Annotated in this window: 52 protein-coding genes and 1 pseudogene (2 of these 53 only partly in view); 19 read left to right on the top strand and 34 right to left on the bottom strand. The window is 58.8% G+C overall.

Annotated elements, in window-relative coordinates; genetic code table 11:
• On the bottom strand, positions 1 to 1,945 hold the 5' portion of the coding sequence (locus IMCC20628_RS16830) for a methyl-accepting chemotaxis protein (protein WP_047031177.1). It extends 584 nt beyond the left edge of the window; 1,945 of the gene's 2,529 nt are visible here — the first part of the coding sequence; it begins with the start codon at positions 1,943 to 1,945; its stop codon lies beyond the left edge, outside the window.
• 318 nt (positions 1,946 to 2,263) lie between these two features.
• Between IMCC20628_RS16830 and IMCC20628_RS16835 the strand changes: the two genes are divergently transcribed.
• The 12 genes from IMCC20628_RS16835 to IMCC20628_RS16895 all read left to right on the top strand — a co-directional run bounded on the left by IMCC20628_RS16835 (position 2,264) and on the right by IMCC20628_RS16895 (position 13,615).
• Positions 2,264 to 3,697 (top strand): glutamine synthetase family protein, encoded by a 1,434-nt coding sequence (locus tag IMCC20628_RS16835; protein WP_047031178.1) that lies wholly within the window; start codon positions 2,264 to 2,266, stop codon positions 3,695 to 3,697.
• A 12-nt stretch (positions 3,698 to 3,709) separates the two neighbouring features.
• A complete protein-coding gene (locus tag IMCC20628_RS16840) occupies positions 3,710 to 4,996 on the top strand; it encodes an FAD-binding oxidoreductase (protein ID WP_047031179.1) in 1,287 nt (428 codons plus the stop codon).
• A gap of 184 nt (positions 4,997 to 5,180) precedes the next feature.
• Complete coding sequence (locus tag IMCC20628_RS16845) at positions 5,181 to 5,900, top strand: antitoxin Xre/MbcA/ParS toxin-binding domain-containing protein (protein WP_047031180.1); 720 nt, start codon at positions 5,181 to 5,183, stop codon at positions 5,898 to 5,900.
• Complete coding sequence (locus IMCC20628_RS16850) at positions 5,897 to 6,484, top strand: RES family NAD+ phosphorylase (protein WP_047031181.1); 588 nt, start codon at positions 5,897 to 5,899, stop codon at positions 6,482 to 6,484. Before IMCC20628_RS16845 ends, IMCC20628_RS16850 begins: the two co-directional genes overlap by 4 nt.
• A gap of 191 nt (positions 6,485 to 6,675) precedes the next feature.
• Positions 6,676 to 8,151, top strand: coding sequence for a glucose-6-phosphate dehydrogenase (gene zwf, locus IMCC20628_RS16855; protein ID WP_047031182.1), 1,476 nt, complete (start codon positions 6,676 to 6,678; stop codon positions 8,149 to 8,151).
• Positions 8,138 to 8,860 carry a 6-phosphogluconolactonase gene (pgl, locus tag IMCC20628_RS16860; RefSeq protein WP_082128190.1) on the top strand — a complete coding sequence of 241 codons (723 nt, stop codon included), beginning with the start codon at positions 8,138 to 8,140 and terminating at the stop codon, positions 8,858 to 8,860. The genes zwf and pgl overlap by 14 nt, the downstream gene beginning before the upstream one ends.
• A gap of 208 nt (positions 8,861 to 9,068) precedes the next feature.
• Positions 9,069 to 10,886, top strand: a complete 1,818-nt coding sequence (edd, locus tag IMCC20628_RS16865) for a phosphogluconate dehydratase (protein WP_047031184.1) — start codon at positions 9,069 to 9,071, stop codon at positions 10,884 to 10,886.
• A gap of 552 nt (positions 10,887 to 11,438) precedes the next feature.
• Positions 11,439 to 11,759, top strand: a complete 321-nt coding sequence (locus IMCC20628_RS16875; protein ID WP_047030050.1) for a hypothetical protein — start codon at positions 11,439 to 11,441, stop codon at positions 11,757 to 11,759.
• A gap of 95 nt (positions 11,760 to 11,854) precedes the next feature.
• Positions 11,855 to 12,154, top strand: a complete 300-nt coding sequence (locus IMCC20628_RS16880) for a hypothetical protein (protein WP_047031186.1) — start codon at positions 11,855 to 11,857, stop codon at positions 12,152 to 12,154.
• Between the two features lie 188 nt (positions 12,155 to 12,342).
• Positions 12,343 to 12,642 carry a hypothetical protein gene (locus tag IMCC20628_RS16885; protein ID WP_156174548.1) on the top strand — a complete coding sequence of 100 codons (300 nt, stop codon included), beginning with the start codon at positions 12,343 to 12,345 and terminating at the stop codon, positions 12,640 to 12,642.
• 189 nt (positions 12,643 to 12,831) lie between these two features.
• On the top strand, positions 12,832 to 13,131 hold the full coding sequence (locus IMCC20628_RS16890) for a hypothetical protein (RefSeq protein WP_047031188.1): 300 nt from the start codon (positions 12,832 to 12,834) through the stop codon (positions 13,129 to 13,131).
• Positions 13,132 to 13,318: 187 nt separating this feature from the next.
• Positions 13,319 to 13,615 (top strand): hypothetical protein, encoded by a 297-nt coding sequence (locus IMCC20628_RS16895; protein WP_047031189.1) that lies wholly within the window; start codon positions 13,319 to 13,321, stop codon positions 13,613 to 13,615.
• A 115-nt stretch (positions 13,616 to 13,730) separates the two neighbouring features.
• Here the strand turns inward: IMCC20628_RS16895 and ugpC are convergent, their stop codons facing one another.
• The 5 genes from ugpC to IMCC20628_RS16920 all read right to left on the bottom strand — a co-directional run bounded on the left by ugpC (position 13,731) and on the right by IMCC20628_RS16920 (position 20,359).
• On the bottom strand, positions 13,731 to 14,819 hold the full coding sequence (gene ugpC / locus IMCC20628_RS16900) for a sn-glycerol-3-phosphate ABC transporter ATP-binding protein UgpC (RefSeq protein ID WP_047031190.1): 1,089 nt from the start codon (positions 14,817 to 14,819) through the stop codon (positions 13,731 to 13,733).
• Positions 14,820 to 14,851: 32 nt separating this feature from the next.
• Positions 14,852 to 16,519, bottom strand: coding sequence for an alpha-glucosidase (locus IMCC20628_RS16905; protein WP_047032685.1), 1,668 nt, complete (start codon positions 16,517 to 16,519; stop codon positions 14,852 to 14,854).
• A gap of 19 nt (positions 16,520 to 16,538) precedes the next feature.
• Complete coding sequence (locus IMCC20628_RS16910) at positions 16,539 to 17,678, bottom strand: carbohydrate ABC transporter permease (protein ID WP_047031191.1); 1,140 nt, start codon at positions 17,676 to 17,678, stop codon at positions 16,539 to 16,541.
• Positions 17,679 to 17,689: 11 nt separating this feature from the next.
• Positions 17,690 to 18,931, bottom strand: coding sequence for a sugar ABC transporter permease (locus IMCC20628_RS16915; RefSeq protein ID WP_047031192.1), 1,242 nt, complete (start codon positions 18,929 to 18,931; stop codon positions 17,690 to 17,692).
• Positions 18,932 to 19,009: 78 nt separating this feature from the next.
• The gene (locus IMCC20628_RS16920; RefSeq protein ID WP_047031193.1) at positions 19,010 to 20,359 is read right to left on the bottom strand and encodes an ABC transporter substrate-binding protein; all 1,350 of its coding nucleotides are present in this window, start codon (positions 20,357 to 20,359) and stop codon (positions 19,010 to 19,012) included.
• Between the two features lie 318 nt (positions 20,360 to 20,677).
• Here IMCC20628_RS16920 and IMCC20628_RS16925 point away from each other — a divergent pair, with 318 nt between their 5' ends.
• From IMCC20628_RS16925 to IMCC20628_RS16940, 4 genes and pseudogenes are all read left to right on the top strand, one after another.
• A complete protein-coding gene (locus IMCC20628_RS16925) occupies positions 20,678 to 21,751 on the top strand; it encodes a substrate-binding domain-containing protein (RefSeq protein ID WP_047031194.1) in 1,074 nt (357 codons plus the stop codon).
• A gap of 159 nt (positions 21,752 to 21,910) precedes the next feature.
• Positions 21,911 to 23,209 (top strand): P-loop NTPase fold protein, encoded by a 1,299-nt coding sequence (locus IMCC20628_RS16930; protein WP_156174550.1) that lies wholly within the window; start codon positions 21,911 to 21,913, stop codon positions 23,207 to 23,209.
• A 4-nt stretch (positions 23,210 to 23,213) separates the two neighbouring features.
• Positions 23,214 to 24,491, top strand: coding sequence for an IS66 family transposase (locus IMCC20628_RS16935; protein WP_047029005.1), 1,278 nt, complete (start codon positions 23,214 to 23,216; stop codon positions 24,489 to 24,491).
• Between the two features lie 30 nt (positions 24,492 to 24,521).
• Positions 24,522 to 25,283: pseudogene (locus IMCC20628_RS16940) on the top strand (transposase); the annotation flags it as partial.
• A 437-nt stretch (positions 25,284 to 25,720) separates the two neighbouring features.
• Here IMCC20628_RS16940 and folD read toward each other — a convergent pair.
• On the bottom strand, positions 25,721 to 26,620 hold the full coding sequence (gene folD, locus IMCC20628_RS16945; protein WP_047032686.1) for a bifunctional methylenetetrahydrofolate dehydrogenase/methenyltetrahydrofolate cyclohydrolase FolD: 900 nt from the start codon (positions 26,618 to 26,620) through the stop codon (positions 25,721 to 25,723).
• A 146-nt stretch (positions 26,621 to 26,766) separates the two neighbouring features.
• The gene (locus IMCC20628_RS24335; protein ID WP_197078323.1) at positions 26,767 to 29,631 is read right to left on the bottom strand and encodes a GNVR domain-containing protein; all 2,865 of its coding nucleotides are present in this window, start codon (positions 29,629 to 29,631) and stop codon (positions 26,767 to 26,769) included.
• A 19-nt stretch (positions 29,632 to 29,650) separates the two neighbouring features.
• Here IMCC20628_RS24335 and IMCC20628_RS25450 point away from each other — a divergent pair, with 19 nt between their 5' ends.
• Positions 29,651 to 29,977 (top strand): hypothetical protein, encoded by a 327-nt coding sequence (locus tag IMCC20628_RS25450; protein WP_197078324.1) that lies wholly within the window; start codon positions 29,651 to 29,653, stop codon positions 29,975 to 29,977.
• A gap of 149 nt (positions 29,978 to 30,126) precedes the next feature.
• Positions 30,127 to 31,392: a transporter gene (locus IMCC20628_RS16955; RefSeq protein ID WP_047031196.1), complete on the top strand. Its 1,266-nt coding sequence runs from the start codon at positions 30,127 to 30,129 to the stop codon at positions 31,390 to 31,392.
• Positions 31,393 to 31,401: 9 nt separating this feature from the next.
• Here IMCC20628_RS16955 and IMCC20628_RS16960 read toward each other — a convergent pair whose 3' ends face one another.
• From IMCC20628_RS16960 to IMCC20628_RS16970, 3 genes are all read right to left on the bottom strand, one after another.
• Positions 31,402 to 32,280, bottom strand: a complete 879-nt coding sequence (locus tag IMCC20628_RS16960; protein WP_047031197.1) for a DUF6492 family protein — start codon at positions 32,278 to 32,280, stop codon at positions 31,402 to 31,404.
• A gap of 42 nt (positions 32,281 to 32,322) precedes the next feature.
• Complete coding sequence (locus IMCC20628_RS16965) at positions 32,323 to 33,162, bottom strand: WecB/TagA/CpsF family glycosyltransferase (protein WP_245307808.1); 840 nt, start codon at positions 33,160 to 33,162, stop codon at positions 32,323 to 32,325.
• 61 nt (positions 33,163 to 33,223) lie between these two features.
• On the bottom strand, positions 33,224 to 34,387 hold the full coding sequence (locus IMCC20628_RS16970; RefSeq protein WP_047031199.1) for a glycosyltransferase family 4 protein: 1,164 nt from the start codon (positions 34,385 to 34,387) through the stop codon (positions 33,224 to 33,226).
• Between the two features lie 145 nt (positions 34,388 to 34,532).
• Between IMCC20628_RS16970 and IMCC20628_RS16975 the strand changes: the two genes are divergently transcribed.
• Complete coding sequence (locus IMCC20628_RS16975) at positions 34,533 to 35,522, top strand: glycosyltransferase (protein WP_047031200.1); 990 nt, start codon at positions 34,533 to 34,535, stop codon at positions 35,520 to 35,522.
• Between the two features lie 90 nt (positions 35,523 to 35,612).
• On the opposite strand, the gene IMCC20628_RS16980 is transcribed toward IMCC20628_RS16975, so the two are convergent.
• The 23 genes from IMCC20628_RS16980 to IMCC20628_RS17090 all read right to left on the bottom strand — a co-directional run.
• A complete protein-coding gene (locus IMCC20628_RS16980) occupies positions 35,613 to 36,152 on the bottom strand; it encodes a hypothetical protein (RefSeq protein ID WP_047031201.1) in 540 nt (179 codons plus the stop codon).
• Positions 36,149 to 36,520, bottom strand: a complete 372-nt coding sequence (locus tag IMCC20628_RS16985) for a hypothetical protein (protein ID WP_047031202.1) — start codon at positions 36,518 to 36,520, stop codon at positions 36,149 to 36,151. The genes IMCC20628_RS16980 and IMCC20628_RS16985 overlap by 4 nt, the downstream gene beginning before the upstream one ends.
• Before the next feature lie 5 nt (positions 36,521 to 36,525).
• Complete coding sequence (locus IMCC20628_RS16990) at positions 36,526 to 37,098, bottom strand: rod-binding protein (RefSeq protein ID WP_047031203.1); 573 nt, start codon at positions 37,096 to 37,098, stop codon at positions 36,526 to 36,528.
• A gap of 58 nt (positions 37,099 to 37,156) precedes the next feature.
• Positions 37,157 to 37,564, bottom strand: a complete 408-nt coding sequence (locus tag IMCC20628_RS16995; protein ID WP_047031204.1) for a hypothetical protein — start codon at positions 37,562 to 37,564, stop codon at positions 37,157 to 37,159.
• 1 nt (position 37,565) lies between these two features.
• The gene (gene fliR / locus IMCC20628_RS17000; protein ID WP_047031205.1) at positions 37,566 to 38,321 is read right to left on the bottom strand and encodes a flagellar biosynthetic protein FliR; all 756 of its coding nucleotides are present in this window, start codon (positions 38,319 to 38,321) and stop codon (positions 37,566 to 37,568) included.
• On the bottom strand, positions 38,318 to 40,405 hold the full coding sequence (flhA, locus tag IMCC20628_RS17005) for a flagellar biosynthesis protein FlhA (RefSeq protein ID WP_047031206.1): 2,088 nt from the start codon (positions 40,403 to 40,405) through the stop codon (positions 38,318 to 38,320). Before flhA ends, fliR begins: the two co-directional genes overlap by 4 nt.
• Before the next feature lie 167 nt (positions 40,406 to 40,572).
• Positions 40,573 to 40,839, bottom strand: a complete 267-nt coding sequence (locus IMCC20628_RS17010; protein ID WP_047031207.1) for a flagellar biosynthetic protein FliQ — start codon at positions 40,837 to 40,839, stop codon at positions 40,573 to 40,575.
• A gap of 166 nt (positions 40,840 to 41,005) precedes the next feature.
• Positions 41,006 to 41,404, bottom strand: a complete 399-nt coding sequence (gene flgD, locus IMCC20628_RS17015; protein WP_047031208.1) for a flagellar hook assembly protein FlgD — start codon at positions 41,402 to 41,404, stop codon at positions 41,006 to 41,008.
• A complete protein-coding gene (flbT, locus tag IMCC20628_RS17020) occupies positions 41,395 to 41,844 on the bottom strand; it encodes a flagellar biosynthesis repressor FlbT (protein ID WP_047031209.1) in 450 nt (149 codons plus the stop codon). The genes flgD and flbT overlap by 10 nt, the downstream gene beginning before the upstream one ends.
• Positions 41,841 to 42,188, bottom strand: a complete 348-nt coding sequence (gene flaF, locus IMCC20628_RS17025) for a flagellar biosynthesis regulator FlaF (RefSeq protein ID WP_047031210.1) — start codon at positions 42,186 to 42,188, stop codon at positions 41,841 to 41,843. The genes flbT and flaF overlap by 4 nt, the downstream gene beginning before the upstream one ends.
• Before the next feature lie 52 nt (positions 42,189 to 42,240).
• Positions 42,241 to 43,293 (bottom strand): flagellar hook-associated family protein, encoded by a 1,053-nt coding sequence (locus tag IMCC20628_RS17030; RefSeq protein WP_047031211.1) that lies wholly within the window; start codon positions 43,291 to 43,293, stop codon positions 42,241 to 42,243.
• 4 nt (positions 43,294 to 43,297) lie between these two features.
• Positions 43,298 to 44,761: a flagellar hook-associated protein FlgK gene (flgK, locus tag IMCC20628_RS17035; RefSeq protein ID WP_047031212.1), complete on the bottom strand. Its 1,464-nt coding sequence runs from the start codon at positions 44,759 to 44,761 to the stop codon at positions 43,298 to 43,300.
• A gap of 33 nt (positions 44,762 to 44,794) precedes the next feature.
• Positions 44,795 to 46,057: a flagellar hook protein FlgE gene (locus tag IMCC20628_RS17040; RefSeq protein WP_047031213.1), complete on the bottom strand. Its 1,263-nt coding sequence runs from the start codon at positions 46,055 to 46,057 to the stop codon at positions 44,795 to 44,797.
• Between the two features lie 117 nt (positions 46,058 to 46,174).
• On the bottom strand, positions 46,175 to 46,846 hold the full coding sequence (locus IMCC20628_RS17045) for a response regulator transcription factor (protein WP_047031214.1): 672 nt from the start codon (positions 46,844 to 46,846) through the stop codon (positions 46,175 to 46,177).
• A 280-nt stretch (positions 46,847 to 47,126) separates the two neighbouring features.
• The gene (locus IMCC20628_RS17050; protein ID WP_156174551.1) at positions 47,127 to 47,705 is read right to left on the bottom strand and encodes a transglycosylase SLT domain-containing protein; all 579 of its coding nucleotides are present in this window, start codon (positions 47,703 to 47,705) and stop codon (positions 47,127 to 47,129) included.
• Complete coding sequence (locus IMCC20628_RS17055; RefSeq protein ID WP_047031216.1) at positions 47,647 to 49,245, bottom strand: flagellar hook-length control protein FliK; 1,599 nt, start codon at positions 49,243 to 49,245, stop codon at positions 47,647 to 47,649. Before IMCC20628_RS17055 ends, IMCC20628_RS17050 begins: the two co-directional genes overlap by 59 nt.
• Before the next feature lie 17 nt (positions 49,246 to 49,262).
• The gene (locus IMCC20628_RS24340) at positions 49,263 to 50,864 is read right to left on the bottom strand and encodes a chemotaxis protein (protein WP_052766482.1); all 1,602 of its coding nucleotides are present in this window, start codon (positions 50,862 to 50,864) and stop codon (positions 49,263 to 49,265) included.
• A 2-nt stretch (positions 50,865 to 50,866) separates the two neighbouring features.
• Positions 50,867 to 52,135, bottom strand: a complete 1,269-nt coding sequence (locus IMCC20628_RS17065) for a MotB family protein (RefSeq protein WP_047031217.1) — start codon at positions 52,133 to 52,135, stop codon at positions 50,867 to 50,869.
• Complete coding sequence (locus IMCC20628_RS24345; RefSeq protein WP_156174552.1) at positions 52,132 to 52,752, bottom strand: hypothetical protein; 621 nt, start codon at positions 52,750 to 52,752, stop codon at positions 52,132 to 52,134. Before IMCC20628_RS24345 ends, IMCC20628_RS17065 begins: the two co-directional genes overlap by 4 nt.
• A 308-nt stretch (positions 52,753 to 53,060) precedes the next feature.
• Positions 53,061 to 54,038: a flagellin gene (locus IMCC20628_RS17075; RefSeq protein WP_047031218.1), complete on the bottom strand. Its 978-nt coding sequence runs from the start codon at positions 54,036 to 54,038 to the stop codon at positions 53,061 to 53,063.
• A gap of 322 nt (positions 54,039 to 54,360) precedes the next feature.
• Positions 54,361 to 55,332 carry a flagellin gene (locus IMCC20628_RS17080; RefSeq protein ID WP_047031219.1) on the bottom strand — a complete coding sequence of 324 codons (972 nt, stop codon included), beginning with the start codon at positions 55,330 to 55,332 and terminating at the stop codon, positions 54,361 to 54,363.
• A gap of 265 nt (positions 55,333 to 55,597) precedes the next feature.
• Positions 55,598 to 56,569 (bottom strand): flagellin, encoded by a 972-nt coding sequence (locus IMCC20628_RS17085; RefSeq protein ID WP_047031220.1) that lies wholly within the window; start codon positions 56,567 to 56,569, stop codon positions 55,598 to 55,600.
• 265 nt (positions 56,570 to 56,834) lie between these two features.
• A protein-coding gene (locus IMCC20628_RS17090) for a flagellin (protein WP_047031221.1) crosses the window boundary here: on the bottom strand, positions 56,835 to 57,671 show its 3' portion. 135 nt of this gene lie beyond the right edge of the window; the window shows 837 of its 972 coding nt (coding positions 136-972); the start codon falls outside the window, past its right edge; the stop codon is at positions 56,835 to 56,837.

The following is a 57,671-nucleotide window of genomic DNA, read 5'->3' on the forward strand; positions in this document are numbered from 1 at the left end:
CATCACGAGCGGCCTCGCTGGCGAGCTTGTCGGTGTCGGTGGCCCGTCCGGAGGAGGAGCGGACGGTGGCGGATATCTGGTTGACGGCAGCGGCGGTCTCTTCAAGCGAGGCCGCCTGCTGCGCGGTGCGGCTGGCGAGATCGTCTGCGGCAGCGCGAAGCTGGTCGGAATTGCAGCTGATCGAGCCGGCGTTGTCGCGGATATACTGCATGGCCTCGCGCATGCGCTCGACCGATTCATTGAAATCGGTGCGCAGGCTGTCGAGCCTTTCGGCGAACGGAGTGTCGATGGTAGCAACCAGATCGCCCTGCGACAGGTTGCGCAGTGCTGCGCCAAGCGAGCGGACGGCAAAACCCAATTCGGCATCGGCCTGGGCCTTTTCCGCATCAGACTGCGCACGGGCTTGCTCAGCCATGTCGCGGGTATTGGCGCTTTCGTCCTCGACACGGATCTTGTCGATGGCATTGAGCTTGAAGACATCGAGCGCCCGGGCCATTTCGCCGATTTCGTCGGCGCGGGTGTTGTCGGCGATGTCGACATCGAGATTGCCGGCGGCGACATCACGCATGTTGTGGACGAGGCGGCGGATCGGGCCCTTGAGCGTGGCGATCAGAAGGAAGGCCGCGATGAGGCCGAATATTCCGCCCGTCACCGCTGCCGACAGGGTGATGCCATTGGCGCGGCTCTTGACCGCTTCGGCGCCGCGCTGCTGGCTGCTGGTGAAACTCAGCACTTCGCTCCAGGCGTTGTTGATGCGGGCCGAAGCCTGTTTGAACAGGGCGGCCCGTTGTTTTTCCTGTGCAATGAGTTTGACTATCAGGGACGGAATGGTGGCCGACAGGTCGCTCCATCTTGGACCAATCGCCCCGAGAATTTCTTCTCCGGCGGTCGAAAACGCAATCAACTGAAGGCTTTGATCAACCCGGCTCAATTTGGCTGCCACGGCTTCTCCGGATGTCTTGCCCGGCCGTCCGGTGAAATCAACCAGCGCCAGTTCCAGCGCCGACAACCGCGCCAGGAAATCGCGCGCCCCCGTCACGAACTGCTGCCCTTCAAGGATCTGGTCGTCCAGTTCGCCAAATTTTTCCGTGGCCGCGCGCGACACCTGAGCGGCCAGGCCCTGCAGCATGATACCGGCGGGGCGGAGCGCGTTGGCATGCTTCTGCAACTCGTTCATGCCAGCCTCGTTGACGGCGCCGACCTTCAAGGCAGCAAGCAATCCTTCGATATTGTAACTGATCAAGCTTCCGACCGCCGCCTTGTCTTCGGGGATTATCGGCGGCAGCACACGGGCGAGAGAGCGGATCTGCTTTTGCTGCTCTTCCGCGGCCGCAAAAGCTGTTTCGGGCGTCGCGGCACGGGAAATCGAACTCGAGATCTCGACCACGGACAGCGCGCCGCTTCCAAGCTTCTGCGCCACGCGCAATTGCGATTTGGTTTCGTTCTCAGCGTCCGCCAGCTCTTGGGAGACGATATCGATCTTGAGATTGAGACGGTTACGGACATCGCCCAGTTCGGAAAGGGTGTGGCTGAAGACGGCGCGGGTTGCGGTTTCCGCGCCGTGCAGACTCCACAGCCGGTCGACATCGCCGCGAAGATCCTCGGCGAGCGCCCGCGAACCACCGAGCGCATCGGTTTCGAGCTGGTTTTCCGCAAGCGCCAGCATCGTTTCCATGCGGCTCAACTGCGAATCCAGGCTCTCCATGACGGCGGCGCGCTTTTCCTCATTCTGATCGTGCAGGAAATTGGTCATGCCGGCATAGGCTTCCTTGAACCCGCTCAGGGTTTCGATGCTGGCGCTGGTGCCGGTCAGGCGGCTGCCGAGCATGGAGCCGGTGTAAAGATTGATCGCGGCCAGGCCCGCTATTCCCGCAATCAGCGGAATGACAAGAACCACGACCTTGGTCTGGATGGAGAAGCTTGCGAGCAGCTTGTCGATATTCATGATGCAGTTCCTGGGGTAAATGGTCGAACATGCGGCTGATCCGCTGAGCAAGGGCTGCATCATGCAAAGCGCCAATGCTTCCGCACGGCGCATCTCTCCCGCTGTCATGACAGATCATGGCACTCGCTGGTTAACGCGCCCTGAATAATCTCCGGTGATTTTTAAGGATGCGTCGTGCCGGCGAGCGGACTTCAGGCGCAGGATTTGTTGCAGCTGCATTGCCTTCTCCGGCAGCGCGAGGACGCACACACACGGTGGCTGGCGCGTCGGGAAAAAACCTTTATGATCACACCACTCTCAGCAAACCGATGGTGATTTATGGCATCCCGAAAGTCCGGCAAACCGGCTTCATCCAAACCGGCGCAGCCGGCTGCCCCCAAATATCTTGACGCCAAGCGCGGTGTCGCCAACTGGACCCAGGCCACCGAATGGCTCAGAGTCCGTGGCATCGAAGACATCGAGTGCATCACCCCGGATTTTGCCGGTGTGGCGCGCGGCAAGATGATGCCGTCATCGAAATTCACCTCCAACACCTCGCTGTCGCTGCCGTCTGCGGTGTTCCGGCACACGATTTCCGGCGAGTACCCGGAAGAAACCGGCGATTTCCGTTATGACCCGCTCGACGGCGATCTCAAGCTGGTACCGGATTTGTCGACCTTGTCGGTGGTTCCCTGGGAGAGCGACCCGACGGCGCAGGTGATCTGCGACATGGTCACCACCAAGGGCGAACCAGTCTCCTATACGCCGCGCAACGTGCTCAGGCGGGTGGTCGAGCTCTATACCGCGCGCGGCTGGAAGCCGGTGGTGGCGCCGGAAATCGAATTCTATCTGGTGGCACAGCACGAAGACCCGGATTACCCACTGAAGCCGCCACGCGGTCGCTCCGGCCGGACAATCACCGGCGGACAGTCCTATTCCATCGCCGGCGTCAACGAGTTCGACGAACTGGTAGACGACATTTATGATTTCTCCGACAAGCAGGGTCTGGAGATCGATACGCTGATCCATGAGGAAGGCCCGGCGCAGCTGGAGATCAACCTGCGCCATGGCGACCCGATCGAATTGGCCGACCAGGTGTTCATGTTCAAGCGCACCATCCGCGAGGCGGCGCTGAAGCACGGCATGTACGCCACCTTCATGGCCAAGCCGATGCAGCAATATGCCGGGTCGGCAATGCACATCCACCAGTCTGTGGTTGACGCCAAATCCGGCAAGAACGTGTTTTCCAAACCGGACGGCGAGCCGAGCGAGGCATTTTTCAACTTCATCGGCGGCATGCAGCATTATGTGCCCAGGGCGCTGGTGATGATGGCACCTTACGTCAATTCCTACCGGCGGCTGACGCCGGACATGGCCTGTCCGGTCAACAATGCCTGGGGCTATGACAACCGCACCACGGCGTTCCGGGTGCCGCATTCCGAACCGGTGGCGCGGCGGGTGGAAAACCGGCTACCGTCCTCGGACGCCAATTCCTATCTGGCACTGGCAGCGTCGCTGGCCTGCGGCTATCTCGGCATGATCAACAAGCTCTCGCCGAGCGAACCGGCCTACAAGACGGTCAATGAAGGCTCGGTCGATCTGCCGCGCGGCCTGCTCGAGGCGCTGTCGCTGCTCGAAAGCGAGCCGGCATTCGCCGAGATGTTCGGGCAGGAATTCATCAACACCTATGTCGGGGTCAAGCGCGGCGAGTTCGAAACCTTCATGCAGGTGATCAGCCCCTGGGAACGTGAATTCCTGCTGCTTAACGTTTGAGAATTGTGATCCATGACTTACCAAAGCCCCATCTCCCCGGGTATCTCGTTCTATGAGGCGACCATTGGGGACCGCCCCACCTATGCCGCGCTGACGGGTCCCACCACCGCCGATGTGGTTATCATCGGCGGCGGGTTTACCGGCCTTCAGGCAGCACATCATCTGGCCGCGAGCGGAAAGGACGTCGTGCTGATCGAGGACGCCCGCTTTGGTGATGGCGCTTCGGGCCGCAATGGCGGTCAGCTCGGAACCGGCCAGCGGGCCTGGGTGGAAGAGAGCGAAGCCGATTTTGGCCGCGACAACGCCAAGGCGCAGTTCGCTGTGGCGGAGCGAGCCAAGGCGCATCTCTTAGATTTCGCCACGGCGCACGGGATCGAGGCGGACTACAGGCCAGGGCAGATCTCGGCGGCGCACAAGCAAAGCTACGTCAAGGATTACCGCGATCACGTCCGCATCATGGCCGACGACTATGGCTATGATCATCTGAGCTTTCTCGACAGGGAGCAGATGGCGCAAAAGCTCGGCTCGACGCGCTACCATGGCGGCACCTATGATGCCGGTACGGGGCACATCAACCCGCTGAAATACCTGGTCGGGCTGGCGGGCGCGGCGGCGAAAGCCGGTGCACGACTGCATGAAAACAGCCGGGCACACGGCATTTCCAGCTCTGGCGGCAAGGTGACGGTCAAGACCGATTACGGCGACATTGTCGCCGGCAAAGCGCTGATTGCCTGCAATGCCTTCATCGAGGGGCTGGAGCCGGTGACAAGCGCGCATGTGATGCCGATCCGCTCGTTCATTGGCGCCACCGTGCCGCTGGGTGACGACAGCCCGGTGATCCCGGGCGGTGAATCGGTCGATGATTCCCGCTTCGTGGTGCGCTATTTCCGCAAGAGCGCCGATGGACGGCTGCTGTTTGGCGGGCGCGAGGCCTATACGTCGGACAATCCGAGCGACATTTCCAGCCATATCAGGCGGCAGATCGCCGAGATCTACCCGGCTCTCGAAAATGTCGAAATCAGCCATTCCTGGGGCGGCTCGGTCGGCATCACGCTGTCGCGTCGGCCCTTCGTGCGCGAAGTCATGCCGAATGTCACCTCGATCGGCGGGTTTTCCGGCCACGGGGTGATGCTGTCGAACTATTGCGGCAAGCTTTATGCCGACATGATCAATGGTGGATCAGATGATCTCGAAGTGATGCGCAACCTCAAGGTTGGCCCCTTCCCCGGCGGCGACAAGCTCCGCAAACCGCTGCTGTTTCTGGCGCTGACCTGGTTTTCGTTGCGGGACAAGTTTTAAGGGGGACTTGAAGCGCGTCACATCATTCCGAGTTTTGATGACGCGCTCATGCCTTGCCCTTGCCACTGACCGAAATTCCAATCGGAAATGCCTACTGCCTTTCCACGCGCCCCATATGGTACATATTGGACAAATGGCACATAAGCTCCTATATTGATGGGATATCAGTTGTGGAGGTCCTGTGATGACCAGTTCAAACACTCAGACCGGGCGCACTGTCAGCACCAAGATTGCCGATCGTGTCGCACTGAAGGTTTCAGACGCGCTTAAATCAGAAGGTCTTGCCGGGCTGACGGTTCCGGCGCTGCCGGCACTCATTGCTGGCGAAGTGGCTGAAGTCCTTGCCGGGTTGTCTGCCGAACGGCGCCAGGAACTCAACAGCCACAGTGCTGAACTCAAGCAACGGGTTCGCGGTGTCTTTGAAGGTTTCGGGCGGCAGAGTTCCGACAAAATCAGGCTGGATATGCCAGCGGAGATCGAACCCTCAAACGGCGAAGGCCTTGGCGCAATCGTCTCATCAGAGCAAGGAGAACGGGACCTCGACACAATCACCGTTTCGCGGAAGCTGGAGGACTGGGCCGGAACCGTGGCCGGCGCCACAGAGCTAAACCGCCAATACGGGGTCGCCCGGTCATCGCTGAACAGATGGCAACATGTGAATGATGTCATCGGGCTGCTCAAAGGCACACGGAAACATGTCTACCCGGTCGAACAATTTGTAGATGGCCGGCCCGCGCGCGGACTTCGGGATGTCATCCGGCTTGCCGGAAGCCACCGCGTTGCCTGGCTCTGGCTCATTCAGCACAACCCGGCTCTGGGCGATCGCAGTCCCATTGATCTGTTGAAGAAGGATCGCGTCAAAGAGGTCGTCGACGCCGCCCGGTCCTATTTTCTGCCACAATGAAACTCGACCAGGCGGTTTTGCAGAAACTCGCGGTTCGGCTTCGTGCTGACGATTATGTGCGTGTCCTTTTAAGAACGCATGCAGCAACGCCGCTTGGCATGGGGTTCGGAAAGACACGTTTCTCGAGTCCCCGAGACAGGTTCAAACTGCTCTACCTTGCTCAGGATGCGAAAACTGCGGTCGCTGAAGCCATCATTCGCGACCGTTTTGAAGGCACTTCCGAGCGCGTCATCCTGCGCGAAGAACTGGACCGCTACTCCGTTACCAGTGTGCGCACGAGGCGGCCGCTCCTTCTGCTCGACCTGCGGCACGAGGGAGCCAGCCTGCTTGGAATTTCGACCGATGCCGTCCGCGCCAAGGCACAGGTCGCAGGCAGACGCCTGAGCCAGAAACTGTATGACCAGACTGACCTTGACGGGATCGTCTACATGTCGCGCATCACCAACAAACAGTGCCTTGCTGTTTACGATCGCGCCGTTGCGGTCAGCCTTGATGCGGATAGTCCGGCAAAGGCCCTTTCTCAACTCGGCTGCCTCGTTTCCGTGATCAGGGACCTCCATCTCACGATCGTGAAAACATCATAGCCGGTTGCTTTCATCTCACGCCTTGGTGTCATGGCAAGCTGGAGGCGTTGAAAAGGACCGGAAATCCAATCTGGTCGGGTGACCCCCGCCACTTTCCGCGCCAAATTCACGTCATCGTGACTCAGGGGTCTAGCTTTATCTAATCGATTAGATTATGAGTTCGGCACCGTTCACGGACAGGATGCCAACCCATGAGCCAGATCATTATCCCGGTCGACCCGTTTGACTATGTCGTTTTTGGCGGCACCGGCGACCTTGCCGAGCGCAAGCTGCTGCCGGCGCTGTTTCACCGTCAACTCGCCGGGCAATTGACCGAGCCGACCCGGATCATCGGCGCGTCGCGCTCGGAGATGGATCACGAGGGCTACCGCAATTTTGCGCGCGAGGCGCTGAAAGAGCATCTTCCGGACGACGAGTATCAAGAAGAAGACGTTGAGCAATTTCTGGCGCGGCTGTTTTATGTTGCGGTTGATGCCAAGTCCGACAAGGGCTGGTCCGAGCTCAAGGCGCTTCTGGACGAAGCCCCTGAACGGGTCCGGGCATTCTATCTGGCGGTCGGACCGGCGCTGTTTGGCGACATTTCCGAGAGGATCCAGTCGCACGGACTGATCACCGAGCAGACCCGCATCGTGGTTGAAAAGCCCATTGGTCGGGATTTGCAATCGGCACGGACGCTGAACAAGACCATCGGCGAGGTGTTCGAGGAAGAACAGATCTTCCGCATCGACCATTATCTGGGCAAGGAAACGGTACAGAACCTGATGGCGCTGAGGTTTGCCAATGCGCTGTATGAACCATTGTGGAACTCGGCCCATATCGACCATGTGCAGATCACCGTGGCCGAGTCCGTCGGGCTCGAAAGCCGCGCAGGCTATTACGACAAGGCCGGTGCGCTGAGAGACATGGTGCAGAACCATCTGGTGCAGCTGTTGTGTCTGGTGGCCATGGAGCCGCCGTCTTCAATGGAGGCGGAAGCGGTGCGCGACGAGAAGCTGAAAGTGTTGCGCTCGCTCAAGCCGATTACCGAGAACAATGCCGATGCCGTAACCGTGCGCGGCCAGTACAAGGCCGGCGCCTCGGCGGGCGGCCCGGTAAAAGGCTATCTGCAGGAGCTTGAAGGCGGGGTTTCCAACACCGAGACCTTTGTCGCCATCAAGGCAGAAATCGACAACTGGCGCTGGTCCGGCGTGCCGTTCTATCTTCGGACCGGCAAGCGGATGAGCGAGCGAATTTCGGAGATCGTGGTAGCGTTCAAGCCGATCCCGCATTCGATCTTCGGCCCCGGCGCTGGCCGGATCACCGCCAACAAGCTGGTGATGCGGCTGCAGCCCGATGAGGGCGTCAAGCAATGGATCATGATCAAGGAACCCGGCCCCGGCGGCATGCGGCTGAAGCATGTGTCGCTCGACATGAGCTTCGCCGACCGGTTCGAGGAGCGCAATCCGGACGCCTATGAACGGCTGCTGCTGGATGTGATCCGCTGCAACCAGACGCTGTTCATGCGCCGCGACGAGGTTGAGGCGGCCTGGAGCTGGGTCGACCCGATGCTGACGGCGTGGGAAGAGACCGGCCAACCTGTGCAGCCCTATACGGCGGGCACCTGGGGACCGAGCCAGGCCATTGCGCTGATCGAACGCGACGGCAGGACCTGGCATGAGACCGACTGATATGGCGCAAGCCAACATCCGGCAAACAGATTTCGGCAGCGGTGCGGAACTGGCCGAGGCGCTGGCGAAAAAAATTGCCGATCGGCTGAGCGCGGCAATCGCTGGGCGCGGACAGGCAACGCTTGCCGTGTCCGGCGGATCGACGCCGAAGGCGCTGTTTGTGGCACTGTCCAAACTGGACATTAAATGGTCAAAAGTAACCGTGACACTGGTTGACGAGCGTATGGTCGGTCCGGATCACGAGCGTTCCAACCATCGGCTGGCGAGCCTGTATCTGCTGCAAAACCGTGCCGCCGAAGCCAGGTTCCTGCCGCTGTTCAACAGGGCCGGCGATGCGGACGCGGTTGCTGCAGCCGCGGCGCAAAAGATCGACGCGCTGGCGCTGCCCTTTGACGTGGTGGTGCTGGGCATGGGAACCGACGGGCACACGGCCTCGTTCTTTCCCGGCGGCTCGACGCTGGCAGACGTCACCGATCCGGCCTGCCCGCAAAGCGTGATGGCGATCGAAGCACCGGGTGCGGGCGAGCCGCGGCTGACACTGACCTTGCCGCGCATCGTGGACGCGGGCCTGATCGTGCTCCATATAGAAGGAGACGAGAAGCAATCCGTGCTGGCCAGGGCGCTGGCAGACGGGCCGGTTGCCCAGATGCCGGTGCGCGCCGTGTTGCGTCAGGCCAAGACACAAGTCGAGATTTACTGGGCGCCCTGACTGACGCGGGCGCCATTCCGGGTTTGCGACCCGCTACCTACCAGGACGTTTTTGCCGTGTTTCGTTTTCTGGAACGCCCTGTCTGTCAAAATGCAGTTTCTGACCGTCTCCCGGTCGAGGGAATTGCATTTCTGTTTGCCAACGCAGCCCGGATGAAAACCGTCTCCCCGGTTACCCGGAACTGCTCTGAACCAAAAGGATGTCAGACATGACTGTCGATCCCCGCATTGCCTTTGTCACCAACCGGATTGTCGAACGCTCCAAACCGAGCCGTGAAGTCTATCTGCAGCGGTTGCGCGAGATGGCCGAGAAGGGCCCGTTCCGCTCTTCCCTGTCATGCGGCAACCTGGCCCACGGCTTTGCTGCCTGCGGCCCCGATGACAAGGCGAGCCTCGCCGGCGACGTGGCGCCCAATCTCGGCATCATCACCTCTTACAATGACATGCTCTCGGCGCATCAACCGTTCGAGACCTATCCGGCGCAGATCCGTGCTGCGGCGCGCGACGCCGGCGGCGTGGCACAGGTGGCGGGCTCGGTGCCTGCGATGTGCGACGGGGTCACCCAGGGCCAGCCGGGCATGGAGCTATCGCTGTTTTCGCGCGACGTGATCGCGCTGTCGGCGGCTGTCGGTCTGTCGCACAACATGTTTGATGCGGCGGTCTATCTGGGCGTCTGCGACAAGATCGTGCCGGGTCTGGTGATCGCGGCGCTGAGTTTCGGCCATCTGCCGGCGGTGTTCATTCCGGCCGGACCGATGACGACGGGCCTGCCCAATGACGAGAAGGTGCGGATCCGCCAGCTCTATGCCGAGGGCAAGGTCGGCCGCACGGAACTGCTTGCGGCTGAATCCCAATCCTACCATGGCCCGGGCACCTGCACGTTTTACGGCACAGCCAATTCGAACCAGATGCTGATGGAAATCATGGGCCTGCACACGCCCGGATCGTCCTTCATCAATCCGGGCACGCCGCTCAGGCAAGCGCTGACATCGGAAGCGACCAGACGGGCGCTGGCAATCACTGCACTCGGCAACGAGTTCACCCCGGTGGGCGAGATGATCGACGAGCGCTCGGTGGTCAATGGCGTCGTTGGCCTGCATGCCACCGGGGGGTCGACCAACCACACGCTGCATCTGGTGGCGATGGCGCGTGCAGCCGGCATTCGCCTGACCTGGGAAGACATTTCCGACCTGTCGGACGCGGTGCCGCTGCTGGCGCGGGTCTATCCGAACGGGCCTGCGGATGTGAACCATTTCAATGCAGCCGGTGGTCTGGGCTTCATGATCGACCAGCTGCTGTCCATCGGGCTGCTGCATGAGGATGTGCGCACGGTCTGGGGCAAGGGGCTGTCAGCTTACGCTGTGGAAGCCAAGCTCGGCGCCAACGGCACGGTGGTGCGCGAGCCGATTTCCAAGATCAGCGGTGACGCCAAGGTGGTGACGACGGCCGACAAGCCGTTCCAGCCAACCGGCGGACTGAAGATGCTTTCGGGCAATCTCGGCAAGGCGGTGATCAAGACTTCCGCGGTCAAGCCGGAGCGGCACATCATCGAGGCGCCAGCGCGGGTGTTCCACGATCAATCGGGATTGCATGCGGCATTCCAGGCCGGAACGCTGACCGGCGACTTTATCGCCGTGGTGCGCTTCCAGGGACCAAAGGCCAACGGCATGCCGGAACTGCACAAGATGACGCCGCCGCTGGGCGTGTTGCAGGATCGCGGCCAGACGGTGGCGCTGGTGACTGACGGCCGCATGTCGGGTGCCTCGGGCAAGGTGCCCGCCGCCATTCATGTGACGCCGGAAGCCAAGGACGGCGGACCGATCTCCAGGATCCGCGATGGCGACATGATCCGGCTCGATGCCGTCACCGGCAAACTCGACGTGCTGGTAGACGCCGCCGAATTCGCCGCTCGCGAACCGGCGCAAGCGGATCTGAGCCACAATGAATGGGGCATTGGCCGCGAATTGTTCGCCCGCTTCCGTGAAAATGCCGGAACCGCCGACGAAGGCGCCAGCGTTTTGTATTAAAACCCGGCTGCATTTCTGTGTGATGAACCAAAGGCCCCGGCGGCTAGCGCTTCCGGGGCCGTTTTGTGTGCGCGATTCAGGGTCGCCACCCCAATTTGGCTCGAAATTCAATCACATCGGGTAAGCGCTGATCACGTAACGCGTGATTACCTGTGAGAATTGCCGCAAATGACATCACAAGCTGCCGACGGGATGACATTTCAGGACTTATTTTGCGGCGCAAAAACCCGGATTTCGTCTTTTTCACCAATCAGATGTCGCCGATTGTGAACAGTGCAGGGCGCACAGCGTTGACGAAAAAGCACCCGGTGACGCGCCGATTCCCCTTTTAACCTATTGATTATGCTAATTTTAAAGAACCTCGTCGCTCAACATGATGTCGGCATTTCACGCCGGGCGCACGCTCTGTTCACATCCATGTGGCTGGCAAGTCATCTGCGCCAGGCCCATCTTCAGGTCATCGGAACGGCGCGGCCCGAACGAAACAAAACTACGGACCGCACGCTCCAAACCAAATCGCAGACGACGCAAACATATTAAAGGAAAAACACCATGAACAAGCTCATCATCGCCCTCGGCCTGACACTCGCAACAGCCACCGGCGCATTCGCCGATTCCTCCGCACTCGACGCATTTGTGCCGCAAGCTCCGAGCACTTCGACCATTGATTACACTGCAACGGCTTCGGTCGGCGACGTCGCAAACGACCAGATCGTCTACAACCGTGCAGGCAATGACGGCTCGCCAACATTCGTAGCTCCGCAGGGCAACGTTGACTACACAGCAACCGCATCGATCGGCGGCGGCGTCTCCAACGAGCAGGTCACCTACAACCGCGCCGATAATGACGGCTCGCCGACGTTTGTTCGCTAAGACTTGCCTGATTGCGGGGCCGGCTTTCCTCCCGGCCGGTCCTGCACCCCACCCGATCACAACATCACATTTCATCCCATCAAAGGATCACCATCATGAACAAGCTCATCATCGCACTCGGCCTCACCCTCGCAACGTCGACCGGCGCATTTGCCGCTTCCACCGCCATGGACGCCTATGACCTGCCTGCCGCACAGGGCACCGCACACTACGCTGTCGGCGTTAGCAACGATCTGGTCAGCTATGACCGCGCCGGCAATGACGGCTCGCCAACATTCGTGGCTCCGCAGGGCAACATCGATTACACCGCGACGGCTTCGATCGGAGACGTGTCCAACGATCAGGTCATCTATGACCGCGCCGGAAACGACGGTTCGCCGCACTTCGCGCGCTAAGACTTGCCTGATTGCGGGGCCGGTCTCCTCCCGGCCGGTCCTGCACCCCTCTCCGCCAATCACGCAGCCGTGAACGCGGCACAATGGATCTCCCGGAACCTTTCTCGGGCCCGGCCATTGTCACCCCGAACGACACAGAAACAGACGCTGTCCTCCCAAGACATGCATTCATTCAAAGGACCTATATTATGAACAAGCTCATTATCGCACTCGGCCTGACACTCGCAACTTCGACCGGCGCATTTGCCGCTTCCACCGCCATGGACGCCTATGACGTGCCTGCCGCACAGGGTTCAGCCAACTACGCTGTCGGCGTGTCCAACGACCTGGTCAGCTATGACCGTGCCGGCATGGACGGCTCGCCAAGCTTTGAGGCCCCACAGGGCGGCATCGACTACACAGCAACCGCTTCTGTCGGTGAAGCATCCAACGAGCAGGTCACCTATGACCGCGCCGGCAACGATGGTTCGCCGCACTTCGCGCGCTAAGGTTTTCCTGATTGCGGGGCCGGTTTCCTCCCGGCCGGCCCTGCACCCCTCTCCGCCTGATCACGCAGCCGTGAACGCGGCACAGTGGATCTCCCGGAACCTTTCTCGGGCCCGGCCATTGTCACCCCGAACCACACAGAAACAGACGCTGTCCTCCCAAGACATGCATTCATTCAAAGGACCTCTATTATGAACAAGCTCATTATCGCACTCGGCCTGACACTCGCAACTTCGACCGGCGCATTTGCCGCTTCCACCGCCATGGACGCCTATGACGTTCCTGCCGCACAGAGTTCAGTCAACTACGCAGTTGGCGTGTCCAATGACCTGGTCAGCTATGACCGTGCCGGCAATGACGGTTCGCCAAGCTTTGAAGCCCCACAGGGCGGCATCGACTACACAGCAACCGCTTCGGTCGGTGAAGCATCCAACGAGCAGGTCACCTATGACCGCGCCGGAAACGATGGTTCGCCGCACTTCGCTCGCTAAGACTTGCCTGATTGCAGGGCCGGTTTCCTCCCGGCCGGTCCTGCCCCCCTCTCCGCCAATCACGCAGCCATGAACGCGGCACAGTAATTCCCCGGAACCTTTCCCAGGCCCGGCCATTGTCACCCCGAACGACACAGAAACAGACGCTGTCCTCCCAAGACACGCATTCATTCAAAGGACCTCTATTATGAACAAGCTCATTATCGCACTCGGCCTGACACTCGCAACTTCGACCGGCGCATTTGCCGCTTCCACCGCCATGGACGCCTATGACGTTCCTGCCGCACAGGGTTCAGCCAACTACGCAATTGGCGTGTCCAACGACCTGGTCAGCTATGACCGTGCCGGCATGGACGGCTCGCCAAGCTTTGAAGCCCCACAGGGCAGCATCGACTACACAGCAACCGCTTCGGTCGGTGAAGCATCCAACGAGCAGATCACCTATGACCGCGCCGGAAACGACGGTTCGCCGCGCTACAACTAAGCCCTCCCAAGGCTCGGGGCATGTCCCCAAACTCCCGCAAAGGCGGGACCGGTGCCTCCTCCAGGCCGGTCCCGCCTTTTGCTTGTCTGGAGCATCGCGTGACGCACAGGGCGCCTCAGGTGCGGTAGGTGTTTCCGTCCGCGTCAAACAGATGCAGCTTGGCCTTGTCTGCGGTGAAGCGCAGCCTGTCACCGCGTTTGACCGGCTGGTGGCCGGGCATCTTGGCGATGATCGGGTCGCTTTCGGTCAGGTCTTCGACATAGAGCAGCGTCACCTCCCCCAGCGCCTCGACAACAGATACCGTTCCCTCAAACAGGAAGTCGTCGCCGGTGGTGGCCAACAGGTCTTCGGGCCTGACGCCAAAGGAGGCTTTCTTGCCCTTGTCGCTGTCGGGAACAGAGATACCGGTGTCGACCGACTTGTCGCCCGAAAACGAGATGACGGCGCTGGCCCCGGCCTTTTCGATGATGCCGGGAATGATGTTCATGGCCGGCGAGCCGATGAACTGGGCGACGAACAGGTTCTTCGGCCGGTCATAGAGCTCCATCGGCGGGCCGACCTGCTCGAGATAACCACCGGCCAGCACCACGATCCTGTCGGCCAGCGTCATCGCCTCGACCTGGTCGTGGGTGACATAGATCATCGTGGTATCAGGCATGGATTCATTGAGCTTGGCGATCTCGAGCCGGGTGGCGACGCGCAGCGCCGCGTCGAGATTGGACAAGGGCTCATCAAACAGGAACACTTTTGGGTCGCGGCAAATAGCCCTGCCGATGGCAACGCGCTGGCGCTGGCCGCCCGAGAGCGCCTTGGGCAACCGGTCGAGAAAGGGACCCAGCTGCAGGATGTCGGCTGCGGCGCGCACCCTTCGGTCAATCTCCTCGGTGGTCTCGCGGGCGATGCGCATGCCGAAGGCCATGTTGTCGTAGACCGTCATGTGCGGATAGAGCGCATAGGACTGGAACACCATGGCAATGCCGCGCTTGGAGGGCGGCACGTCGTTGACCACCATGCCATCGATTTCCAGCGTGCCGGCGGAAATCTCCTCCAGCCCGGCAATCATCCTGAGCAGCGTGGACTTGCCGCAGCCGGACGGGCCGACAAAGACGATGAATTCGCCCTGGGCAATTTCCAGGTCGACGCCGTGAAGCACTTCGACAGCGCCGTAGGACTTCTTGAGGCCCTTCAATTTCAAGCCGGCCATGGTTTCCTCCCAATAGAGCTCTTGATGTGTCTTCACCCCAGCCTGGCGAAGAAGGCATCATAAGGCGAAATTTCAATTGTATCGGGCCGCAGAAACCCGGAAAAGCCATGTCCATCAAGCGATTCGACAATGCCCGGAGGCCGATCGATGACCTGTATTTCCTCACTCAGATTGAACGCACAGAAAATCACGTCGTTACCATCACGGCGGATCATCGACAGCACATGGTCGCCTGACTCATGAAACTCGAGACTGCCCTTGATCAATGGCCGGTGCGCACGGCGGAAAGCCAGCATTCTCCGGTAGTGATTGAGCATAGAGGCCTGGACAAGCTCCTGCGCATCGACCGCGAGGTGCCGGTGTTCCGGCGGGACCGGCAACCATGGCTGGCCCATGGTGAAGCCGGCCGATTGCTCATGCTCGGACCACACCATCGGGGTGCGGCAGCCGTCACGGCCCTTGAAGTCAGGCCAGAACTGGATGCCATAGGGATCCTGAAGATCCTCAAAGGCCAGATCGGCTTCGGTCAGTCCCAGTTCTTCGCCCTGGTAAAGGCAGATCGAGCCTCTGAGCGACATGATCAGGCCGGCCAACAGCCGCAAATAGTGGTCAAGATTAGTGACATCTGCGCCCCAGCGGGTGGCGTGACGGACGACATCGTGATTTGAGAAAGCCCAGCAAGCCCAGCCCTCAGGCGCTGCAGTCATGAAATCGGTCATGACATTGCGGACACGGGCGACCGTGATCTTCTCCTTGGCGAGAAACTCGAAGGCGTAGCACATGTGCATCTTGTCGTGGCCGGAGGTGTAGTCGGCAACGATCTGCAGGCCTATCTGTGCGTCGCCGACTTCGCCAACGGCAGTGGTGCCGGGATATTCGTCGAGCAGGGTCCGGAAGCGCTTGAGAAACGCGATATTTTCCGGGCGGTTCTTGTCGTAGACGTGAAGCTGATGATTGTAGGGATTGACCGCCGGCGCGATGGAGTCGTTGCGCAATTCCTTGGCCAGAGGCGGGTTGTCGCGCAACTGCTCGTCGTGGAAGTAGAAATTGATGGTGTCGAGCCGGAAGCCGTCGACACCGCGATCAAGCCAGAAGCGCACGACGTCGAGCAGTGCGGCCTCAACTTCCTCGTTGTGCAGATTGAGATCCGGCTGCGAGGTGAGGAAATTGTGCATGAAATACTGTTCACGCGTGCCATCCCACTGCCAGGCCGAGCCGCCGAAAATCGACATCCAGTTGTTGGGCGGCGTGCCATCGGGTTTGGGCTCGGCCCAGACATACCAGTCGGCCTTGGGATTGTCCCTGTCGGCCCGGCTCTCGATGAACCATGGATGCTGGTCGGAGGAGTGCGAAAGCACCAGATCGATGATGACCCGGATGCCATGTTCATGGGCCACCTTGACCAGATAGTCGAAGTCGCCGAGCGTGCCGAACATCGGATCGACATTGGTGTAGTCGGAGACATCGTAGCCGAAGTCCTTCATCGGCGAGGTGAAGAAGGGCGAGATCCAGATTGCATCAACACCCAGGGAGGCGATGTAGCCGATCCGCTCGGCGATGCCGATCAGATCGCCGATGCCATCACCGCTGGTGTCCTGAAACGAGCGCGGATAGACCTGATAGATCACCCCGCCGCGCCACCAGTCTGCGTCCGGTATCAATTCAACCCCGGTCTGCAGTCTCTTGCCGGCGAGTGTCATGGTCTTCATGTAAACCTCATTACTTCACGGAACCGGCCAGCAGGCCGCGAACCAGATATTTCTGCATGGCGAAGAAGACCGCCAGCGGCACGGCGATCGACACAAAGGCCGAGGTCGCCAGAATTTCCCAATTGCCGCCACGGGTGCCGAGCAGTTCGACAATCTGCTTGGTCATGACCGTGGTTTCGCCGGTGGAATCAATCAGGAAGACGAGGGCAACGAGAAGGTCGTTCCAGGTCCAGAGAAACTGGAAAATGGCGAAGGACGCAAGTGCCGGAAACGACAATGGCAGGATAATCTTGACGAAAATCTGGAAATCGGTGGCGCCGTCAACGCGGGCGTTTTCGATGATGTCGCGCGGCAGGCCGACCATGTAGTTGCGCAACAGATAGATCGCCAGCGGCAGACCGAAGCCGGTATGAGCCAGCCAGGCGCCGAGATACCCCTTGCCGATGCCGATGTCATTGTGCAGCCTGAGAAGCGGTATCAGCGCCAGTTGCAACGGCACGACCAACAAGCCGACCACGGCGGCTATCAGCAGCGAGCGTCCCGGAAACCGCATCCAGGCCAGCGCGTAGGCGGCAAAGGCGGCGATGACGATCGGGATGATGGTGGCGGGGATGGTCACGGTCAGGGTGTTGAAAAAGGCCTTGGCCATGCCTTCGCGGTTGTTCGGATCAAACAGCACGAAACGGTAGTTGTCGAAGGTGAATTCCGGGGGCGCCTCCGCCGTGGTGAAAACCCGCGGCAGCCGGCTGTCGCCAAAGCTGTCGGGCCCGGACAGGCGGAACGTTCCGTCAACGGCAACCGTCAGCTTTTCGCCGTCGCCGAGATCCGCCACGTCGCCCGGGACATAGGCCTTGGGCTCGCGGGAACTGGTTCCCCAGCGGCTGATTTCGACATTGTCAGCGGCGTAGAGACCGCCTTTGATGACATATTCACCGTCTTCCCGGGTTTCGTCACCGGAAATGCGGATCGCCGGGCGCTGGCGTTCCTGGGTGAACAGCGCATTCCACCAGCCGGTGTTGGCGATCTGGTCAGCAGTGCGGAAGGAGGACACGAACAGGCCAACCGTCGGAAACAGCCACAGCGCCACCAGCAGAACGACCGAGATGTGAACGGCCCAGACGAGAGGCGATTTTTTCGATGATGAGTGCATCTCCGCCTCCCTCAGCGTGTTTCTTTGCGGGCGTTGTAGACGTTCCAGATCAGGATCGGCGTCACCAGCAACATGATGATCATGGCGCTGGCCGAGCCGACGCCCCAGTCATTGGCGCGAAACAGCTTGTCATACATGTAGTTGGCCAGAACCTGGGTCTGCCATTGACCATTGGTCATGGCAAAGACGATGTCGAAGACCTTGAGCACCACGATGGTGATGGTGGTCCAGACCACGACGATGGTCCCCATGATCTGCGGCACCTTGATCTTGAAGAAGATCTGGAACGGATTGGCGCCATCGATGACAGCGGCCTCGATGGTTTCCTCGGGGATGCCGCGAATGGCGGCCGACAGGATCACCATGGCAAAGCCGGTCTGGATCCAGACCAGCACCGCCATCAGAAAGATGGAATTCCAGAAGGGAATGGTCAGCCAGGTCTGCGGTTCGCCATAGGGCAGCGTGGCCGACAGCAGCGAAACGGTGGAGCGCAACGAAAGCCAGACGAGCACCACGGCGACAACAGCAAACAGGCCGCGCAGCACGAGCCCCCACCACGGGGTTGCGGAGTGGCTCTGGCCACCACGGGTGAGCGAGCGGACGATCTGATAGACGCTGTAGGCCAGAAAGGCAGCGAAAACGATCAGCACCAGCGCAGGCACGAGTTTGAGCACCACGACCGACATGAAACCGCCATCGAATCCGAGCCAGATCGCATTGAGCACGCCGATCTGGTCCTGATCGACGGGCCTTGTGTCATAGACCAGCTTCCAGATCACGGCGGCGCCGACAAAGGAAATCGCCATCGGCATGAAGATCAGCGATTTGGCGATATTGCCCCAGGAAATGCGATCGGTCAGCTGGGCGGCCAACAGGCCGAAGCCGGTGGAGAAGGCCGGCACGATGATCAGCCAGAGCATGTTGTTGCTCATGGCTTCCCAGAATTTCGGCTCGTCGAACATCTGCCGGTAGTTGGCCAGCCCGACAAAGGCGCCGCCGGCATCGCGGTCGGTCACTGACAGCCACAGCGTGGCGACGACGGGATAGGCCAGATAGAGGCCGAGGGCGAAAAGTGCCGGGAACAGAAACAGCCAGGGCCGGATCTGGTTGGCCCGGTTGATGTTGCGGCCGGCATTCTTGCCGGTGGCCGGGAACAGCACCTTGTCGAGGAACTGATTGGAAAAATAGAAGTAGCCTACGCATCCGCCGACGCCGACGATGATGGTGATCAATCCCTGAAGTGCCGGATGCATGCTACTCCCCCCAATATCGCCGCTGAAGGAGACCCCGGCAGAGCGCCGGGATCTCCCGATTTGGCATGCGTGTCCGGTTTACTTGAGCGCGTCCCAGGACTTCTGGATGGCCTCGGCGACGTCTTCGGCCGAGCGGCCGCCGGCGTAATCGACCATGCCGGTCCAGAACGAGCCTGCGCCAACACCGCCGGGCATCAGGTCGGAACCGTCGAAGCGGAATGTGGTGGCGCCGAGCAGGACGTCGTTCATCTTCTTCAGCGTCGGATCGGAGAACACATCGGTGTTGACTGCCTTGTATGGCGTCAGGAAGCCCTTCTGGGCCATCCAGATTTCATGGGCGATCGGTGACTGCAGGAACTTGATCAGTGCCTGGGCGCCGGTGCTGTCCTTGGTAATGGCCCAAACGGTGCCTGCACCGAGGACCGGCTTGCCGAGATCCTTGCTTGCATAGGCGGGCATGTAGAAGAAATCAGCGTCGGTGCCGACCTTGGTGCCTTCCGGGAAGAACGCCGGAATGAACGAGGCCTGATGGTGCAGGTAGCACTGCGGCGGTGACGAGAACAGGCCCTTGGGGCTGTCGCGGAAATCAGTGGTGGCAACAGCGCCGGCGCCACCGGCAACAAAGGCGTCATTGCGGGCGAACCAGCCGAATTCCTCGATCGCGCCGATGACGGCCGGATCAGTGAACTTGACCTCGTTGGAGACCCACTTGTCATAGACATCCGGCGCCTGGGTGCGCAGCATCATGTCCTCGACCCAGTCTGTCGCCGGCCACCCGGTGGCGCCGCCTGAACCCAGACCGATGCACCAGGGTGTGCCACCGTCATCGACGATCTTCTGGGTCAGCGCCTTGAGGTCTTCCATGGTTTCGGGGATCTCGTAGCCGGCATCCTCGAAATTTTCCGGGATGTACCAGACCAGCGATTTGACATCGACCTTGTAGAAGAAGCCATAGAGGTTGTCGCTGCCGTCCTTGCCTGCATAGGTGCCGAGATCGACCCAGGACTGGCCGGCGGCGTAATTTTCCTTGACCCAATCGCCAGTGCCTTCAGCCAGCGGGGTGAGGAAGCCGCGCTTGGCCATATCGGCGGCAAGACCGGGCTGCGGGAAAACCGCGATATTGGGCGCGGAACCGGCTTCGGCATCGATCATGATCTGCTGCTCGAAACTGTCGGAGCCGACATATTTGACGTCGGCGCCGGTGGCTTCGGCGAAATAGGCCAAGACGGCTTCGGCATTCTCCTGGTCAGGTCCGAGCCAGGGACCGAACACGGTCACTTCCTCGCCGTTGAGCTGCGTGGCTTTGAGCGCCTCGTAGCTCTCCCAGTTGAAATCGCCCTCACCAGGCGTGAACTTGAGGTCCGCGGCCTGTGCCGACCCCAAAGTCAGCGCAGCGGCTGCGACGCTCATCAGAAACAGTTTCTTCATCGATTTCTCCTCTCGGCCAATATCTGGCCTCCACTTGAAGCTTTCCACATTCCCACAGCCATGGCCGTGCAAAATCCAAAGCGCTTTGGCTTGCCTTCAGAGGATTACGGGAGCAGGTTCGAGTCAAGCTCAAAGTTTCAACATCTGGTTGGAGCAGGCGGCTTTTGCTGCGTTGCAACAGATTTTTGCGTTGCGTTATCGGCTCTTTTCGCTTTTCTTGCGATCCAAGATACGGCTTACTAGGCGGCCCCCGACAACCGGGAGAGACACGCCCGCCGCATATTTCCAAAGCGCTTTGAAAGAACTGGATCGCATGACGTGAACCTCAAGCAGTTGTCAGAGCTACTCGAACTGTCGCAAACCACCATTTCGCGGGCGCTCAACGGCTATCCCGAAGTCGGCGAACGGACCCGCCGGCGGGTTCTCGAGGCGGCGCACCGGCATGGCTACAAGCCGAATTCCAATGCGCGCAAGCTGGCGACCGGCCGGGCCGGCTCTATCGGCTACGTGCTTCCCGTGGGGCGCAATGTCGATCTCGATCCGCATTTCGTCGAGTTCCTGTCGGGGCTTGGCGAGCATGCGCTGTCGCGCGACGTCGATCTTTCACTGACGCCAGCAGTGCTGGAACGCGAGAGCGAGGCCTATCGGCGGATTGCCTCGAGCCGCTCGGTGGACGGGGTCTATCTGTCCTCGATGCGCAATGACGAACAGCGCATCGCACTGGTGCGCAGCCTCGGCATTCCGTTCCTGGCCCATGGCCGGGCGCTGCAGCCCACTGTCGGATACGCCTTTCTCGACATTGACAACGAAGGCGCGTTTTACAACGCCACGCGGCTGCTGTTGCAACTGGGGCACAAGCGGCTGGCCTTCATCAATGGCGACACCGATTTCAGCTTCGCGGTTCACCGGCTCGACGGCGTGCGCCGGGCGTTGCGGGAGCACGGCCTGCCGGACTCGGCGCTGGTGCAGCATTCCGCAGCGATGAACGAGGAGAACGGCTACCGGCTGGCGATGGCGCTGTTCCGCGATGCCGATCCCGACACCCGGCCGACCGGCGTGCTCAGCGCCTCGATGTTCACCACACTGGGGATCGTCCGCGCCTTCAACCAGCTTGGACTGCGAATGCCCGACGATGTCTCGATCATCACCCATGATGATGTGTTTCCGTTCCTCAAGCCCGAAAGCTTCACCGTGCCGCTGACCACAACCCGCTCGTCGATCCGGGCGGCCGGTGCGCGGGTGTGCGAGCGGCTTGTCGACATCATCTCGGGGGTGGAAACCGGGGCAGTGCAAGAGGTCTGGCCGGTGGAACTGATCGTGCGCGCCTCAACCGGCCCTGCCCCGGCGGCGAAAAATCCGACGCGCAAGCGACCGGCGGAAGCGGCGGAGTAGGGGGCGGGACCGGGTGAGAGACAGACAAGCTGATTATGCGACGCGGCGATACTGCTAGCAGGCTTGCGCAGGACGGTAGACCTTGGTCACAAAGGGCGGGGAGCGGACTTTCGCTTCTAGAAGAATAAACGGCAGCTGCGCGAACAAAGTGGCCTTATTTTGATCTTCAAAAGGTTGTTAGCATCGATTCTCACAACCTATTTTCTTCCTGCATCTGATGTTATTGATGGCTGCATTCATCTGGCCAAAATTCTAATGGAGATACTTTTGAAACTTTTGCCGCCTGAGCCAAAAATTGATTTGTATAATGAGGGTTTTGAAACACCCGATATTCTTCAACGAAAGAAAGTGAGCGCGGCGCTTTCTGATCTATTAGGTCGAATTGAGGATCCCATTGTTGTTGCTCTCGATGGGAAGTGGGGGACCGGAAAATCCTACTTTCTCAAACGCTGGGTGGCTGCGAATAATATCGAATACGGCAGCTCTGCAACCACCGTCTATTTTGATGCCTTTGCACACGACTACCATAGCGACCCTCTCCCGGCATTGGTTTCTGCATTGGCAGATCGACTACCGAAAGAGAAATTGGGTCAAATACAGAAGGTAAAAACAGCGGCATTTAAATTAGCCAAGCCGCTCGCACGTATTGGTTTGGCAGTAGCAACCTACGGTGCAACAGAAGCTGCAAGTGGTATAGGAGACACCGTTGTTGAAGCGGTTAGCAAAGAGGCTGCATCTGGTATGCAAGCATATTGGGCGCAAGAGAAAGCGCGAGGTATCGCCATAGCTGAATTTAGGAATGCAATTGAATCACTCGCCACCCCAAAGGATAGCGATAGCGTTGGAGCATCCGTAATAATTGTAGTCGACGAACTAGATCGGTGTCGCCCAGATTATGCTTTAGAGGTTTTAGAAGTAATAAAGCATTTCTTCTCTGTTCCACATCTGCATTTTGTCCTTGGTGTAAATTTAAAGGCGCTTGAAAACAGTGTGCGGGCTCGGTATGGGGAGCATATTGATGCGCATGCATATCTGAAGAAATTTATACACCTGTCACTTAAGCTGCCGGAGAATTTTGGCACTGACTATGATAAAAAGAGCGCTTCTCTAATATATATGGGACATTTAGTTAGTGAGATGGGCATCCCGGAGCACATTGGAGGACGCCTTCAGAACCGATTGGATATTGTTTCAAGATCGAACGATATTTCTTTGCGGAATATTGGGAAAATTGCGATGTCTGTAAACATTTCCAGCGGTGACGTTTTGGAGCCAAAAAACTTCTATGCTGGCTGGATAGAGGTATTTGTCGATTTGATCATTTCGAAAATTGTTCGCCCTGATCTTTATCCAAAATTTTTGGACGCTTCTATTAGCAAAGAAGAGTTACTGTCTTACCTAGGCGCTACCGGTAATTACCCACCCCCTTGCCATGCACCACAATGTCTGAATCCATGATGATATGGATCGGACTGATTTGCAGCAGCTGAGCAAGGACGAATTGATCGAGATGGTGCTTCGGCTCCAACGGCCTGCCAAGGATTCTCGGACGTCTTCCAAGCCGCCCTCTACGGACAAGAAAGAGAAACGCGTCAACTCACGACCGGGTGGAGCCAAGCCCGGGCATGAACCCCACAATAGGGTGCTGGCGGATTTTGCCGACATGTTTCGCGATCATGAACCGACCGCCTGCAAGAGATGCGGCCATGCGTTTTCCGGTGATGATACGATGGTGCTGGCCGGGGCCTATGACGAGATCGATATTCCTGCGATCCGTCCTCATGTCACCCGGCATCGGCGTTTTTCCTGTCATTGCCCGCAATGCGGCACGACGACAAAAGCCACCGCACCTGCCGTGGCAACCGCAACGCCGTTCGGGCCAGGCATTCACGCGCTGGCGATCTACCTCAAGAGTTTCCATGCATTGTCTTACGAACGCCTGAGCGGTGTGTTCATGGATATCTTCGGCCTCCATGCGAGCGAGGGCGCGATCATGAACATGTTTGCCCGCTCCCGTCCGAGCTTCCAGGCCACAGCACAGGCCGCCAAGGCCAGCCTTCGAGCCGCCCGCGTTGTCGCCAGCGACGAAACCGGTGTGCGTATTGAGGGCACAAATGCCCAACACTGGGTTTTTCATTGCAAGGATGCCGTTGTCCACCAGCCCGATTACTCCCGTGCAGCACGGGTCGTTCACGAGACCATGGGCGGCCATGTCCCCGAGGTATGGATATCTGATCGGTATTCAGCCCAGCAATCTCACGGCCATCGACATCAAACCTGCCTTGCACATTTGGCGCGTGATACAGCCTTTGCGCTGGAACATGGCGAGGATGATCTCCCTCTTCGCTTCCAGCTTTGGTTTGGCCGTGTGTTTGATTTCGCCAGAGCCATAAGCACATTCGCTGCGTCTACCGTCGCAAGCAAGAAGCGCAAATTCGATAAACAGCTTGCCGGGCTTCTATGCGCCCCGACTTCATGCGACCTGGCCCAAAAGCTCCAGGCCAAGATCGGGCGGGCCCGCGATCAGCTGCTGACGTTTTGCGACTATCCCGGAGAAGTCGATGTCACCAACAACACATCTGAGCGAAAGCTCCGTCCATGGGTCATTCAGCGAAAGGTGACAAACGGATATCGCGCCATGTGGGCCGCCCAAGCCGAAGCGAACATACGCACGACAGTCGATACCGCACGCCTCAAAGGCGCAAACCCCTTCCAGGTCATCGCATCCGTCCTGGCATAGGCCGGTAGAAGAACCGGAAATCACGAATTCAGGGGTGGGTAATTACTGAACATGTTTGCCCGCTCCCGTCCGAGCTTCCAGGCCACAGCACAGGCCGCCAAGGCCAGCCTTCGAGCCGCCCGCGTTGTCGCCAGCGACGAAACCGGTGTGCGTATTGAGGGCACAAATGCCCAACACTGGGTTTTTCATTGCAAGGATGCCGTTGTCCACCAGCCCGATTACTCCCGTGCAGCACGGGTCGTTCACGAGACCATGGGCGGCCATGTCCCCGAGGTATGGATATCTGATCGGTATTCAGCCCAGCAATCTCACGGCCACCGACATCAAACCTGCCTTGCACATTTGGCGCGTGATACAGCCTTTGCGCTGGAACATGGCGAGGATGATCTCCCTCTTCGCTTCCAGCTTTGGTTTGGCCGTGTGTTTGATTTCGCCAGAGCCATAAGCACATTCGCTGCGTCTACCGTCGCAAGCAAGAAGCGCAAATTCGATAAACAGCTTGCCGGGCTTCTATGCGCCCCGACTTCATGCGACCTGGCCCAAAAGCTCCAGGCCAAGATCGGGCGGGCCCGCGATCAGCTGCTGACGTTTTGCGACTATCCCGGAGAAGTCGATGTCACCAACAACACATCTGAGCGAAAGCTCCGTCCATGGGTCATTCAGAGAAAGGTGACAAACGGATATCGCGCCATGTGGGCCGCCCAAGCCGAGGCGGATGTACGCACAACCGTCGATACCGCCCGCCTTAAAGGCGCAAATCCCTTCCAGGTTATCGCATCCGTCTTGGCGTAGGCCGACATCAAGGCCCGAAATCATAAATTCAGGGGTGGGTAATTACCGCTACCGAGCAAACGCTTGTTAGAGAAGTTGGTGGGGAGCGTAATCCAATTTATGAACACAATATCTATTGGATATTTAACACCTGGCTTTACTTATGTCAGAATGGTCGTCTTGACACAGATGACAGCGGTGCTCAGTCAGCCATTGGACAACAATTTGATCAGTTTGGTCTTAGAGAAGAGGGCCGTAAGTTCCCGATGAAAGTTCATCGACGTTGGCTTGATCAATTCAGCTTCTATGCGGCTGATTAGAGCCTGCGAGGCAGTCATTTCAAACCTCGCATAAGGGCTCAAACTGCTTTCACTGCTAATGCATCCAAGGTCAGCAATGGGCCGGAAGCATCAATCGCTCCTGAAATCCAAACCACTCAAGATCGTGGAAACACCCGCTCAGAACGATGGTGGTTTCATGCCGTTGGCGCGCATGGCGGCGGTGACGGTGTTGGCCATCAGCATGGCGATTGTCATCGGGCCGACGCCGCCGGGGACCGGGGTGATGACAGCGGCGACTTCGGCGCATTCGTCAAAGGCGACATCGCCGACGAGACGGGTCTTGCCCTCGCCCCGCTCGGGCGCGTCGATGCGGTTGATGCCAACATCAATCACCGTAGCGCCGGGCTTGACCCAGTCAGCCTTGACCATGCGTGGGCGACCGACGGCAGCAACCAGGATATCGGCATTGCGGCAGACGCCAGCTAGATCCTTGGTGCGGGAATGCGCAGTGGTGACGGTGGCATTGGCGGCCAGCAACAGCGCCGACATCGGCTTGCCGAACAGGTTGGAGCGGCCGATGACCACGGCATTGAGGCCGGACAGGTCAGCACCATGGGTCTGGCGGACAAACAGCATGGCGCCGGCAGGGGTGCAGGAAATCAGACCGCCTTCGAGGTCGCCGGTCATCAGCTTGCCGGCGTTGACGACATGCAGGCCGTCGACATCCTTTTCCGGACGGATCGACTGGATCACCGCGTCAGAGTCAAAATGATGCGGCAGCGGCAGTTGCACCAGAATGCCGTGGATCTCGGCATCGGCATTGAGCGAAGCGACAAGCGCCTCGAGCTCGGCCTGGGTGGTATCGTCCGGCAAGGTGTGCTGGACCGACTTGAAGCCGCACTGCTTGGCCATGCGGCTCTTGGACGAGACATAGACATGCGAGGCCGGGTCATCGCCGACGATGACCACGGCGAGACCTGGCCGAACGCCGGTGGCGGCCTCAAGGGCGGCGCTGGCCGCGGTGACCTGTTCGACAACGCCTGCAGCGACAGCCTTGCCGTCAATTACCTTGGCCATGTTCATCCCTCTTCGATTTCCTGTCCCGCGCCGTCAGGATTTTGGTCCGCTGCGTGGTCTTGTGTGTGACCCTACGCAACCGGACGCAAGGGCTGATCGCCTCTTTGCGTCCTCTGGTGTCGAAAAACAAGGCCGGATGGGCCGCGTCAGCTGCCTGTTCTTGCTGATCCGTAACCCACGATACGCGATTTCAGCATGTCCATATTGCGCCGGATCTGGTCGACCGACGGATTGGCGGCGGGCTGCGGCTGAACGGGTGCTGCAGAAACCGGTGCAGGACTAACGGGTGACGGGGTTGGGAACGGCGCCGCGACGGACGCGGGCTGAGACCAGACCGGCGCAGGTTGTGGCGGCGCCACCGGATACTGAGCCTGCGGCTGCGCCGCGAGCCAGGGTTGGTCCTGCGGCGATTGCGCCGGATAGGGCTGCGGGGTCTGCTGATGCAACGCCTGTGTCTGGTAGTGCGAGGCCTGGGCCTGCGGTGGCGCGGGTTGGTAGTGTGGCTGTGGCTGATACTGCGCCGGCTGCAACTCGGGTTGCCGTGGTTGATAGTGCGGCGACTGCCACTGAGGCTCCCGGTGCTGATGCTGCGGGACCTGTGGCTGCGCAGGCTGGTAGGGTGATGCCTGATAGAGCGCTGGCTGAGGCTGCACGGGCTGGTACTGCGGCGCTTGCTGCTGGACCTGGCCGGCTGCACCATGGCGGGCGTCGTACTGCGGTTGTCCCGCCTGATGAGCTGCCGCATAGGGATCGGACGCCGGGCCGGACGGGTAAGCCGGCTGAGTATGTGTCTGGTGCTGGGCCGGATGGACAGTCCAGACCGGCTGAACCAGCCGCAGACCATCGCCGCCAGACTGAGGGGCTTGTGATGCCGGGTTCGGCTGCTGACGCAGCGGGGCTTGCTGCCAGTAACCGGGCTGGGTCAGATCGGACGGCTGACGGAACAGGCTGTCGTCCTCATGGTGCTGCTGCCCGGACTGATCGGGGCGTGCCGACTGTTGGTGCTTCCATTGCTGGCGCACAGGCGTTGACCCGAGAACATCAGGAGATGACGGTGCTGCTTGCGGATGAGCCGGTTCCGGGCGGGACGGCTCCGCCGCAGGGCGCTGACCGGCAGCCCGAGCCCGAATACTGGCATAGGCCTTGGTCGCGGCTTCAAGCGCGCTGGTGTCTTCGTCGGCCGCGGCTTGCAGCGCATCGGCGTCTTCGTCCCGGCGGGTCCAGGTTCGGCGCGAGGGGCCGCCTGGAGGGGTCCGTGGGCCGGGATCGGGAGCTTGCGGATAGGCGCCAAAGGGCGGGGCCTGAAATCGTGCCTGCACCGGGCCGCTGTTGTAGGAGCGGAAGCTCTCCACGGCGCCTGCCAGAAGCGCCAGGCCGAAGCCCGCGAAAAAGCCTGCGAACATTCCACCGATCGCAATCAGTTTGCGCGATGGACCCATGTTGCGCAGCGGCGCTTCAGCCGCCGAAATGACGCGAATATTACGGGTCGACAGGTTGGAGCGTTCGCTGGTTTCGCGCGAGCGCGTCAGGAAAGCCTCATAAATGCCGCGGGTCGCGGTGGCCTTGCGCTCCAGTTCGCGCAGGGTGACGAGTTCCACCGACTGATCCAAAGAGCGGTTCTTGGCCACCGCCATTTGACTGGCCAGTTCCTGCTCGGTCTCGACGGCGCGCTGCAGTTCAGTCTGGGAACTGGCGACAATGCGGCGCAGTTCGGCGCTGATTTCTGCGCTGATCGTGTTCAGCGCAGATTTTGCGGCGATGTATTGCGGGTGCTTCGGGCCTAACCGGGTTGCCAGCGTTTCAGCGCTTGACCTGGTATCTGTGTATTGCTTGCGCAAGGCGGTGAGATTGGCCGACAGCAGTTCCTCGGGAAACGCGCCCGACAGCACATCATCAGGCTTGACCCGGGCGAGATTGTCCGCCTTGACCTTGATGCCGACCTTCATGGCGCGCGCCGTGGCCAGTTGATCGCTGAGTGCGAGGATCACCTTGTCATCAATATACTGGCCGCCGACGCCAACGAGCCCGTTTTCGGCCTTGAACCGTTCCACTTCGCGCTCGGCAGCATTGAGATCGGAGCGCAGCGCGTTGAGCCGGGTGTCGATCGACTCCGAGGTGCGTTCGAGAAGGCTGGACTGGGCCTGGCCTTCGGCATCCAGATAGGTCTCAACGATTTGATTGGCGATCAACGCCGATTTTTCTGCATCACGGGTCTGAACACCAATGATGATCACGAAGGTTTTTGCATCGCGCGAGACGCTCAGCGCATCGCGCAGTTTCTCAAGTGATTTCTGTTCGGCTTCGGAGGAGCCGCTCTTGCCGGTGAAAATTTCCTTGATCAGGGTGATCCCGCCGCCAATCCCGCCAACGGAGAGAGAGCCGTTGAATTCCGGATCGCGCTCCAGCCCGAGATCTTGAACGACCTTCTCCAGAACACCGGTGGAGGCCAGGATCTGCAATTGGCTGTCGGTGATTGCCAACATGGCTTCGGTGGAAAGCTGCTGGTTGCGGATGTCGTCTTCGGTCACGCGGATTTCACGCGGGTCAATGAACAGCCGGCTCTCCGCATAATATTTGTGCGGCGTCGACAAGGCCACCAGAACTCCCAGCACCGCGCCGGCCACTGTGGTGGCTGCGATCTGGCGCCGATAGCCCCATACGGAGGAAATCAGGATCGAGGCATCCAGCAGAGGACGCGATCCGGCATCGCCGTCTGCATGAGAGGGAGAATGCCAGTGGTAATGATCATCGTGGCCAGACCGGGTCGGGTTGGCAGGCCTCCACTCGCCGCGCGGCGGCGCCTGCTCCAAATCAGCGGGATCCGCCTCAGCTTCGTCCCGACGCGGCTGCTCCGCTGCAGACACTGGCGGGATCTCAGGCTCCCGCGGTTCGGTCCGTGGCTTGCCTTCCGGGGTGATGGTGCCGATCAGGCGCGAGATCCTGTCGCCGAATTTTTCGCCGCCTGCCGCTGCCGGTTCCTGTTCCTGTTCCTGTTCCTGATTATGGGGCAATGATGGCGCCGAGATCTGCGTGGGTGAGACCACAGGGCTGCTGTTTCTTGCGAAACTGGCGGTCGAAACCCGTGCGGAGCGCGGCGACGCCGCAAGCAGTGACGGCGCTGCGCGTGAAGGTGCCCGCAGCGACTCACGCGGCGGCAGCGGCGCGGAAGGCGCAACGCCGGCATGGTCAAGCAGAGACCCGCGCCGGGAACGCTGTCGTGGATATTTGGTGGAATCGCTCATATCCGGCTGCAGCCATTTTGTTTGTGGAAATCTTCGCAAATTCGTTAAGGCAAGCTATAAATTCATGGGTAATAAATGGTTAATTTCCGGCGGATACCCGGAATATTCTCAATAAAAACGCATGTCCGGCCGGATACGGTCCTTCTGCAGTGCCATTCGGAATTTCGACTGTCGCCCGATCCAAACGTCGAATTAACAAATTCCCCGTATTCATTACCCGGACATAGCGACGAACGCTGAAACGTTTCCCGATTCCGGTACCAAATGATTGCTCGTCTGAAGGATTTTGCCAGTACAAACAAAAGTTCGATCAACGCTTATCTCTCCATGATCGGGGGATCGGCTGGCCGGCTGGTCATTTCGCTTGTCTACTTCATTGCAATCGCCAACACCCTGACGATCAGCGATTTCGGGCTGTTTGCGACGGCGTCAGCCTGCGGAATCATGTTGTCGCGGCTATTGGCCTTCGGTTTCGTCTCACCGCTCTACAGGATCGCCACCGTCAAGCCCCGCCTGCTCGGCGTCTACACCGCGGGCTTTCTCGGCGGCATGGTGCTGTCGGCGCCGCTGATCGCCGGCGCGGCATGGATCACCTATGAACTGATCTTCGCCGGGCAGATGCAGATCGGCACTTTCGTCAAGATTATGCTGGCTGAGGTACTGTGCTGGCGGATCATGGAGATTGCCGTCATTGTCAGTTACGGCATCAACCGGTTTACGGCCGGTGCAATGCTGGTGGTTATCGCCACCACATTCAAAACCATTGCCGCTGTGCTGTTCGCCTGGCTGACCGATGGATCGCTGGATGTCTGGTCGACCTATTACATCCTGACAAATGATCTGGCCGCTCTGGCCGCCGTCATCTTTTTTTATCCAAAGGTCCGGCTTCGCTGGAAACCGGCACTGTATATCCGTCGCTGGCTTGATGCCGTGTCAGTGGCGGGCGCGGAGGTGTTGTTTTATGTCCAGTCCGAGCTCGACAAGGTGCTGGTATTATCACTGGGTGGACCAGAGACGGCAGGCATCTATGCGATCCTGATGCGGCTGGTTGATCTGACCGCACTGCCGGTTCGCGCCTTCCTTACGGTGCTGGTGCAACGGTTGATGCGCGATGCGAAAATGCTTGCAGATATCAAGACGAGGATCATGCTCGAGGGCGCCGTGGCCGCCGTTTCAACCGCCGGGCTTCTGGGCATGGCCGGGTTCTTGTGGTTCTTTCCCGAAGCCCTGGGCAAGAATGTTGCCGAGGCGGCGCCACTGTTGATTCTGGTGGTGCTGGTGCCTGCCTTCCGCAATCTCATCGAGTATCACTCGGAGCTGTTATACGCCACCGGCCGGACGGTGATCCGCATGTTGACGCTGGCTTCGCTTGCCGCGATGAAAGCCCTGTTGCTGGCCTATGTTCTGGGTTTGCATGCGGAAGTGGAGATATGGGTCGAGTTGCTCAATGTCGCATTCTTCGTGCTCTACCTGCAATCAGCACTGCTGACTTACCGGGCGCTACGCTCGATTGCGAAACGGCCAATCTGACGCACTGGCTCAGTCAGCTGTGATGGAGAATGCCGCGCGCCGGATTTCCGATAGCGGGTGATCGACGAAAGACTGCACCCCGATGGCAAACTGATCAGGCTGCAGACCACGCATGAACTCGGCCAGGCCTTCGGGGGTTTGCGCGAAGGTTTCCTTGAACCACAGAACATGGGACAGCGAGCGCGGGTCCGGCGTGTGGCCAGCCCCGCCCAGAACTTCATCGACAAAACGGCCATAGATCATGCATTCGGAAATATCGCGCGACGAGATGACCGCGCGAAGCCAGCTCTTTTCGTTGTGCTTTTCAAGGTGATCGAGCAGCGCCCGTGCTGTGTCCACCCGCCAGGGCACCATATTGGATATGTAATCATGCGCCGGATCCGGCCGGCGCGGCAGACCGAGAATACCGCCTGCATGGGCAAGCCAGTCCAGGTGGCCCGGTGTTGCATTGATCGCGCCATTATCGGCGCGAAACATCCGCATCCGGTCACCGGTCCAAAGACTGGCGGGATCGAAGGGGCGCACGAGCACAACATCGGAATCAATCGACAACAGCATGTCGGCTTCGACATGGCGGGCCATGGCCAGGCGGCGAAGCTGCTGCGCATGCCAGCCGCGCATTGGCCACGAGAACGGGCTCAGCCAGAGCCGGCGCCGACCAAGAGTCAGGGGATCGGGAAATGATCGCAGCCAGAAAGGAAACAGGTCTGCCTCACTGACCACGGTGCGCTTCGGGCCAGCAAGCTTGCCGAACAGCTTGACGTCAGCGCGATCCACCAGCAGGTAGTGATGCCACTGCCCCTGCATGAACCGGTCCATGCTTTCGCACAGAAGCGCACAACGGTCGAAATCGCCGATATAGGAAGCGGTCATTACGGCGGTTTTCATGGCGGCTCCGGCGGGGTCCTGAGTGCGTCAGCGAAAAGACTTTCAGGCAGGAACCTGAGGGGTTCGGCCAGCGCCCAGCAGCTTGTAGCGAAACACGTGGTACAGGAAAAGCGGGTTACCGACAATGTAACGGTACCACAGACGGGACGGCTCCTGAACAAGCCGCCAGACCCATTCGAGCCTCAGGTCGCGAATAAGCTGCGGCGCGCGCGGCACTGCGCCGGAGACGAAATCGAACAGCGCGCCGACGCCAAACACGACGCGACCGTGGCCCTGCCGGATGTTGCTATCAATCCAGATTTCCTGCCAAGGACTGCCCATCGCCACCAGGGTGATGTCGGGATCGATTGCTGCCAGCCGGTCAAGAATTTTCGAAGTGTCAGATTTGTCAAAAAACCCGTCAGATACGGTGTGGAACTCATGCCAAGGTGTTGAAAGCCTGAATTTGGCCACAGCGCTTTCGAGAATTTCGGGTCGCGCGCCGATCAGCGCGATTTTCAGCGGACGCTCGGAATGCACCAGCAGCGCCGGGATGAAATCGGTTCCATTCAGATTGGCTGGAAATGCCGTGCCGTGCAGCGCGCGCGAGGCGATGTCGACACCAATGCCATCGGGCAGCACTTCGCATCGGGCAAGGCCCTTCCGGTAACCGGGATCGCGCATGGCCAGATTGGCATTGTTGGCGTTGAGAAAATTGAAGATGCGTTGCGGACCATCGCCATTGAGCGCGCGTTGCAGCTCGGCCAATGCCTGACGCCAGCCAAACGCTGCGACCCGGATACCCAAAATATCCCGATGCTGATCCATTTCCGGCATAACAACTCCGAACACTTCCAACGCGGAATTCCCGTCATGGGCCGCCGCTTGAACCAGTGTTATCACTTTCTTAATATCCCCGCACCGCCATTCCGGCAACGCGGTTAAGGTCAGATTTTACAATCTGTTAACCATCCCGCCCGAGACCAATTTCCAAGGCACGTTTCAAACCGTCGAGCTGGAGCGAATGAAATGTGCGTCCGTCGCAATCGAGCTGTTCTCCGGCGCGGGACCGGCCAACCATATCGTCGAGGGCAGCAGCAAACGCGACGGGGTCATCCGCGACGGTGCAATTGGCAGGCGGGGTGGTGATTCCACGCAAGGCATTATCCGTCGCCACCGATGGCAGACCCATCTCGAAGGTCTCGATGGTCTTGAGCTGGACACCGGTGCCTGTGCGCGAAATCAGCGGAATGACCCGGCACGACCGGACAAAGTCGCGGGCATCGGCGACGCGGCCGAGAAAGGTCACATTGGCCGGCGCCGGTGGTGGCGACGCACCCAGGCCGCCGGCAATCGCTATCGAAAAATCCGACGGCAAGCGCGGTACGATTTCGGCCAGAAACCAGTCAAGGCCGGCGCGGTTGGCGGCCCATGTCCAGGATCCGATCATTCCCGCATCATAAAGTGGCGCGCGCGCAACCGAACCTTCGGGCGGCGTTACGGACGTGACCAGCGGCAAGACGGTGGAGCGATCCCCCTGCCCGACGCCAAGCTCCAGCCGATCAGCCTCGGCAAGGGTAAATACGTGGCTGGATGTCCTGCACAGATCGCTTTCAAGCGAGGCGAGCAGGCGGGCGTCACGGTAAAACAAATGCCGGGTAAACCAGTTTCCGGCGTTGGCGGCATTGTCGGCGGCGCTGCGCGCTTCAACATTGTGGGCGACAAAGGTGCATGGCCACGCCTCAAACACATCGAGGAATGCGCCGGGCAGTTGCACGGAATTGAGGATCAATCCGTCAATCGAGCCGAAGCCGGACAGCGCCGTGCGAATATCGTCCGGCGTCACCGCGTGCATCTTTGCAACGGACACCGGTTCGCCATGAAAAAACGCGTCCTTGAGCCACAGCGCCTTTTGCAGTTTGCCAACCCGGGCGTTGGTGACTTCCAACTCTCCCAGAACCCTGGTGTGTTCAGGCGTGGCGGGCTGGTGGCCGGGCTGCAGGAAGCCGAGCACGGACACCTGATGGCCGATCAGCCGGATGGCATCGACAATCACCCGGTTGGCGATGTCATAGCCCGAAGCGGGCGCTGCCACCGGGACCAGCGATGAAATGAAGACAAAATGCATGGGGCTCGGTTCCGATTTCACGGGCAACCATAACCCAGCGGTTTTACCGGTGCATTAAAGCCACGTTTCAAATGCCGCATGACAGCTTCAGGCAATTTTCAGATTCCTGTGGTTGTATGGCAACTTATCAATTGGACGCACCGCCATGACGCCAGATCGCATTTTCATCACCGAGCATGCCCGTTCCCGCGCTCTGAAGCCCGAGGCCATCCGTGTCGTCGTGACGCTGCCGACATTCCGCAGGCCGGATCATCTGATCACGACGCTGGACTCGCTGCAGGCGCAGGGACTGGGGCCGGATACAGCTGTTGTGATCATGGACAATGACGCCGAGGGGCTCGAAGGAGCCATGGCGGCAGCGGACTGGCTGGAAACATCGTCTGTCAAGGGCATCGTCATCGTCGCGCATCAGCGCGGCAACTGCCATGCCTACAATGCCGGCTGGGAAACAGCCCTGGCTGAATTCCCAAAACTCACCCACATTGCCGTGATCGACGATGACGAGATCGCCGGACCCGGATGGCTGTCGGGCCTGCTGACCACCGCGCGGAAAACCGGTGCCGACCTGGTTGGCGGACCGCAAATTCCGGTGTTCGCCGACAAGTCGCTCAACGGCTGGCGCAGGCACCCGGTCTTCACCCCGCACTATACCGTTACCGGCCCGGTACCGATCCTCTACTCCTCGGGCAATGTGCTGATATCGAGGTCGGTCCTCGACATGATGCCGCGACCGTATCTCGATCCGGCCTTCAATTTCATTGGCGGCGGAGACAGCGACTTTTACCGCCGGGCAAAGGCACGCGGTTTCGGCTTCGGCTGGAGCGCGGATGCTGCCGTGATGGAAACCCTGCCGTCGCGCCGGGCCGAATTTTCCTGGCTCAATGCGCGGTCGCTGCGCAACGGCGCGATTTCCTCGATCCTTGAAAAGCGCCAGAGGCCGGGTATTCCCGGACGGGTCCGCACCATCGTCAAATCCCTTGCCCTGCTGGCGGCGGCGCCGTGGCGCGGCCTGCGGCTCGGGGTTCAAACCGGCTCCGCAGTGATCGGGCTCTATCACATCCAGGTGGCGCTCGGGCGGCTGATGGAAGAGTTCGGCATGGTCAACGAGCAATACCGGAACCCGGAAAGCAACTGACTTTCTGTCATGCTGCTGCATAGCCGCGCGGAACACCCAAAGCGGTGATCACGCGGTCCTTTCCCGTTTGCTGATGATATTGCGATAGCTTCAGTGGCTCGGGGCTGACGCACCGGGCGCCGGATCGACCTCACCAATGGGGTCGCCTGCTTTCATGGTAAAGCGACCCTGGCGCATATTCGACCGGATATCCGACTTGGACAGGAAATCGATCTGCTCGACGATAATGTCGTGAAACACCTTCTCTCCGACCCGTTCGTTGAGCGACTCGCGGATAAGGACCTTGAAGGCCTCGAGATCGAATTTTTTCAAGGAGGGGAAATCGATGACCTGTTCCCCGACAAGCGCAGTGTAGAGCTGGTCCATCACCAGAACCGGCAACGGGATTGTCAGCAGATCGGCCTTTGCCGGATCGACCGTGTAGGAAATCCGGGTCAGAAAATAGCCTTGTACCGCACCATCGCTGATCACCGGGATCGAGGTGACTTCGCCGCGGATTGTTTCGAGCCCGCCGAACATCTCTGCTTCGGGTTCAACGCTTTCCTTGGTGTTGGTGGCCTGGATTGAAAAATAGACCGAGGCAAGCGCCACGACAGTGATCCAGACGCCCGTGACCAGCAGTTTGATCATGACAGATCATAGGCCCTGAACTGGTCAGCCGAATAGGTGCCGTCCGCTTCGGACTCGGTGACTGTACCCTTGATCAATTCGGCGATATCACGCACCGCCTCCATATGTGCCCCGACCTTCAGACTGTTGACGTCCAGCTTGGCCTTGACTGTCTTGAGATGGTCCAGATGCGCATGATCCAGCCGGTCCGGATTGATGCCCTTGAACAACATCGTCATGTCGTAGAGGCAACGGCTTTTCACCGCATTCGACTGTCTGAGGTCGAATTTCGGATCTGAACCTATGGCCGCATTTTCGGCGTCGACAATCGCTTCGAGGCGAAGCAATACGGCCTCGACACGGTGATCACGGTGAGTGTGTTCGTTCATCTTGGTCAGGCCCTCCGGCCGGTGTCTTGGTTGGAATCTGCTGGTTCACCGGTTGCGGTGATGTCCGCAAGGATGTGTTTTTGAACTTCATTGACCAGGCTGGTGGCGCGATTGGAAACGTTGGAGCCGACAGTGTCGGCGGCTTCGGGCGTCAGGCCCGACGTGAAGCGGTCAGCCAGCATGCGCTCTGCAATTCCAATACCGCCACCCTTGGCCAGAACCGCACCCAACTGCTCGGCCATCATGGATTTCCAGATTTCGCCGGCTGTGCCCTTGCCATAGAGCTCTTCGCTGTCGGCGGGCAGCATGCTGCCAATGAAGTTCTGCAGAACCATGGCCTCAAAGCGCTGGTAGGATTCGGCATTCTTGTCGGGCGCGGCGTTGGGTTGTTCGGGGTTCACCGAAGCCAAGGGCTCGGCAGAGGCCAGCAGTTGATGCTCGAACGCCGGCGTTCCGGCAGCCTGTGCGGATTTGCGAACCGACGCCGCTTCCAGCATGGCTTCCGCCCTCTGGGCGATGGCGGGATCGGCAGCCTTGACCACATCAAGAATGAGATCGGTTGCTATTTGTATGGACAAAGAGCGCCCCTCGTAAAAAGTGACCGGAAATGATCACTGTCATTGTGGCTGACGAAGCTTACGCTGGCCTTGTGCCGTTGACCCGAGCACCGAGCGAGATTTCCAACAGGTCCAGCAAGGCTTCATCGTCGGCCGTGCGTTCCTCGTCTTCGGTCGCCTCCGCCGCCTGATCATCGAGCCGGTCGGCTTTGGTTTTTTCGGTCAATACCCGCCGTTCCTGCATCGCCTTGATTCCGGTGAGTTGCTGGGCGCGGGCAGAGAGCCGTTGAAACCGCAGGGCATATTGGTGCGACATCGCAGCATGGACCGGATCGAAGGAGCCGACCGCGTCGACCAGAGCCGCCTGAGTCTCCTCTGTGGCAGCCTGGGCCCGCAATGTATGGGACAGTTCATCTTCGGCCATCCGCTCTATCTGCCGTTGGACACGGACAAGGCGGGCGAGTTTTTCAGCACGTGACGCCGCCATGTCAGGGTAACCCCGTAAACAGCGGCTCGAACCCGGCGAGATACAGAGAAAACAACGTGGTGGAGCCGAAATAGAACAGGATCAACCCACCAAACAGGATGAACGGTATCGAGATGAAGTAGACCGGAATCTGCGGCGCCAGCTTGTTGACCATGCCGATAGACAGGTTGAATATCAGCCCGTAGACGAGGAACGGGCTGGCAAGCCTGAGCACCAGCATGAAAGCGCCCGTCAGCGTGTCGGTGAGCGTCAAGAGCGCCATCCTGGGTTCAAAACCGGAACCAAGCGGCATGAAAGAGTAGGACCGGACCAGCGACGCGATCACCAGATGGTGGAAATCGCCCAGAAACAGCACCAAGAGCCCTGTCAGGGTGATTACCGCCGTGATGTGCCCCTCCGGTTCATTCTCCAGGATGCCGTTGGCAGGTGCCGCATTGAAACCGATCGCCATCGACATGGCGGTACCGGCAAACTGCAGAGCCAGCACAATGTATCGTGCGATCAGACCCAGCGTGACGCCGATCAGCATTTCCGAGCCAACCAGAAAAATGTAGATGCTGTCTCCACCCTGGACTTTGGGATAGACCGTGTCCCAGAGAATTGGGAGTAACGCCATCGAAATGGCGACGGCGAGCAGCAGACGGAACTGCACCGGAATCCGGAAGCTGGCAAAACCCGGCAACACCATGAAGCAGCCGCCGATCCGGCAGAACGTCGCGAACAGCGCGAGGACCGTTCCTTCCGGATCGTCGATCACGAGATCGAACCGAGTAGCTTGATCTCGATGCCCCTCGCGATTTCCACATGGGACAGCACTGGCAGGGTGGCGAAGATCCGTTCGACAATCATGCGGACATAGGGCCGCGAATCCGGCGACGTGACCAGCACAAAGGGCACACCCTTGTCCATGTGTTCGCGGATCACCTTGGTGGCTTCTTCGGAAAACTCCTCAAGCATCCGCGGATCGATGTCGAATTCGATGACTTCGCCCTTCGGATCGCGCTTGAGCGCCTGGTGGAAGGCCAGATCCCAGCGGCTGCCGAGCCTGAGCACGTTGAGCTGCCCGTTGCGGGCGATATCGCCGCACAGTTGCTGGGCCATGCGGATGCGCACATGCTCGACGATCTGCTCGGTCTTGCGCACATGCGGCGCGAGTTCGGCAACCGCCTCGAGAATGAGATGCAGGTTGCGGATCGAGACGCGTTCGGCGAGCAACAGCTTGAGCACCGCCTGGAAGCCGGAATAGGACATATGCGAGGTGCAGATTTCGTCCGCCAGCTTGCGATATTCCGGGTCCAGCCTGTCGATGAGGATCTTCATGTCCTTGTAGGACAGCAATTGCGGCAGGTTGTTGCGGATGACTTCGGAAAGATGGGTCAACACCACCGAGACATTGTCGATCGGCTGGAAGCCTTCGCGCTTGAGATCCTCGGCAAAGTTTTCCGGAATGGACAGGGCGGGCAGGCCAAAAGCTGGCTCGCGGATCTCGTCACCCGGCAAGGACGGACGACGCGACCCCGACAGCACCACCAGCAGTTCGCCGACCCTGAGATCATTGGCGGCAACGGTGGTTCCGTGAATGCGGATCTGGTAGCTCTTGTCCTTGATCGAGATGTCGTCGGAGACCTTGATCTCTGGAACGACGAACCCGTATTGGGTGGCGAATTTCTTGCGCATCTTGGATACGCGAAAAGCCAGTTCCTCATGCGACCCCAGCAGCTTGGTCGCAACCTGCTTGCCCAGCACCAGTTCGATCTCGGCGGTCTTGAGGATCGATTTGACTGAATCCTTTTCCTTGTCTTTTTCGTCCTGCTCGCCACGGTGAATCACCTGCGCCTCGGCGCGGGCTTTCTCATCGCGCTGACGCGGAATGATCCAGCTGGCAAAAGCCATGCCCGAACCCAGAAGCATGAATGGCAGGAAGGGCAAACCAGGCATGACCGCCAGCAGGAACAACAGGCCAGAAGACGCAAAGAGCGCCCGTGGATAACCACCCAGCTGGTCGATCACCGCTTCGTCGGTGGAACCAAGCTGGCCACCGCGCGACACCAACAGGCCGGCTGCGAGCGACACGATCAGGGCGGGGATCTGGCTGACCAGTCCGTCGCCGACCGACAGCCGGACAAAGACATCCGCCGCCTCGCCGATCTGCATGTCGTGGCGGGCATAACCGATGATGATACCGCCGAACATGTTGATGCCGGTGATCAACAGTCCGGCAATGGCGTCGCCGCGAACGAATTTTGACGCACCGTCCATGGAGCCGAAGAACGAGCTTTCCAGCTCCAGTTCCTTGCGACGGAGTTGGGCCTGCTTGTCGTCAATCATGCCGGCGGAGAGATCGGCATCGATGGCCATCTGCTTGCCCGGAATGGCGTCAAGGGTGAAGCGGGCGCCCACCTCGGCGATGCGGGTGGCGCCCTTGGTGATGACGATGAAATTCACCGTGACCAGAATCAGAAAGACAATAAGTCCGATGACGAAATCGCCGGACATGACCATCTGCGAAAACCCGCCGATCACCTTACCGGCTGCGTCAGAACCAAGGTGGCCTTCGGACAGGATGACACGGGTGGTGGCGATGTTGAGCGACAGCCGCATCATCGTCGCGATCAGCAGAATGGTTGGAAAGGACGAGAAATCGAGCGGCCGCTGGATCCACAGCGCCACCATCAGGATAAGAACCGAAAAGGCGATCGAAAACGCCAGACCGATATCGATGAGAAAGGCCGGGATCGGCAAGAACAAAATGGACAGGATGACGACAATGCCGAAGGCAAAGCCCATGTCCTTGCCCTGGAAGTTGGACTTCTGAATCGCCAGCGCCTGCGGATCGGCCATATATGCGAAGCTCCGGATCACGGCGCCGGCATCATGCCCGCGCAATTGGTCCCGTCGACCCTAGTGGTTGAAGCTTGCGCGAAGGTGGCAGGTGTGTTGCCGGAGACCCAGCGTCAAAACAGCATGTGGATGCTGCTCCGTCCGCGAGCGATCCAGACTCAGCCGGATCAGAACCCGGATTCGATGCGCTGGAAGACGATGTTGGTAAAAGTCGATATCTGCGCGCCGACAAAAGGCGCCGAAACGGCGACAGTGATCAAGATGGCGACGATCTTGGGAACGAAGGTCAGGGTGATTTCCTGAACCTGGGTCAGCGCCTGAATGAAGGCGATGCCGACCCCGACAAACATCGCCACAAAGACCGCCGGACCCGAGCAGATCAGCACGGTCCAGATCATGGTCTGGACGATATCAAGAGCGTCAGCTTCGTTCATCTCGAACGGTATCCCTCATGGATGGGCTCTGTGTGCAAAGCAGGCCGGAGCCTGCTGCTTTATCCGGAACTGTACCGGCCAGGCAGCGCCAGCCGATTTGTTCCAATTTTCATTCCGCCGGCATTCCGGACGGAGACCCAGCCGGGTCGATCCACCTGAGTATACCTTACCTGATCGACACGCCCGATGTCACGGCAAGTTCCTGGCCGCTGGCGAGAATTGCAGTCAAGCCTGCGGTCGTCACGCGAACTTCATCCACCACTCCGGTAACCGTGCCGTCAGCGTTGGTCAGTTCGCGTCCGATGATGGCCCCTGCCTGGCTAAGATTGGAGGACTGCAGCAGCAATTCCAGATTCTTGTTGGTCTGGATCGTCTGCTCGACCTGACTGAAGGTGGCAAGCTGGGCGATCTGGTCGGTTGCATCCATCGGATCGGTGGGGTCCTGGCTCTTCATCTGCTGCACCAGTAGCGTCAGAAAGGTGTCATAATCCAGTGCGGTCTTTTTGGCTGCGGTCGCCGCAGCCGACGTTCCGGATGTTATGGCGTTTACTGCGCTTACGTCCATGGGGCCAGCTCCTTGCGGATTTTGTCGATGGTGCCTGCAGGCATCGCCGATGAGTTGAGGATTTGCTCTTCCACCGGATAGAGCGCACGGATTGCCTTGAGCGCCTCGAAGGCGCGGCCCTGGGTTACCATGCCGTCGATGTGCTTGAGCTCGATCTGCACTTCATCATTGGTAAAGCAGGTCAGCAGCATGACCACGGATTTGCGGAACATCACCATGGACTGCTCGGCGCCTTCGGGATTGATCAGCATCATCTGAACGATGAAGTAGAGCTGCCTGAGCGGCGTTGTCGCCTGCTCCGGCTGCAGCACGTGGTTCTCGAGCAGAAACGTCACATCATTGAGAAACTCAAGCGCGACTTTGCGATCGACCCGAAGCACCGCTCCATTGATGAAGATGCGTTCGCCGGCCTTGAGCGAAATGCGAAGTGAACTTTTCATTTCAGCCCGTCCCTGATGATGATCGAGATATCGATGATGCCCTGAAAGTTGTCCGACTGACGCTGCCTGATGCGTTCGGCTTCCTTGATGACCCAGATCCCGATCGAGATGAGATTGGCTCGAAGCTCTTCGGCCAATTCATTGTCAGGTGATGCCAGATCTTCGACAAACCGCACCCAGAGGCGGCTGACGAAGTAAACCGCCTCGATGGCATCGCGCGATTCGAGGCCGTTGGCTTTCGCTGCAGTCAACAGGGATATGGAATGATTGATCGCCTCACGCTCGCGTTCACGCGCTTCGGCAACACCATCCTGCTGAACATCCGCATAGGAAAACTGGTACATTCAGACGCCCTTCATGTTTGTCGGCTTTACCCGGTTACTCCGGGAGACACAGTTACAGGTAATTCATAAGATTCAATTGCTGGATCCGGGCCGTCAGCGCATATGACATCTCAACCTGGGTCAACAAGGCTTGCATGCGTGTGGAGGCCTCGTAGGCATCCACTCCTTCGATATCGACCACATGCAGGGTCAATATCTCGATCTGCGAGCTCAGCGAGTCATTGGCTTTGGTCACGCGGTTTTCGGACAGTCCGAGACTTCCGCGCTGATTGTCGATCCCGGTTATCGCCTGACCGGCATATTCCATGGCGCGGGTGTTGACGGCGACACGAACTTCGCTGGATATCGGCGAACCGAGCAATTCCAGACCGATCACCGCAGCCAGCGCGAATTTGCGCATGCCGTCCGCATTTGCATTGACCCCAGAATCGACCACTTCATTGGTCAGGATGCGACTTGAAATGTTGGTGTCGTTCGCACTCGACCAGTTGGTGTTCCAATCGGGACCGCTGAACGCCGGTTCAAGCACATTGGTGATGAAATCATCCATCTGGGTGACGGTGATGTTGACGGCCTGCGGGTCGTCCTGTGTATAGCCAAAATGAGCGAGGAAAGTCGTGTCGAATGCCGCCTTCGCGGCAGACCCCGCGCCGAAATAATCATCAAGCGGCTTTTCGCTGGAATTGATACCGGCAAACAGGTACTCGCCATTGGACGACGTATTGGCGGCCACCGTGAACGCACCCAGCGCGGCTTCGACGTCGCGAACGGCAACCCCCAACCGGTTGGCATCGTCTGCACCGCTGACGGAGATGAATGCCTCAAGCATCTGTTGCGCACTGTCGGCCATCAGGTTGAGGGACAACTGGGATGCCGAAAGCCTCTGGGTGACCAGCGAGTTGGAAGCCTGCATGCTCTTGAGACGGGTGACGTCGTTGTTCAAGGTAATGCTGTTGGAGGTTTGCGCGCCCAACGCAAGACCGATATCGGCGTACCGTCCGGTGACGATTTCCTTCTGCAGTGTCTGCACTTCAGTCTGGCCGCGACTGATCGTCAATCGCATGGCGTTCTGCATGGCCTGGTTGGAAATGAAGCTGGTTTTCATGATCCTATCCCACCGACGCCATTAGCGCTTGCAGCATTTCATCAACAACCGAAATGATCCGCGCAGAAGCCTTGTATGACTGTTCAAGCTCAAGCAGCATCGACATTTCCTCATCCAGCGAAACACCGGTTGCATTGGAATGTGACTCCACCGACCGGAAAAGGGTCGCCTCGCGGGCTACCGCGGCAGAACTGGCCTCGCTGCGGGTGAGTTCAAGCCAGCCCACAGAATCGGAGGAGAAGTTCAACAGGCTGGTAGATGACGAAAGCCCGGCGGCCGGGTCGAATGCCATCGGGGTTTCCAGCGCGATCACATAGGAATCCAGTTGTGAGGTAAAGCCAGTTGCTCCGGTGGTATTGGCGACATAAGCGGCGCCATTGATCCCGCCATCACGCAACAATTGCGGATTGCCGCCAAGCGACAGCACCAGCGCAGGATTGATGGTGATAGTTGCTGCGATGCCGGGCACGAGGGTTGCGCCTGCCGGAACGGTGCCAGCGGACCATGTGAACAGGCCGGGCTGATCGGCAAGTGTTGGAACCGCCGACTGGTCTTTCTCTGCAAAGGTGACGACGAGGGCCCGGGCAATTTCGTCAAGATGGCCCTGCATCTCCGGCGCGTATTCGTCGCGGATTTGCAACAAGGCCTGCAGCGAACCGCGTGCCGTGGTGGTCGCACCCTCACCCGACGACAACTGAACGCCGTCGATATATATGGAATTGCCTTGAAGGGAGGCCGAGAACCCGGAAGAGGCTTCAAATGTAACCGGGCGCGCCACGGTTTCAAAAAGTGTCGTACCGTCTGCGGTGTACAGCGCCATGTCATTGCCGTTGCGGGTGACCGAAGTCACCCCGACAATTTCGGATATCTTTTTGAGAAGCGCATCCCGCTGATCCAGATCGGCACTGACATCCTTGCCGGTCTGGGTGCCGCGATAGACATTGTTATTGGATTCCTCGAACTGCGAGAGCAATTCGTTGAGCGTGTGAACCTGGCGTGAAATTTCCTGATCGGCATCAAGCCTGACATTCTGGACAGCCGCAGAGGCATCACGCAACCCAAGAGCAACGGTGTTGGCATCCGCCAGAGCTGTTTGGGCAAGCGTGCTTTCACCGGGCTTTGCAGCATAGGTGGCCAAGGTGTCGCGCATCGCGGCAATAAGGGTGGCTGGGGCGCTTTCGTAGTCGTTGCCGCCGAGGATGTCTTTCAGATTGGTGATGCCGTCCAGGAGGGTGCTCTGGCCGCTGGCCACGGCCGTGCTGCTGACGCTTTTCTCAAAAAGCACCAGATCCTGAGCGCGCTGAATGCTGACAACCTGAGCGCCCGCCAGAGAGGTGGCCAGCGCGGCGTTGCGCTGAGAGTAATCGGGATTGGAGGCATTGGAAATATTGCGCGACAAGACATTTGTCTGCGTCGAATAATTCGACAGAGACGTTTGCGCAGTATTGATCGCCGATGACAATGACATTGCGTGGGTCCTTTAACGTCCCTTACCGACGGTCTAACGCTTGAGATTGACAAGGACATCCATCAGGTCAGAACCTGTCTGGAAGACCTTGGAGTTGGCGGTGTAGCTGCGCTGCGACGAAATCATGTCCGTCAGCTCCTGGGCCAGATCGACGTTGGAGCTTTCCAAGGCACCTGAAACGATTGATCCAAAGCCACCGCTACCGGCAAAGCCTGTCGTGATGATTCCGGAATCGGCCCCTTGCGCATAGACGTTGCCGGCCAGTGGCCGGAGCATGTCCGGGCTGGCGACGTTTGCCAGCGCAATCCGGTACAATGGCTGCAGATCACCGTTTTCGAACTGAGAGTAAATCGTGCCATCGGCGGAGATCTCGACATCAATCACAGCGCTGGGTGCATTGCCGTTGACGTCGGCGTTCTGGACCGTGAACTTGTAATTCAATTGGGACATTTTCGACATATCGACGGTCAGTGACGCACCGCCGGGTACGTTGAGCGTGATGTCTGTCGCACTAGCTGCAGCCAGTAATCCGTTGTTGGCCGGATCAAATTGCAGCGTGGTGGTGGCAAGCGCCGGAGATGTGTAGGGAAAGGCCGTGTTGGGAGCGCCAGTCGACCGGTCATACACAGCGACTTCAAAGGTATCGGCTGCAGTTTTCGTATAATAGAAATCGAGCAAGACTTCCTTGCCCAGATTATCGTAAACCACCAGCGAACTCTTGTGAGAGTATTCCGCAGTCGCAGCATTCGCTGACGGAAGATCGGCAGCCGCAACGATCGTGGCGCTGGCATCGAGGTTGGCAGTAAACACACCCGTCGTCGATGCGGTCGCAGTCAGACTGCCGGAGGCAATATTGACCGGGACCAAACCATCGAAGCCATTGACCACCGGCGCGGGCGGACCGCTGGCGTAGTCATAGCCCATCAGAGTGTAACCGGCGGCATTGACCAAATTTCCACTGCCATCAGGAACAAACGATCCGGCACGGGTCAGGAAGGGGATTCCACCTGAATCCTGGACAATGAAAAAACCATCACCATCCAACGCCAGATCAGTGGCTGACGTGGTGAATTCCAGCGGCCCTGCCTCGGTAATGGCATAGCGGACGTTGGTGGTCACGGCACCGGAATTGTAGGTGCTGTTGGAACCCGGGAGGATCAATGAGGAAAATTCGGTCGACGCCCTCTTGTAGGCGGTCGTATTGGCATTGGCGATATTGTCGGCAACGGTGCTCAGGCGGCTAGCCTGCGCGTTCATACCGGACGCGCCGGTCTGCATCATTCCATAGAGGCTCATCGCATCATCCCTCGTTTCATACGGTATTCCAGCCTAGCTGGTGGGCCTTGCGTGAACCTGATTCCTTACATGTAAAAAAGGCAATCGGCCGAATTCATCCGGCCGGTCGCGATCAGCTCAAGCCCAATCAATCAGGTAACCAAGAAAGCGCTTGGAATCGATGGGATCGAAGTCAAGACGCTTGCGCAGTTTCTTGCGCAGTTTGGAGATATGGCTCTCCACCACATTCTCTTCGACGTCTTCATCAAAGATCCCGTATATCGCATTGAAAATCTGTTGTTTGGTTACCCGGCGGCCTCGGTTGGCCACGAGGTATTCCAGAATGCGCCGTTCGCGCCTGGGAAGGGCGAAGGGGCGGTTCTCAATCTCGGGATCGCGGCCATCGGAATAAACCCGGATCGGCCCGATATCGACATGGTTCGTCACCGCCTTGAGGCGCCGCCGAATTGCCGCTGCACGGGCCAGGATTTCGCGCGGATGAACCGGCTTGCGGACGACATCGTCAACACCGCTATCGAAGAACGCCAGAGTCGATTCAAGCGACGGCGTATCGCTGACAGCGATGACCGGAGCTTGTGACCTGTCGCGAATTGCGCGTGGCAAATCCAGCGTCATCTGGCCTTGCCCGATGAGGAACGCCTCGACAGCATCCAGATCCGCATCCGCCGCTGTCTGGACCCATTCGCCGAATTCTATGGAATCAAAAGTTGCCGAAGGCACCCCTTCCCGTCCGAAAAGGGAAGTGTATCCGTCTTTAACCAATTGCCGATCATCAACCACTACGATCATTCGTTCGCCTCCGAATCAGTGTGGTACATCATGGAGCCAAGGAGTACGAAGCGCGGGATTCAGGGTAAACTATGAAAATCACATGGTATTTTTTAACAATTGATTAACCATGTTTTCCGCTGATTTGGCTAGATGTGGTACCAGTCCTGTTGATAAGCACAATCATCTCGGGAAAAGGTTAACAAGGAGTTAATTTTTGCTTGCACCATTAATCTTTGCCTAACGTTTGACAAAATCGTCCGAAAGCATCCTTTATTCTATATTTCTATCTTTGGTTGCATTAATTGCAGAATGCCTTTGCCTGAGGCGTCCATGCGCCGTGGCCCGTGGCGACAAGGTTGGCAATTACACGGCAGACGTAATGTTTTTGCGCCGGATCATTGTCAGGGCCCGCGTGATACCGGGCGACCGCCATTGTCCAGGTTTCGTGGCGCGCATGCAATCGGGCGAGAAACCGTGCGGCGTAGTCAACATTGGCGTGCGGATCGAGCATGGCGGCCACGGAAGCAAATTTGGCGCCGTGATAACGATAATTGATCTGCATGCAGCCCAGATCAATCAGAGTTTTGCCGTCGGCGCGGGCACGATCGAATTCCCGGATCGCATCGGTGCGGCTTTTGGCAAAAACAGTTCGCCCCTCAATGTTGAGCGCATAAGGATAGAGCGACCCCTTGCGTCCGGTTTCAGTCAGTCCGACGGAATGCAATATTCCAGGCGGGACACCATGGGCTCGCGCAGCACTCAATATTTCGGCTTCACAAATGCTGGTGACCGCCGCTGCTTGGCGAGGCGAGCTGCCCTCAGAGATAAACGCCGTCAGAGCGACCAGTGCCAGAACCAACATTCGAAGTGTGTTCATGCCCTTGTCTCCCCTGCTGATTCTGCTGGTTTGTATTGTTTCCGTTGTTGTTTCCACCGGAAGATTTCGCATCACCGGGTTCATTGCCCTGAAAGCCACCAGAAAATCCCTGATTGGCGGACTTGTCGGGACTGGCCACATGCTGGATGGTGATCTGCTCAACGGCATACCCCTGGGCACGCAAGGATTTGACAATCGACTGACTGTCGTCGGACAGCTGACGGTAGGCTTCGGCAGATTCGACCTTGAGCTCGACGGACAGCGCCTCACCGGAAAGTTTCATGACGGCGGTGACGCTGCCGAGCGACATCGGATTGAGTTGAAGCTTGAGTGTGTGCAGAGTCTGCCCGGTCTGAGGCGCGGCAGCGCCAGCGGCTGCTCCTGTTGGTGCCGAACGCTGCGCAGCGAGAGCGGCATCACCGGCCTCACCCAATGCGCTGGTCAGCAATTGCGCGTTGCCTGACACTTGTGTTGCTGGCATGAACCGGCGCGATTCTACGACTTCGACAGTGCGCGGCTTCGCCTCGATCTGCTCGTCGGGCTGTCTATCGACGCTGGCGCTCTTTCGCCCTGAAGCGCCAGATAGTCCATCATTGCCGGAGGCTTTGATTTCAGCCGTACTGGCGGGAGATGCCTCCCTCGAAAGACCAAGTGCTGCCAGTGCCTCCTTGGTTGCGGCGCCGCCGCCGTTTCGCTCTGAAGCGCCGGAAGGCCGATCATTGCCGGAGGCTTTGGTTTCGGCTGTCCGGGGCTCAGCGGTGCCTGAAGGTTTGGTTTCCGCTGTCCGGGGCTCAGCCATGCTGGTGGGAGATGCCTCCCTCGAAACACCCAGCGCGCCAAGCCCATCCCGGGGTGCGGCTGACTTCTTCTGTTTGTCCGCGGTGACCTCGGAAGACTGCGCTTTGGTGGGCGATTGCGCACCCTGACCGGCACCTATGCTTAGCGCAGGAGCAAGACCGGGAGCAGCAGAGGCCGCGTTCAGCGCGATAGCCGGCGAAGCATTGTTTGCCCTGGCGTCGGACTTCGACTGGGGGGTCTCGACACTATCGGACTTTGCCTGCCCCTGAAGGCCTGACTTGGCGTCCTGGTCTTCAGACGTCAGGTTTGTGACTTTCGAGGCAGATGTGGTTGGGTTCATCTGTTGAGTTGCTGTCAGAACACCTGAAGCCACTTCGTCAATTCCACTCTCGGCTGCCATAACTTCGTCAGGCGGTGTTTCCGCCGACACAAGCTTTCCGGGTTCTTCACTGAAGGCGGCACTGGACATCAAGCCCGACAGCAAGGTCAGCATTTCGTCGGAACCGGAGGAGGCTAACAGCGACTGGTTGTCTGTGGCATATTCTTCGGTGTCGACGGTCTCGGCATCTGCCTCGGCGTCGCTGCGATCATTGGTGTCGAGCCGACCCCGATTGCCTGCGGCACTACGTTGTTCTCCGAAAAGAATTGCTGAAAATGCAGCATTCCCCGTCCCACCCTTCGACTCTGCGGCGACGCTCTCGCCCAGGCCGGTTGACGCCCGTGCCGGCACCTGCCGTTGCATTACCAAGTCCAAAGCGCTCAAGACCCTTTATCCTCTTCAACTCCCTCGAGCATCTTGTCTATGCGCTCGAGCGTTTGTTTGCGGTCGGCGACATACTCGCGGAACACAGCGTCCTTCGCGACCGTTTCTTCATCTTCTGGCGAAACTGTCGGTTTGGTCTCCAAAGTGCTTGCTAGTTCCTCAATGCCGCCGTCCGGCACCTGGCTATCATCGACCTTGTCCGATGCAGCTACATTGGGCGAAAATGCTTGCGTGAGGCTGTTCGGATCGGGTTTACGGATAACCTCCTCGGCGATTATCAAAGCGGCCTGGCGCAATGCCTGGTCACGTTGCGTCAATTGGCCTTGGGACACCGCGTTGATGTCTGCCAGAACAGCAGCAACACCATCCGTGGGAATTCTTGACATGCCTGAATAGAGTTCCGCCAAAGCCTGCGGCAGCTTGTCGGAGGGCGTGAACAAGGTCTCAGCCTTTTTGGACGCCAGCACAGCCAGTTCGCGGAGGCCTGAGATGGCCGCCTTCCGGGCAATGCGGAGATAGACCTCGCGTTTGCGCGGCCTGTCCATAAAAGACAGAATCTGGTTCAAACGCTCTTCGCCAACCTTGTCATAATGAAGCACCACCAGATCAACGAGAAGATCTGCATACTGGCCGGCATAGGGTGAATCGATGAAACGCCGGGCGTAAATCTGGGCGTAGTTCAAGGCCCTTTCGACCAGGTTTTTTTGCACAGCGATAAACAGAGAACGGCGCAACGCCGCCTCCTCGACCAAGGTTCCTGGCGCGGTCAACCGTGCCCAATCGAACATGTCCAATGCAGCGGAATCATTGGCCGCTGCCATTACATTGGCCGAGACAAGGGTCAGGTAGGGACCGATTTCGGTATCCCGGTAAATCTCGACGACTTCGGCAAGGGTCGTCTTGATCGTCGCAGCCTTTCCGTTGAGATAGGCCCGGAGTACCGTGGTCACTTCGTTGTCGAAGTTTCCGTATTTGTCCCTGATCGCCAACATCTCGAGGGTCTCGGGATTGCCACCGCTCATGGCATAGATCAGTGCGGCATCCACATTGCGCGGATCGTCAAATACATCCTGCTCGGCCTCGCGCAATCGAGTGTCGATGACGCCTATGAGGAAGCGCTGCATCTCCATCGCCGAGTGATCACCCTGAACGACACTGTCCTGGACGAATTGCAGCGACCGTATCAACTTGTAGGGTGCCAGACCGTCGAGGCCACCGGCTACCGGAACGCCGGGTTCTCCGTCATCTGCGCCGAAAGACGGAGCCTTGACACCAACGGGAGAATTTTCGGCTTCCGCACCGCTTTCATCGACGGGTTGCTCGGACGTTTCGGCAGCAACCTCATGGGAGTTTGGATGCTCAGGCTCAGCCGCATCAGCGGTGTCTGGCTCAGGCTCAGCCGCGTGGGCTTTACTTGGGTCAAACACATCCGCACGGGGCGGCTCGGGCTCGGTGGCATAGGCCTCAACTGCCGCAGCGGGCGTCTGGCCGTCAGTAGCGCCATGACCAGCGGACTTGTCCTCTGCCGACACCCCAAACGTAAACATCGCCGCGAGAACGGCGAGGCTTACAGGAATTGCGCGAAACCTGGACCGCACGGTCAGCTCCCCTGGCCCTCAACGAGAATTTCGATGCGCCGATTGACCTCCGAGAATGGATTTTCGGGGTCCTTGAGGCGCCGATCGGCGAAACCTGACACCTGAAAGATGCGATCCTCCAGAACACCGCCTCGAACCAGCATGAAAAGGGCTGAATGGGCACGCGCCATCGACAGACGCCAATTGTCGTCATTGCCCAACGCGAACGGCCGTGCGTCGGTGTGACCGCGAATGGCGATCGCGCCGGGACGTTCGGCGAGTATCTGTCCGATCTTCTCCATGGCCACGACCAGATCGCGCGCCGGCACTGCCGATCCGACATTGAACATTCCGAAATCAAGCTGGTCGGTGATCGACACCAGCAAACCGCCTTCAGCCGGAGTCACTGTGAGCCCTTCGGCAAGCTTGCCGACTGCGCCACCGAGCGCCTTGGCGATTTGGTCCTTGAGAACATCAGCTTCGGCTTCGGCCTCTGCACGTTTGGCAGAAGCCTGTTCTGCAGACAGCCCGCCAGTGCCATTTTCACCAGGCGTCTGAGCGGACTGACTCCCCATGGGACCGGCTTCGGGGTTGCCATCCTGGCCGGGTGTCACCCGGTTACCCAGTTCGTCAATGGCGTCAGTTGGCGTCAGGTTTTCCTGGACCCGCTCGGCCTTGACCATGGACTGGCTTTCTCGCAACGATACGCGCTGCTCTTCGATTTGCTTGGACCAGAAATCGGGATCAAACGGGTCGCGATAGGCCTCGCCGCCGCTGGCCCCGGTCGCCGGGCCGGACTGCGCCGCGCCGCCATCCCCTTTTGAGGACGTATTGGTCTGGGTTCCTGTTTCCAGGGCAATTTCCGCCAGAACAGAATAGGGATTTTCAAAGTAATCGGCTTCCGAATAGGACTCTTTTTCACCGATCGTGGTGTTGTCCTTTTCGCCGGTCTCCCCAGCCTGGCCGTTACTGGTGACATCCCCGTCGGCTTCGGATTTTGGCGCGCTGGATTCTCCTTCAGCGCTGTTTCCAACTTCCTTGATACCGCGATCGGTTGGCCGTTCGTCTACCAATGTGATTGGATTGAAGTAGCTTGCGACCGCCGCCTTGGTTTCTTCATTGGCCGCGTTGACCAGCCACATCACCAAAAAGAACGCCATCATGGCTGTCATGAAATCGGCGTAGGCAATTTTCCACGCTCCGCCATGGGCGCCATCATGATCGCCGCCGTGGCGCCGCTTGACAATGATGATTTCGTTCTTGCCCTGGTGCGTGGATGAACCGTCACTCATGCCGGGTTCTCCACCAGGACTTTTGTCCATTCCGATATCCGGCTTACAAAGCGGGTCCGGTCAACTTCGATTTCAACATCGACGCCGTCCGCTTCACCAACGACCAGCCTGTCGGCATCCGGGCCGATGATTTGGCGCAAGGCCTGGATGACGCCTTCCGGTCCGGATACCGAAATCCGTGTGGCGTTATCCAGCTCCAGGATTGTCCGGATCTCGTCTGCAAGACCTGCGATGATCCGCGTCCGAATGGCATCATCGATCAACGGCGCCAAAACGGCTTCGACATCACCGGCAATCAGCCCGGCGATGTCGGCGCTTCGAGCGGCAATTGCTTCAGGTATGGTCTGCGCGGCAAGCATTTCCAGCTCTGCCTTGACCGTGGCAAGCTCCTCGGCGTGGCGGTTCTGCGCGGCCTGCAGGTCGAGTTCATGCTGTTGGCTCATCTCGGCTCTGGCTGCGGCTTCGCCTTCCGCCCGAGCTTGCGCGCGTATGGCCGCGATATCGATCTCCGGCTCCGGCTTGGCTTCGGGTGCCACATGGTGAGATCGAGACGCATGGAGAACCTTGATGCCGGGCACTTCGAAGTCCGGGAGAAACCGGGCGAGACTGGCCGTCATGATTGTCTCCGATTGATCTCGGTAGCTGGCAATGAGCAGTTCAATTTCTTTCCCTTCGAAAGGCGAAAGCAGGGACGGCAAAGCTGCAGCGCGCCGTCGTGCTCCGGCGAAACCTAGAGAGCAAAACTTGTGTGAGCATGAACGATGGCCAAATCAGCCCTATTGGCACCAATACCGTGTGACCAAATAGCCGCTGGACCGCACCAAGGGCAATGTTGGTGCGGTCCAGCTGATCCACCATGACCGATGACCGGCGGCACAGCAGAATTCGATATGTCTGTCCGCTCACCAAGGGAGCGAGCCCCGGCTTACTGCTGGAAGAGCGACAGGATGTTTTGTGAATTCGAGTTCGCGATCGAGAGGGACTGAATGCCCAGCTGTTGCTGCGTTTGCAACGCTTTCAGCCTGGTCGATTCTTCATTCATGTCGGCATCAACCAGTCTGCCCACACCCTTGTCGATCGAATCCATCAGATTGGCGACAAAATCTTCCTGCATCGAGACGCGCTTGTTGATCGCACCCAGGTTGGAAGCCGCATCTGTCATCTGGCTGAGAATGGAATCAACCACCCGAACCATGTCATCGACCTCAGCATCGGTTGTTACTGCCGTCAGCGTGATTGCCGCGCCGGAAGCTGTAGTGCCCGTCGTGGACCCTGTGTCGATCAGAAAGTAGTTACGCGCAGTGGTCGTGGCCGCGTCCGGGTCGAGCGCATTGGCGTCGATATCCTTGGTCAGAATACCAAGGCTCTCATTTTTTTCACCGATCATTGTGATGCTGGTGACACTGACATCCAGCGTGGTGATCGTCACCAGGCCATTGACGTCGCGGTTGAAGCCGCCGACGATTGATTTGGTGCCTGCTGCCGCAGTGGACGAGTTGTTGAGCCAGTTTTCGCCGGAGAACGAAGCCGATTCGGAAATTGACTGAAGCTGGTTCTTGAGCTCGGTAAGTTCCTTGTCGATCTTGGTCTTGTCAACGCCAGGTTCGCGGGCCGCCACGAGCTTGGCCTTGATTTCAGAGATCACGTCAATGGAACTGTTCATCGCGGTATAGGCGATGTCCACCTTTGCAGCTCCAAGTCCGAGAGCGTCTTTCACGGTGGAAAGCGCCTTGTTGTCGGATCGCATGGTCGTTGCGATCGACCAGTAAGCCGCGTTGTCGCCGGCGCTGCCGACACGAAGGCCCGAAGACACCCGCGCCTGCGTCGTTTCCATGTCGGTGTTGATCGTCCGAAGTGTTTGCAGAGCAGCCATTGCGGCTGCGTTGGTCATAATGCTGGTCATAATAAATGCCCCATAAATTGCCCAGGGACATACCGGCCTGTTTTTTCCGGTTACGGTGATCTTGCATCATGCAACCCGGAGCAGACATTGCCCATGCGTTCCGGTTCACCGTTGGTAACTAAGAGGTAAACGTTTATGGTTAACCAACAGTTAACTCAACCCCTTGTTAACCGAATGGGGCCAGAACCGGCAGATAGAGTCAGTGTACGACGCATTGAACAGGACGCATTTGAACGCAAACAGGCCGCATCGTTTCCGATGCGGCCTGTTTGCGTCTGACTGGGCCGGAACCACCCGAAGGCGGCTCCGAATCAGTCCCATCTTAACGGAAGAGCGACAGGATGTTTTCCGAGTTCGAATTGGCGATCGACAGTGACTGAATGCCGAGCTGCTGCTGGGTCTGCAGGGCTTTGAGCCGGGTCGATTCCTCGTTCATATCCGCATCCACCAGACGCCCGACACCTTTGTCGATGGAGTCCATCAGATTGGCGACGAAATCCTCCTGCATGGAAACCCGGCTGTTGACCGCACCAAGGTTGGAAGCGGCGTCGGTCATCTGGGTGAACATCGAGTCCACCACACGGATCATGTCCTCGACCTCAGCGTCGGTCGTGGCGGCAGTCAGAGCGATTGCCGTGCCCGCTGCCGAAGTGCCTGTGGTCGAACCTGTGTCGATCAGGAAGTAGTCCCGAGCGGTACCGGTAGCATTCGCATCCAGCGCATCAGCATCGATATCCTTGGTCAGAATACCAAGGCTCTCGTTGGCAGCACCGATCAGCGTCGTTGACGTAGTGTTGACATCAAGCGTCGTGATGCTCACCAAACCGGCGGAATCCCGGTTGAAACCGCCAACGATGTTCTTGGTGCCGGCGGCAGCCGTGGTGGTGTTGTTGAGCCAGTTTTCACCGGAGAACGAAGCCGATTCAGCAATGGAAACCAGCTGGTTCTTGAGCTCGGTGAGCTCCTTGTCGATCTTGGTCTTGTCGACGCCAGGCTCGCGGGCAGCTACCAGCTTTGCCTTTATTTCGGAAACCACGTCGATGGCGGATTCCATACCGGTATAGGCAACGTCGACCTTCGCAGCGCCGAGGCCAAGGGCATCCTTGACTGTCGACAACGCCTTGTTGTCGGAGCGCATGGTGGTTGCAATAGACCAATAGGCGGAGTTGTCGGCCGCACTCTCAACACGATAACCTGACGAAACACGATCCTGCGTCATTTCCATGTCGGAATTGATCGAACGAAGCGTCTGCAGTGCGGACATCGCGGCGGAGTTAGTCATAATACTTGTCATGGTGGTGTCCCTTTAGACAGCGATACATGGGACATACCGGACTTGGACACCGGCAATGACAGCAAGGCTTCATACCCGTCGCCACCGGTTTCCTCCGATCAACGACCCGTCATTCATTGACGCCAACATGAACGGTTAGGGTTACGGAAGGTTTAACTGGCGGGTGATCGCTTTAACAAATTCTCTCTCCGTAACAAAAACACGCCGGGGAGCAATCCCCGGCGTGTGATGTAGACCTGCTCTGAATTCAAGCCCGGCGCGTTCCTTAACGGAAGAGCGACAGGATGTTTTCCGAGTTCGAATTGGCGATTGACAGTGACTGGATGCCAAGCTGCTGCTGGGTCTGCAGAGCTTTCAAGCGGGTTGATTCCTCGTTCATATCCGCATCCACGAGACGCCCGATACCCTTGTCGAAGGAGTCCATCAAATTGGAGACGAAGTCTTCCTGCATCGAGATACGGCTGTTGACCGCACCAAGGTTGGCGGCTGCGTCCGTCATCTGGGTGAACATCGAGTCCACTGCACGGATCATGTCCTCGACTTGAGCGTCAGTCGTTGTTGCAGTCAGAGCAATAGCCGAACCAGAGGCGGTGGTACCGGTGGTCGATCCGGTGTCGATCAGGAAGTAGTTCCGAGCGGTACCGGTGCCATTTGCATCCAGCGCATCAGCATCGATATCCTTGGTCAAAATACCAAGGCTTTCGTTGCCAGCGCCGATCAATGTAGTTGTCGTAGTATTGACATCGAGCGTCGTGATGCTCACCAATCCACCTGAATCTCGGGTAAACCCGCCGACAATGTTCTTGGTGCCGGATGCAGCCGTGGTGGTGTTGTTGAGCCAGTTCTCACCGGAGAATGAAGCCGATTCAGCGATGGACACCAGCTGGTTCTTGAGCTCGGTGAGTTCCTTGTCGATCTTGGTCTTGTCGACACCAGGCTCACGAGCAGCAACCAGCTTTGCCTTTATTTCGGAAACCACATCGAGGGCAGATTCCATACCGGTATAGGCAACGTCGACCTTTGCTGCGCCAAGGCCGAGAGCATCCTTGACTGTCGACAGGGCCTCGTTGTCGGAACGCATGGTGGTGGCAATCGACCAATAGGCGGCGTTGTCGGACGCATCCTCAACGCGGTAACCTGACGAAACACGGTTCTGCGTCGTTTCCATATCGGAATTGATCGAACGAAGAGTCTGCAATGCTGACATCGCGGCGGAGTTAGTCATAATACTTGTCATGGTGGCGTCCCTTAAAACAGCGATACTTGGGACATGCCGGGCTTGTTTACCGGCAATGACGGCGAGACTTCATGCCCGTCGCTGCCGGTTTCCTCCGATCAACGACCCGTCATTCAATGACATCAGCATGAACTGTTAGGGTTACTGAAAGTTTAAGCGGTAAATCATCGCTTCAACAATTTCTCTCTCCGAAACAAGAACACGCCGGGGATTGCTCCCCGGCGTGTGTTATTGACCTGCTCTGAATTCGAGCCTGGCGCGTTCCTTAACGGAAGAGCGACAGGATGTTCTCAGAGCTGGAGTTGGCGATCGACAGTGACTGAATGCCGAGCTGCTGCTGGGTCTGCAGGGCTTTCAACCGGGTCGATTCCTCGTTCATGTCCGCATCCACCAGACGACCGACACCCTTGTCGATGGAGTCGCGCAGATTGGAGACGAAGTCTTCCTGCATCGAGATACGGCTGTTGACCGCACCAAGGTTGGCGGCTGCGTCCGTCATCTGGGTGAACATCGAGTCCACTGCACGGATCATGTCCTCGACTTGAGCGTCAGTCGTTGTTGCAGTCAGAGCAATAGCCGAACCAGACGCGGTGGTGCCGGTGGTCGATCCGGTGTCGATCAGGAAGTAGTTCCGAGCGGTACCGGTGCCATTTGCATCCAGCGCATCAGCATCGATATCCTTGGTCAGGATACCCAGGCTTTCGTTGGCAGAACCGATCAGCGTCGTCGACGTGGTGTTGACATCAAGCGTCGTCAACTTCACCAGACCGCCGGAATCCCGGTTGAAGCCGCCGACGATGTTCTTGGTGCCGGAAGCCGCTGTGGTGGTGTTGTTGAGCCAGTTTTCACCGGAGAACGAAGCTGATTCAGCAACCGACTGAAGCTGGTTCTTAAGCTCTGTCAGTTCCTTGTCGATCTTTGTCTTGTCAACGCCAGGCTCGCGGGCCGCAACCAGCTTTGCCTTGATTTCGGAAACCACATCAATGGCAGATTCCATACCGGTATAGGCAACGTCGACCTTTGCTGCGCCGAGGCCGAGAGCGTCCTGCACAGTTGACAGCGCCTTGTTGTCCGAACGCATGGTGGTGGCGATGGACCAGTA

This window comes from Hoeflea sp. IMCC20628, from assembly GCF_001011155.1.
Lineage (GTDB): Bacteria > Pseudomonadota > Alphaproteobacteria > Rhizobiales > Rhizobiaceae > Hoeflea.

What these genes read in the sequence shown, in the direction of transcription:
- IMCC20628_RS16835 (WP_047031178.1), top strand. Translation starts at nt 2,264, where the DNA reads ATGGCATCCCGAAAGTCCGGCAAACCGGCTTCATCCAAACCGGCGCAG.
- IMCC20628_RS16840 (WP_047031179.1), top strand. Translation starts at nt 3,710, where the DNA reads ATGACTTACCAAAGCCCCATCTCCCCGGGTATCTCGTTCTATGAGGCG.
- IMCC20628_RS16845 (WP_047031180.1), top strand. Translation starts at nt 5,181, where the DNA reads ATGACCAGTTCAAACACTCAGACCGGGCGCACTGTCAGCACCAAGATT.
- IMCC20628_RS16850 (WP_047031181.1), top strand. Translation starts at nt 5,897, where the DNA reads ATGAAACTCGACCAGGCGGTTTTGCAGAAACTCGCGGTTCGGCTTCGT.
- zwf (WP_047031182.1), top strand. Translation starts at nt 6,676, where the DNA reads ATGAGCCAGATCATTATCCCGGTCGACCCGTTTGACTATGTCGTTTTT.
- pgl (WP_082128190.1), top strand. Translation starts at nt 8,138, where the DNA reads ATGAGACCGACTGATATGGCGCAAGCCAACATCCGGCAAACAGATTTC.
- edd (WP_047031184.1), top strand. Translation starts at nt 9,069, where the DNA reads ATGACTGTCGATCCCCGCATTGCCTTTGTCACCAACCGGATTGTCGAA.
- IMCC20628_RS16875 (WP_047030050.1), top strand. Translation starts at nt 11,439, where the DNA reads ATGAACAAGCTCATCATCGCCCTCGGCCTGACACTCGCAACAGCCACC.
- IMCC20628_RS16880 (WP_047031186.1), top strand. Translation starts at nt 11,855, where the DNA reads ATGAACAAGCTCATCATCGCACTCGGCCTCACCCTCGCAACGTCGACC.
- IMCC20628_RS16885 (WP_156174548.1), top strand. Translation starts at nt 12,343, where the DNA reads ATGAACAAGCTCATTATCGCACTCGGCCTGACACTCGCAACTTCGACC.
- IMCC20628_RS16890 (WP_047031188.1), top strand. Translation starts at nt 12,832, where the DNA reads ATGAACAAGCTCATTATCGCACTCGGCCTGACACTCGCAACTTCGACC.
- IMCC20628_RS16895 (WP_047031189.1), top strand. Translation starts at nt 13,319, where the DNA reads ATGAACAAGCTCATTATCGCACTCGGCCTGACACTCGCAACTTCGACC.
- ugpC (WP_047031190.1), bottom strand. Translation starts at nt 14,819, where the DNA reads ATGGCCGGCTTGAAATTGAAGGGCCTCAAGAAGTCCTACGGCGCTGTC.
- IMCC20628_RS16905 (WP_047032685.1), bottom strand. Translation starts at nt 16,519, where the DNA reads ATGACACTCGCCGGCAAGAGACTGCAGACCGGGGTTGAATTGATACCG.
- IMCC20628_RS16910 (WP_047031191.1), bottom strand. Translation starts at nt 17,678, where the DNA reads ATGCACTCATCATCGAAAAAATCGCCTCTCGTCTGGGCCGTTCACATC.
- IMCC20628_RS16915 (WP_047031192.1), bottom strand. Translation starts at nt 18,931, where the DNA reads ATGCATCCGGCACTTCAGGGATTGATCACCATCATCGTCGGCGTCGGC.
- IMCC20628_RS16920 (WP_047031193.1), bottom strand. Translation starts at nt 20,359, where the DNA reads ATGAAGAAACTGTTTCTGATGAGCGTCGCAGCCGCTGCGCTGACTTTG.
- IMCC20628_RS16935 (WP_047029005.1), top strand. Translation starts at nt 23,214, where the DNA reads ATGGATCGGACTGATTTGCAGCAGCTGAGCAAGGACGAATTGATCGAG.
- folD (WP_047032686.1), bottom strand. Translation starts at nt 26,620, where the DNA reads ATGGCCAAGGTAATTGACGGCAAGGCTGTCGCTGCAGGCGTTGTCGAA.
- IMCC20628_RS16955 (WP_047031196.1), top strand. Translation starts at nt 30,127, where the DNA reads ATGATTGCTCGTCTGAAGGATTTTGCCAGTACAAACAAAAGTTCGATC.
- IMCC20628_RS16960 (WP_047031197.1), bottom strand. Translation starts at nt 32,280, where the DNA reads ATGAAAACCGCCGTAATGACCGCTTCCTATATCGGCGATTTCGACCGT.
- IMCC20628_RS16970 (WP_047031199.1), bottom strand. Translation starts at nt 34,387, where the DNA reads ATGCATTTTGTCTTCATTTCATCGCTGGTCCCGGTGGCAGCGCCCGCT.
- IMCC20628_RS16975 (WP_047031200.1), top strand. Translation starts at nt 34,533, where the DNA reads ATGACGCCAGATCGCATTTTCATCACCGAGCATGCCCGTTCCCGCGCT.
- IMCC20628_RS16980 (WP_047031201.1), bottom strand. Translation starts at nt 36,152, where the DNA reads ATGATCAAACTGCTGGTCACGGGCGTCTGGATCACTGTCGTGGCGCTT.
- IMCC20628_RS16985 (WP_047031202.1), bottom strand. Translation starts at nt 36,520, where the DNA reads ATGAACGAACACACTCACCGTGATCACCGTGTCGAGGCCGTATTGCTT.
- IMCC20628_RS16995 (WP_047031204.1), bottom strand. Translation starts at nt 37,564, where the DNA reads ATGGCGGCGTCACGTGCTGAAAAACTCGCCCGCCTTGTCCGTGTCCAA.
- flhA (WP_047031206.1), bottom strand. Translation starts at nt 40,405, where the DNA reads ATGGCCGATCCGCAGGCGCTGGCGATTCAGAAGTCCAACTTCCAGGGC.
- IMCC20628_RS17010 (WP_047031207.1), bottom strand. Translation starts at nt 40,839, where the DNA reads ATGAACGAAGCTGACGCTCTTGATATCGTCCAGACCATGATCTGGACC.
- flgD (WP_047031208.1), bottom strand. Translation starts at nt 41,404, where the DNA reads ATGGACGTAAGCGCAGTAAACGCCATAACATCCGGAACGTCGGCTGCG.
- flbT (WP_047031209.1), bottom strand. Translation starts at nt 41,844, where the DNA reads ATGAAAAGTTCACTTCGCATTTCGCTCAAGGCCGGCGAACGCATCTTC.
- flaF (WP_047031210.1), bottom strand. Translation starts at nt 42,188, where the DNA reads ATGTACCAGTTTTCCTATGCGGATGTTCAGCAGGATGGTGTTGCCGAA.
- IMCC20628_RS17030 (WP_047031211.1), bottom strand. Translation starts at nt 43,293, where the DNA reads ATGAAAACCAGCTTCATTTCCAACCAGGCCATGCAGAACGCCATGCGA.
- flgK (WP_047031212.1), bottom strand. Translation starts at nt 44,761, where the DNA reads ATGTCATTGTCATCGGCGATCAATACTGCGCAAACGTCTCTGTCGAAT.
- IMCC20628_RS17040 (WP_047031213.1), bottom strand. Translation starts at nt 46,057, where the DNA reads ATGAGCCTCTATGGAATGATGCAGACCGGCGCGTCCGGTATGAACGCG.
- IMCC20628_RS17045 (WP_047031214.1), bottom strand. Translation starts at nt 46,846, where the DNA reads ATGATCGTAGTGGTTGATGATCGGCAATTGGTTAAAGACGGATACACT.
- IMCC20628_RS17050 (WP_156174551.1), bottom strand. Translation starts at nt 47,705, where the DNA reads ATGAACACACTTCGAATGTTGGTTCTGGCACTGGTCGCTCTGACGGCG.
- IMCC20628_RS17055 (WP_047031216.1), bottom strand. Translation starts at nt 49,245, where the DNA reads ATGCAACGGCAGGTGCCGGCACGGGCGTCAACCGGCCTGGGCGAGAGC.
- IMCC20628_RS17065 (WP_047031217.1), bottom strand. Translation starts at nt 52,135, where the DNA reads ATGAGTGACGGTTCATCCACGCACCAGGGCAAGAACGAAATCATCATT.
- IMCC20628_RS24345 (WP_156174552.1), bottom strand. Translation starts at nt 52,752, where the DNA reads ATGACGGCCAGTCTCGCCCGGTTTCTCCCGGACTTCGAAGTGCCCGGC.
- IMCC20628_RS17075 (WP_047031218.1), bottom strand. Translation starts at nt 54,038, where the DNA reads ATGACCAGCATTATGACCAACGCAGCCGCAATGGCTGCTCTGCAAACA.
- IMCC20628_RS17080 (WP_047031219.1), bottom strand. Translation starts at nt 55,332, where the DNA reads ATGACAAGTATTATGACTAACTCCGCCGCGATGTCCGCACTGCAGACG.
- IMCC20628_RS17085 (WP_047031220.1), bottom strand. Translation starts at nt 56,569, where the DNA reads ATGACAAGTATTATGACTAACTCCGCCGCGATGTCAGCATTGCAGACT.